This is a genomic window from Bradyrhizobium sp. CIR48 (genome assembly GCF_014198315.1).
In the GTDB taxonomy this organism is placed as follows: Bacteria; Pseudomonadota; Alphaproteobacteria; order Rhizobiales; family Xanthobacteraceae; genus Bradyrhizobium.
The window spans coordinates 787,335-843,655 of record NZ_JACIHG010000001.1; the positions used below are offsets into that span (position 1 = coordinate 787,335).

The 56,321-nt window shown below is 62.6% G+C and carries 55 protein-coding genes and 1 tRNA gene (2 of these 56 cut by a window edge); 13 read left to right on the plus strand and 43 right to left on the minus strand.

The window, feature by feature from the left end:
• On the plus strand, window positions 1-135 hold the 3' end of the coding sequence (gene fsrB, locus GGD66_RS03855; protein WP_183256913.1) for a siderophore utilization protein FsrB. Its footprint begins 1,155 nt before the window's first position; the window shows 135 of its 1,290 coding nt (coding positions 1,156-1,290); its start codon lies off the left edge, out of view; the stop codon is at window positions 133-135.
• An 85-nt stretch (window positions 136-220) separates the two neighbouring features.
• Window positions 221-1,048 carry a hypothetical protein gene (locus GGD66_RS03860; RefSeq protein ID WP_183256914.1) on the plus strand — a complete coding sequence of 276 codons (828 nt, stop codon included), beginning with the start codon at window positions 221-223 and terminating at the stop codon, window positions 1,046-1,048.
• 9 nt (window positions 1,049-1,057) lie between these two features.
• On the opposite strand, the gene GGD66_RS03865 is transcribed toward GGD66_RS03860, so the two are convergent.
• The 7 genes from GGD66_RS03865 to GGD66_RS03895 are packed head-to-tail and all read right to left on the minus strand — an operon-like array spanning window position 1,058 to window position 9,945.
• The gene (locus tag GGD66_RS03865) at window positions 1,058-2,053 is read right to left on the minus strand and encodes an FAD:protein FMN transferase (protein ID WP_183256915.1); all 996 of its coding nucleotides are present in this window, start codon (window positions 2,051-2,053) and stop codon (window positions 1,058-1,060) included.
• The gene (locus GGD66_RS03870) at window positions 2,050-2,622 is read right to left on the minus strand and encodes a nitrous oxide reductase accessory protein NosL (protein ID WP_183256916.1); all 573 of its coding nucleotides are present in this window, start codon (window positions 2,620-2,622) and stop codon (window positions 2,050-2,052) included. Before GGD66_RS03870 ends, GGD66_RS03865 begins: the two co-directional genes overlap by 4 nt.
• Window positions 2,619-3,446, minus strand: a complete 828-nt coding sequence (locus tag GGD66_RS03875) for an ABC transporter permease subunit (RefSeq protein WP_183256917.1) — start codon at window positions 3,444-3,446, stop codon at window positions 2,619-2,621. Before GGD66_RS03875 ends, GGD66_RS03870 begins: the two co-directional genes overlap by 4 nt.
• Entirely contained in the window at window positions 3,443-4,363 is a 921-nt protein-coding gene (locus GGD66_RS03880) for an ABC transporter ATP-binding protein (protein WP_183256918.1), read from the minus strand. Before GGD66_RS03880 ends, GGD66_RS03875 begins: the two co-directional genes overlap by 4 nt.
• Window positions 4,360-5,697, minus strand: a complete 1,338-nt coding sequence (locus GGD66_RS03885; protein ID WP_210321482.1) for a nitrous oxide reductase family maturation protein NosD — start codon at window positions 5,695-5,697, stop codon at window positions 4,360-4,362. Before GGD66_RS03885 ends, GGD66_RS03880 begins: the two co-directional genes overlap by 4 nt.
• Window positions 5,698-5,750: 53 nt before the next feature.
• Window positions 5,751-7,697: a TAT-dependent nitrous-oxide reductase gene (nosZ, locus tag GGD66_RS03890; protein ID WP_183256920.1), complete on the minus strand. Its 1,947-nt coding sequence runs from the start codon at window positions 7,695-7,697 to the stop codon at window positions 5,751-5,753.
• A 22-nt stretch (window positions 7,698-7,719) separates the two neighbouring features.
• A complete protein-coding gene (locus GGD66_RS03895; protein ID WP_183257145.1) occupies window positions 7,720-9,945 on the minus strand; it encodes a NosR/NirI family protein in 2,226 nt (741 codons plus the stop codon).
• A 252-nt stretch (window positions 9,946-10,197) separates the two neighbouring features.
• Between GGD66_RS03895 and GGD66_RS03900 the strand changes: the two genes are divergently transcribed.
• From GGD66_RS03900 to GGD66_RS03915, 4 genes are all read left to right on the plus strand, one after another.
• Window positions 10,198-11,073 carry a ferritin family protein gene (locus GGD66_RS03900; RefSeq protein ID WP_092258180.1) on the plus strand — a complete coding sequence of 292 codons (876 nt, stop codon included), beginning with the start codon at window positions 10,198-10,200 and terminating at the stop codon, window positions 11,071-11,073.
• Between the two features lie 489 nt (window positions 11,074-11,562).
• On the plus strand, window positions 11,563-12,594 hold the full coding sequence (locus GGD66_RS03905) for a TRAP transporter substrate-binding protein (protein WP_092258178.1): 1,032 nt from the start codon (window positions 11,563-11,565) through the stop codon (window positions 12,592-12,594).
• Window positions 12,595-12,609: 15 nt separating this feature from the next.
• The gene (locus GGD66_RS03910; RefSeq protein WP_183256921.1) at window positions 12,610-14,499 is read left to right on the plus strand and encodes a TRAP transporter large permease subunit; all 1,890 of its coding nucleotides are present in this window, start codon (window positions 12,610-12,612) and stop codon (window positions 14,497-14,499) included.
• Window positions 14,500-14,520: 21 nt separating this feature from the next.
• A complete protein-coding gene (locus GGD66_RS03915; RefSeq protein ID WP_183256922.1) occupies window positions 14,521-16,170 on the plus strand; it encodes an acyl-CoA synthetase in 1,650 nt (549 codons plus the stop codon).
• Between the two features lie 58 nt (window positions 16,171-16,228).
• On the opposite strand, the gene GGD66_RS03920 is transcribed toward GGD66_RS03915, so the two are convergent.
• The 9 genes from GGD66_RS03920 to GGD66_RS03960 all read right to left on the minus strand — a co-directional run bounded on the left by GGD66_RS03920 (window position 16,229) and on the right by GGD66_RS03960 (window position 26,025).
• The gene (locus GGD66_RS03920; RefSeq protein WP_092258170.1) at window positions 16,229-17,206 is read right to left on the minus strand and encodes a TRAP transporter substrate-binding protein; all 978 of its coding nucleotides are present in this window, start codon (window positions 17,204-17,206) and stop codon (window positions 16,229-16,231) included.
• A 38-nt stretch (window positions 17,207-17,244) separates the two neighbouring features.
• On the minus strand, window positions 17,245-18,558 hold the full coding sequence (locus tag GGD66_RS03925; protein WP_092258167.1) for a TRAP transporter large permease: 1,314 nt from the start codon (window positions 18,556-18,558) through the stop codon (window positions 17,245-17,247).
• A 2-nt stretch (window positions 18,559-18,560) separates the two neighbouring features.
• Window positions 18,561-19,109, minus strand: coding sequence for a TRAP transporter small permease (locus GGD66_RS03930; protein ID WP_244550683.1), 549 nt, complete (start codon window positions 19,107-19,109; stop codon window positions 18,561-18,563).
• Window positions 19,110-19,319: 210 nt separating this feature from the next.
• The gene (locus GGD66_RS03935) at window positions 19,320-20,117 is read right to left on the minus strand and encodes an MBL fold metallo-hydrolase (RefSeq protein ID WP_183256923.1); all 798 of its coding nucleotides are present in this window, start codon (window positions 20,115-20,117) and stop codon (window positions 19,320-19,322) included.
• Window positions 20,118-20,130: 13 nt separating this feature from the next.
• Complete coding sequence (locus GGD66_RS03940) at window positions 20,131-20,907, minus strand: TatD family hydrolase (protein ID WP_092258158.1); 777 nt, start codon at window positions 20,905-20,907, stop codon at window positions 20,131-20,133.
• A 12-nt stretch (window positions 20,908-20,919) separates the two neighbouring features.
• Window positions 20,920-22,923, minus strand: coding sequence for a methionine--tRNA ligase (metG, locus tag GGD66_RS03945; protein WP_092258155.1), 2,004 nt, complete (start codon window positions 22,921-22,923; stop codon window positions 20,920-20,922).
• A 108-nt stretch (window positions 22,924-23,031) separates the two neighbouring features.
• Complete coding sequence (locus GGD66_RS03950) at window positions 23,032-24,078, minus strand: DNA polymerase III subunit delta' (protein ID WP_183256924.1); 1,047 nt, start codon at window positions 24,076-24,078, stop codon at window positions 23,032-23,034.
• Complete coding sequence (gene tmk / locus GGD66_RS03955; RefSeq protein ID WP_018320476.1) at window positions 24,075-24,761, minus strand: dTMP kinase; 687 nt, start codon at window positions 24,759-24,761, stop codon at window positions 24,075-24,077. Before tmk ends, GGD66_RS03950 begins: the two co-directional genes overlap by 4 nt.
• A gap of 1 nt (window position 24,762) precedes the next feature.
• Window positions 24,763-26,025: a D-alanyl-D-alanine carboxypeptidase family protein gene (locus GGD66_RS03960; protein WP_183256925.1), complete on the minus strand. Its 1,263-nt coding sequence runs from the start codon at window positions 26,023-26,025 to the stop codon at window positions 24,763-24,765.
• 153 nt (window positions 26,026-26,178) lie between these two features.
• On the opposite strand from GGD66_RS03960, the gene GGD66_RS03965 reads away from it, so the two are divergent.
• Complete coding sequence (locus GGD66_RS03965) at window positions 26,179-27,132, plus strand: alpha/beta fold hydrolase (protein WP_183256926.1); 954 nt, start codon at window positions 26,179-26,181, stop codon at window positions 27,130-27,132.
• On the opposite strand, the gene GGD66_RS03970 is transcribed toward GGD66_RS03965, so the two are convergent.
• Window positions 27,129-28,055, minus strand: coding sequence for a septal ring lytic transglycosylase RlpA family protein (locus GGD66_RS03970; RefSeq protein WP_049814989.1), 927 nt, complete (start codon window positions 28,053-28,055; stop codon window positions 27,129-27,131). The two genes, GGD66_RS03965 and GGD66_RS03970, sit on opposite strands and share 4 nt — an antisense overlap.
• A gap of 786 nt (window positions 28,056-28,841) precedes the next feature.
• On the opposite strand from GGD66_RS03970, the gene GGD66_RS41970 reads away from it, so the two are divergent.
• Window positions 28,842-28,970 (plus strand): hypothetical protein, encoded by a 129-nt coding sequence (locus GGD66_RS41970; protein ID WP_018320480.1) that lies wholly within the window; start codon window positions 28,842-28,844, stop codon window positions 28,968-28,970.
• 17 nt (window positions 28,971-28,987) lie between these two features.
• Here the strand turns inward: GGD66_RS41970 and GGD66_RS03975 are convergent, their stop codons facing one another.
• Window positions 28,988-29,278 (minus strand): hypothetical protein, encoded by a 291-nt coding sequence (locus tag GGD66_RS03975; protein WP_092258140.1) that lies wholly within the window; start codon window positions 29,276-29,278, stop codon window positions 28,988-28,990.
• A gap of 158 nt (window positions 29,279-29,436) precedes the next feature.
• Here GGD66_RS03975 and GGD66_RS03980 point away from each other — a divergent pair, with 158 nt between their 5' ends.
• On the plus strand, window positions 29,437-30,015 hold the full coding sequence (locus GGD66_RS03980; protein ID WP_183256927.1) for a TIGR00645 family protein: 579 nt from the start codon (window positions 29,437-29,439) through the stop codon (window positions 30,013-30,015).
• Window positions 30,016-30,032: 17 nt separating this feature from the next.
• Here the strand turns inward: GGD66_RS03980 and GGD66_RS03985 are convergent, their stop codons facing one another.
• On the minus strand, window positions 30,033-30,353 hold the full coding sequence (locus GGD66_RS03985; protein ID WP_038970337.1) for a DUF1476 domain-containing protein: 321 nt from the start codon (window positions 30,351-30,353) through the stop codon (window positions 30,033-30,035).
• Window positions 30,354-30,613: 260 nt separating this feature from the next.
• Here GGD66_RS03985 and GGD66_RS03990 point away from each other — a divergent pair, with 260 nt between their 5' ends.
• Window positions 30,614-30,838, plus strand: coding sequence for a hypothetical protein (locus GGD66_RS03990; RefSeq protein WP_092258134.1), 225 nt, complete (start codon window positions 30,614-30,616; stop codon window positions 30,836-30,838).
• A 58-nt stretch (window positions 30,839-30,896) separates the two neighbouring features.
• Here GGD66_RS03990 and GGD66_RS03995 read toward each other — a convergent pair whose 3' ends face one another.
• From GGD66_RS03995 to GGD66_RS04005, 3 genes are all read right to left on the minus strand, one after another.
• Window positions 30,897-31,088 (minus strand): hypothetical protein, encoded by a 192-nt coding sequence (locus GGD66_RS03995; RefSeq protein WP_018320485.1) that lies wholly within the window; start codon window positions 31,086-31,088, stop codon window positions 30,897-30,899.
• A gap of 160 nt (window positions 31,089-31,248) precedes the next feature.
• Window positions 31,249-31,941 carry an endonuclease/exonuclease/phosphatase family protein gene (locus GGD66_RS04000; protein ID WP_092258131.1) on the minus strand — a complete coding sequence of 231 codons (693 nt, stop codon included), beginning with the start codon at window positions 31,939-31,941 and terminating at the stop codon, window positions 31,249-31,251.
• A complete protein-coding gene (locus GGD66_RS04005; protein WP_092258128.1) occupies window positions 31,941-33,974 on the minus strand; it encodes a VTT domain-containing protein in 2,034 nt (677 codons plus the stop codon). Before GGD66_RS04005 ends, GGD66_RS04000 begins: the two co-directional genes overlap by 1 nt.
• A gap of 268 nt (window positions 33,975-34,242) precedes the next feature.
• Between GGD66_RS04005 and GGD66_RS04010 the strand changes: the two genes are divergently transcribed.
• Window positions 34,243-34,851, plus strand: a complete 609-nt coding sequence (locus tag GGD66_RS04010) for a hypothetical protein (RefSeq protein ID WP_143109063.1) — start codon at window positions 34,243-34,245, stop codon at window positions 34,849-34,851.
• A gap of 86 nt (window positions 34,852-34,937) precedes the next feature.
• Here the strand turns inward: GGD66_RS04010 and GGD66_RS04015 are convergent, their stop codons facing one another.
• The gene (locus tag GGD66_RS04015; protein ID WP_183256928.1) at window positions 34,938-35,681 is read right to left on the minus strand and encodes a DUF2786 domain-containing protein; all 744 of its coding nucleotides are present in this window, start codon (window positions 35,679-35,681) and stop codon (window positions 34,938-34,940) included.
• A 1,857-nt stretch (window positions 35,682-37,538) separates the two neighbouring features.
• Window positions 37,539-37,742, minus strand: a complete 204-nt coding sequence (locus GGD66_RS04020; protein WP_183256929.1) for a hypothetical protein — start codon at window positions 37,740-37,742, stop codon at window positions 37,539-37,541.
• 224 nt (window positions 37,743-37,966) lie between these two features.
• On the opposite strand from GGD66_RS04020, the gene GGD66_RS04025 reads away from it, so the two are divergent.
• The gene (locus tag GGD66_RS04025) at window positions 37,967-38,182 is read left to right on the plus strand and encodes a hypothetical protein (RefSeq protein ID WP_183256930.1); all 216 of its coding nucleotides are present in this window, start codon (window positions 37,967-37,969) and stop codon (window positions 38,180-38,182) included.
• Window positions 38,183-38,832: 650 nt separating this feature from the next.
• Here GGD66_RS04025 and GGD66_RS04030 read toward each other — a convergent pair.
• The 19 genes from GGD66_RS04030 to GGD66_RS04115 form a co-directional block, all read right to left on the minus strand.
• Window positions 38,833-39,231 (minus strand): hypothetical protein, encoded by a 399-nt coding sequence (locus GGD66_RS04030; protein WP_183256931.1) that lies wholly within the window; start codon window positions 39,229-39,231, stop codon window positions 38,833-38,835.
• Between the two features lie 198 nt (window positions 39,232-39,429).
• The gene (locus tag GGD66_RS04035; RefSeq protein ID WP_183256932.1) at window positions 39,430-40,827 is read right to left on the minus strand and encodes a carbohydrate-binding protein; all 1,398 of its coding nucleotides are present in this window, start codon (window positions 40,825-40,827) and stop codon (window positions 39,430-39,432) included.
• Between the two features lie 166 nt (window positions 40,828-40,993).
• Window positions 40,994-41,623 carry a hypothetical protein gene (locus GGD66_RS04040; RefSeq protein ID WP_183256933.1) on the minus strand — a complete coding sequence of 210 codons (630 nt, stop codon included), beginning with the start codon at window positions 41,621-41,623 and terminating at the stop codon, window positions 40,994-40,996.
• A complete protein-coding gene (locus tag GGD66_RS41975; protein ID WP_283814451.1) occupies window positions 41,620-41,748 on the minus strand; it encodes a hypothetical protein in 129 nt (42 codons plus the stop codon). Before GGD66_RS41975 ends, GGD66_RS04040 begins: the two co-directional genes overlap by 4 nt.
• Before the next feature lie 22 nt (window positions 41,749-41,770).
• On the minus strand, window positions 41,771-43,972 hold the full coding sequence (locus GGD66_RS04045; protein ID WP_183256934.1) for a hypothetical protein: 2,202 nt from the start codon (window positions 43,970-43,972) through the stop codon (window positions 41,771-41,773).
• Window positions 43,973-44,287, minus strand: coding sequence for a hypothetical protein (locus tag GGD66_RS04050; protein ID WP_183256935.1), 315 nt, complete (start codon window positions 44,285-44,287; stop codon window positions 43,973-43,975).
• Complete coding sequence (locus GGD66_RS42160; RefSeq protein WP_312014046.1) at window positions 44,284-44,643, minus strand: cold shock domain-containing protein; 360 nt, start codon at window positions 44,641-44,643, stop codon at window positions 44,284-44,286. Before GGD66_RS42160 ends, GGD66_RS04050 begins: the two co-directional genes overlap by 4 nt.
• Window positions 44,643-45,476, minus strand: a complete 834-nt coding sequence (locus tag GGD66_RS04060; RefSeq protein WP_183256936.1) for an HK97 family phage prohead protease — start codon at window positions 45,474-45,476, stop codon at window positions 44,643-44,645. The genes GGD66_RS42160 and GGD66_RS04060 overlap by 1 nt, the downstream gene beginning before the upstream one ends.
• A gap of 2 nt (window positions 45,477-45,478) precedes the next feature.
• Complete coding sequence (locus tag GGD66_RS04065; protein ID WP_183256937.1) at window positions 45,479-46,552, minus strand: phage major capsid protein; 1,074 nt, start codon at window positions 46,550-46,552, stop codon at window positions 45,479-45,481.
• Window positions 46,545-47,249, minus strand: a complete 705-nt coding sequence (locus tag GGD66_RS04070; RefSeq protein WP_183256938.1) for a hypothetical protein — start codon at window positions 47,247-47,249, stop codon at window positions 46,545-46,547. Before GGD66_RS04070 ends, GGD66_RS04065 begins: the two co-directional genes overlap by 8 nt.
• A 304-nt stretch (window positions 47,250-47,553) precedes the next feature.
• Window positions 47,554-47,967 (minus strand): hypothetical protein, encoded by a 414-nt coding sequence (locus GGD66_RS04075; protein ID WP_183256939.1) that lies wholly within the window; start codon window positions 47,965-47,967, stop codon window positions 47,554-47,556.
• Window positions 47,968-48,561: 594 nt separating this feature from the next.
• Window positions 48,562-49,194 carry a helix-turn-helix domain-containing protein gene (locus GGD66_RS04080; RefSeq protein ID WP_183256940.1) on the minus strand — a complete coding sequence of 211 codons (633 nt, stop codon included), beginning with the start codon at window positions 49,192-49,194 and terminating at the stop codon, window positions 48,562-48,564.
• A 262-nt stretch (window positions 49,195-49,456) separates the two neighbouring features.
• Complete coding sequence (locus GGD66_RS04085; protein ID WP_183256941.1) at window positions 49,457-49,651, minus strand: AlpA family transcriptional regulator; 195 nt, start codon at window positions 49,649-49,651, stop codon at window positions 49,457-49,459.
• A 137-nt stretch (window positions 49,652-49,788) separates the two neighbouring features.
• Window positions 49,789-51,108, minus strand: coding sequence for a phage integrase central domain-containing protein (locus GGD66_RS04090; RefSeq protein ID WP_183256942.1), 1,320 nt, complete (start codon window positions 51,106-51,108; stop codon window positions 49,789-49,791).
• Between the two features lie 143 nt (window positions 51,109-51,251).
• A tRNA-Ser gene (locus tag GGD66_RS04095) sits at window positions 51,252-51,341 on the minus strand.
• A 156-nt stretch (window positions 51,342-51,497) separates the two neighbouring features.
• The gene (locus GGD66_RS04100; RefSeq protein ID WP_018318038.1) at window positions 51,498-51,761 is read right to left on the minus strand and encodes a hypothetical protein; all 264 of its coding nucleotides are present in this window, start codon (window positions 51,759-51,761) and stop codon (window positions 51,498-51,500) included.
• Window positions 51,762-51,831: 70 nt separating this feature from the next.
• Window positions 51,832-52,002, minus strand: coding sequence for a hypothetical protein (locus GGD66_RS04105; protein ID WP_018318037.1), 171 nt, complete (start codon window positions 52,000-52,002; stop codon window positions 51,832-51,834).
• 222 nt (window positions 52,003-52,224) lie between these two features.
• Window positions 52,225-53,088 (minus strand): alpha/beta fold hydrolase, encoded by an 864-nt coding sequence (locus GGD66_RS04110; RefSeq protein ID WP_092258122.1) that lies wholly within the window; start codon window positions 53,086-53,088, stop codon window positions 52,225-52,227.
• Window positions 53,089-53,096: 8 nt separating this feature from the next.
• Entirely contained in the window at window positions 53,097-55,604 is a 2,508-nt protein-coding gene (locus GGD66_RS04115; protein ID WP_183256943.1) for an alpha/beta hydrolase, read from the minus strand.
• A 127-nt stretch (window positions 55,605-55,731) separates the two neighbouring features.
• On the opposite strand from GGD66_RS04115, the gene GGD66_RS04120 reads away from it, so the two are divergent.
• On the plus strand, window positions 55,732-56,321 hold the 5' portion of the coding sequence (locus GGD66_RS04120) for an alpha/beta fold hydrolase (RefSeq protein ID WP_183256944.1). It continues 337 nt past the right edge of the window; 590 of the gene's 927 nt are visible here — the first part of the coding sequence; it begins with the start codon at window positions 55,732-55,734; its stop codon lies beyond the right edge, outside the window.

Consider the following 56,321-nt stretch of genomic DNA (forward strand, 5'->3'; position numbering starts at 1 on the left):
TCGATCATGGGGCTGGTCGTGGCGGCACTCTCGGTCACCGGCGTCGTGATCTGGTGGCGCAAGCGTCGCGCCCGCATCCGCGTGCGCGAGACCGCGGCGGTGCGTCTGACCCGGCAGTTGACGCCGGCGGAGTAGGGCCCCCGCACGGTCGTTGCGGATGAACCTTCCCGCCTCCAGCCGGCACAAAGACTGGAGATCGCTCCCAGTCCGCGGACATCGAATGAAATCGCTTGCCTTGCTCTGCCTGCTCGTCCTGGCGACGCCCGTCCATGCGGCCACGCCCGAGCAGCACTATCTCGACCTGCGCGACCGCTACATCGCAAAATTCTCGAGTGCCAAGGAGAGCGACGAGATCTACAAGCAGCATGATGCGGCGCTCAAGGAGCTGGCGGGCGTGCTGCGCGGCCTGGTGGGACCGGTCACGATCAAGGGGCTCCCCGCAGACGGCAAGTCGAACGTCGACACGCTTTTCAAGAGTGATATCGGCTTCGGCCATCTCGACGGGCTAAGCTTCGCCTCGGAAGGCTACAAGACGCAAGCCGTCGTAACCACGAGCCCGCTTCTGGCGCACTGGCTGCGCGAGCATCGCGAGGACGGCATGCCGCAGGAGAGCGGCGCCGCGTTCAAGTCCGACCGCTTCTATTATCATGCGATCCAGGACGCCGCCTTCGCCAAATATGCCGAGCTGCCGATCACAAAGCCCGCATCCGCGAGCGCTGCAGTTGCCGTGCTCGGCTTGCGCGGCAATGGCGGGCTCAAGGGACCGCCGGATGAAATCGACGTCGTCGCGACCAAGGGCGACAAGGTCTACTTCCTCGCCACATCGAACGCGGTGAAGACGGCCGAAATCCCGGCATGCGAGCGCGTGTGGAAGCAGATGATGGCGAAGCCCGTCAACAAGAAGGACCCGCGCGGCGACATGGCCCGCGAGGATCAGGCCATGGACGCCTACACGAAATGCTTCGCCAGGGAAGCGTCGAGCCAGAGCTGGTACGCCGCGGCCGTCAAGAAGGCGCAGAGCCAGTTGGAGCTGCTGCCACTGCAGTAGCGCGCAAGGTTACGCCGACAATTCGATCGATTGGCCGGCACCATCGATCAGATGCACGCGGTCGATGTCGACATGCGGCAAGAGCGATCGAATCTTATCTTCAGGCATCAGGCTGAACGCCGTTGACAATGCGTCCGCCGCGGTCGCGCAGCGGGACACCGTCGTCACGCTGCGATAGCGGAGAGCGCAGCCGCCCGATCGCGGATCGAACAGATGGTTGAAGCGCGCGCTGGAATCGAACTGGAAGCCGTAGCCGCCGGAGGTGGATACGGCGCGGTCGACGATCGGCAGCACCGTCTTCGTGCGGTCCACAATGTCGGGATCGGCGATGCCGATCTCCCAGGGCCCTCCGTCCGGACGCGCGCCGATCGCGCGGGCCTCGCCCATGTCGACCAGGCTGCGAGAGATGCCGTGCGCCCGCAACAGGTCGACCACCTTGTCCGTGACGTAGCCTTGCGCGATCCCGTTCAGGGTGACGGCCATGCCCTTGGGCATCACGATCCGGTCGCGGCTGATCGACAGCCGGCTGCTGCCGATGCGCGCGAGCGCGGCCTCGATCGCGGCCGCCGCAGGACCGGCCGGATCCGCGTCATCTCGCGCGAAATGGCTGGCGTAGAGCTCCCACAGCGGCTGCACCGTGACATCGAACAGACCGCCCGTCAGCGTGGAATAGTGCTGCGAGGTCGATAGCAGATCGACCATTTCGGCGGCGGGATCGATCAGGACACCGGTCCGGTTCAGCGCAACCAGGGCGGAATCGTTCAGGTAAAGGCTGAACAGCCGCTCGAGCCGCCGCGCCTCGGCGCGGGCCAGCGAGATCAGCCGATCCGCCCGGCTGCGGTCTTCGTCGTGGATCTCCATCGTGGCCACCGCGCCCAGCATCGTGCCACGCCAGGTGACCGGCGCGATCTCTGCACGAACGGAGTGTCCCGGAGCCAGCGCGCCGAGGCCCGCGGCCGCCGCGCTGATCCGGATGAAGCGTCGGCGCGTCAGTGTTCGCGTCATGGCGTTCTCCTCGATCGTTCGCCCGGCGGCCCTTCGGCCGCTTCGTCGGCCGCAACGGCGCCGGCGGCATTCGCCGACGTCAGGACATAGTCCCGGGGCACCTCGTCGAAGCCGACGATCAGGCCGCCGTTTTCTCCGGCGAACTTCTCGGCCGCCGCCCGGTCCGAGAACGGAACGGCCTCGTCACCGCCCATGCCGCTTTTGACCCGGCTCTCGATCACGTAGAGCGCCTTGCGTGCCTCGATCCAGTTATCGGCGCCGGGCTTGTCCCACTCAGGCGCCTTGCCCATGTCGGACACGTAGATCGCCTGAATGTCCTTGGGCTCGTCGGGCAGCATGGTGAAGGCGATCGTGTCGCGCACCGACGAGAACCAGACGGGCTCGATCAGGCTCGCGGCAAAGACATGGCCCTTCGGTCCCGGGTGCTCGAGCACGTTCATGCCGCAGTAATGGCCGATGTCCTCCGCGGTCATCCGATGCGGCGGCGGGATCTTCGCGGCCTGCTTCTCGTTGCAGCCGGCGAGCACGAGCGGCACGAGCAAGGCGAGGAGGATCGTTCGGCGCCTCATAGCTCCCTCCGCGAGAAGGCGAGCGCGGCCAGCCCCAGCGGCAGCAGAGTCCAGCAGAGCAGGGCGGTCAGAAGGACCGGTATCGTCAGGGACGTGGTTTGGGCAAGGCCAGCCATGCCGGCGAAGGTGCTGACATTGGCGAACCCGGTCAGGTTGATCAGCCGGTAGGCGTCGGTCGGATTCGACAGCAGCATGGCGTTAAGCACGCTCGCCGAGATGCTGCGCCCCTGATCGAGCGCGAGCATGCCCAGCAGCGCCATGTCGTAGATCAGCACCAGCAGCAGCCATAATCCGATGCAGATGCCGGCTGCCGTTCCGCGGTCGCGCACGAGCGCGCTGACCAGATATCCGATGGCGACGAAAGCGGCGCCGAGCAGCACCGAGGAGCCCACCATCGCCCCGAACGCCAGGAAACTGTCGCTATCGATCTGGCTGCCCGTCGCCGCCAGCGCTCCGACCGCCGCGCCGTAGCCGAGGCAGGTCGCAAATGCGAGGACGGCGAGGTGGCCTAAGAACTTGCCGAGCAGCACCTGCCATCGCGCGACCGGATAGCTCAGCAGCAACAGCATCGTTCCGCGTTCCATCTCGCCGACGATGGCGTCATGGGAAATCAGAAGCGCGATGAGTGGAACGAGAAAGATCGTCAGGCTCGACAGGCTGACGATGACCACATCCAGGGTGCGAACACCCACGTTTCCGGTCGGCGCGCTGCCGAGAAAGGTCAGCGACAGGGCAAGCCCGGCGAGCAGGAGCGTTGCGGCAAGCACCCAGCGATTGCGGATGGCCTGGTGGACTTCCTTGGCGGCGATGATCAGGACATTCATGGCGCCTGCTCCGATTGCCGGAGGAAATGAGCATAGAGCTCGTCGAGGGTGGGCGGGACCACGTCGACGTCCTCGACCGAATTGCCGGCGGCCGTCGCGCGATGCAGAAGCTCGATCTTCCGCTCCGGCGCGGCGTCGATCTCGACGATGTGGCCGTTCAGACGGCGGCAGGTGGCGTCTTGCGGAGCCCAGCCCGGCATCTCGCTGGGCGCGAGGCCGGCCACCTTGAGACGGATCCGGGTCGGGAGGCGGGCGAGGCGACGCAGCTCGTCGATCGATCCGTCCGCGACCTTGATGCCGCGGTTCATGATGATGACCCGGCCGGCGCGCTCCTCCAGCTCGGTCAGCGCATGCGACGACAGCAGCACGGTCGCGCCGCGCGCCGCGAGCCGCGCGATGATGTCGTAGAAGGTCTGCCGCAGCTCCGGATCGAGACCAGTGGTCGGCTCGTCCAGCAGCAGCACGCGCGGCTCGCCAAGCAGCGCCTGCGCGAGCCCCAGCCGCTGGCGCATGCCCTTCGAATAGGTGTTGACCCGGCGGCGGGCGGCGGCTCCGAGTCCGACCGCGTCGAGCAGCTCCAGCGCCTTGGTAACCGGCTCTCGTTTCAGCCTGGCGTAGAAGGCCTGCGTCTCGCGGCCGGTGAGGGCGGGGTCGAAGGAGACGTTTTCGGGGAGGTAGCCGAGCTGCCGTCGGCCTGCGAATTCGCCGGCGGCGGGGTTGTCTCCGAGAACCTCGATGGCGCCTCTGGTCGGCCGGATCAACCCGAGCATGAGCTTCATGAGCGTGGTCTTGCCGGCGCCGTTGTGCCCGATCAAGGCCACCAGCTCGCCCTGGCCAAGCGTGAACGACGCACCGCGCACGGCCTCGACCCGGCCAAACACCTTGGTGACGTCGCTGACACGTACCGTGCTGGTCATCGTGTTTCCTTCACCGGGGTCCGCGGCGGCGACACCAGCGGATGGCTGTCGACCACGCCGCCCGGCAGCAGCGCGGGAAACTGTGCCTGCGCCCAGCGGATCACCTGGACGGCGGGGCTGTTGATCAGGACCTTCGCAGCCGGCGCCGTCCACAGCACGCGGTCGATGAGGTCGTTCGGCCGGTACGCCGTGTCGGCGATTCCATCGCCGTTCAGGTCGAATGCCGGATTATCGCTCCAGTAGTTGCCGCGCCCTCCGGTCGACCAGTCGAGGTGCCGGGTGCCGACATATTTCACCTGGTTGGCGTTGCTGACGAAGGAATTGCCGGTGATTTCGTTGCCTTCGGAGCCCGCCGTGAAGTGCACGCCGATGGCGCAGCGTTCGAACCAGTTGTTGCGGAATTTGTTGTGATTGGTGTTGTAGATGAACACGCATTTCTCCGGGCCACTCCTCAGAGTGCTCTCCCGTTTGGCTTGCGGAAGCATTCCTCGCTCGTCGGCGGGACCGTCCTCCGCCCTCTGTGTCATCGAGCCGAGCGGGCCGCCCGTGACCCGGTTGCCCTCGATCTGGGCATAGTTCGCGTAGTTGAAGAGCAGCCCATAGTCGCGGTCGTGATCTGAGGAGTTGCCGCGGATCACCAGACGGTTCGAATACATGATGGCGTAACCGACATGGTTGCCGATCGAAACGTTGCCGCTGATCTCGCTGTCGTTGGTGTACATGTAGTGGACGGCGAAACGAACCTGCTCGAAGCGATTGTCGATGAAGCGGTCCTTGCTGCTGGAGATCGAGAAGATGCCGTCGCGGCCGTAGCGGAACATGTTGTTCGCGATGGTGACGTCGGGCGCGTTCCACAGCGAGATGCCGTTGCCTGCCTCGCTGAGGCGCCCGCCGCGCAGTCCCTCGATCTCGTTGCGGACGACCCGGGAGCCCCTGGCGCCGTGCACATAGACGCCGAACAGGTTTCCCACCAGGTGGTTGTCCTCGATCTTGGCGCGTTCGGCGGTCTTTTGCAGGAAGATCCCGGAATTCATCTGCTGCAGATCGCGGCCGGATGCCCGGATGGTCACGCCGCGGATAGTGACGTCGGGCGCGCTGACGGTGATGACGTTACCGGAGCCGTCGCCGTCGAGCACCGCGCCTCGGCTCCCGACCAGCTCCAGGGGACGGTCGATCCGGATCGAGCCGTGATATTCGCCGGGAGCAAGCTCGATGACGTCGCCGGCGCGCGCTCCATCCAGCACCGCTTGCAGCGGCTGCCCAGGCGCAGCCGTCAAGGTCTCCGCATCGGCGAAGCCGGACAATCCGGCGGCGACCAGCGCCGCCGGAAACATGCGTGACAACAGACCCACGAGGTCGCTCCGATCAGGCCGACTTCAAACCGACTTCAAACCGACTTGGGCTCGACGAACATCCGGCCTTTCATCTCCATGTGCATGGCGTGGCAGAACCAGGAGCAGTAGTACCAGTAGACTCCCGGCTTGTCGGCCGTGAAGGTCACCGACGAGGTGGCCATCGGCCCGATCTCCATGTTGATACCGTAGTTGACGATACAGAAGCCGTGCGTGAGATCCTCGACTGCGTCGATGTTCGTGATGAAGACGGTGACTTCCTCGCCTTGCTTGACCTGGAACTGTTCGAGGCCGAACGCTGGCGCGGTCGACGTCATGTAGACGCGCACCTTGTTGCCGTCGCGAATGATCTTCGAATCGGCCTCCAGGTTGATGCCGTCCGCCTTGGCCTGCTTGACCGCATCCGCAAACATCGGATCCGCGCGATCCCAGATCGAGATCGGGTTGATCTTGGAGCGGTGGACGATGGTCGCGTCATGCGGCTCGGCAAAGCTTGGGCCGTCATGCACCAGCTTCATCTGATCGCCGGAGATGTCGATCAGCTGATCGTTCTCGGGCTTGAGCGGGCCGACGTTCAGGAAACGGTCCTTCGAGAACTTATTCAGCGAGATCAGCCACTTTCCATCCGCCTCCTTGGTCTGGCCCATCGAGCTATGGTTGTGGCCCGGCTGATAGTGCACGTCGAGCTTCTGAAGGATGGGATTGACCTTCTCCCCCTTGAAGGCCCGCTTGGCGAGGTCGATGCTCCACTTGCAGACCTGGCTGTCGAGGAAGAGGGTGGTGTAGGCGTTGCCCTTGCCGTCATAGGCGGTGTGCAACGGGCCGAGGCCAAGCTCAGGCTCGGCGACGACGACGTCGCGCGGCTTGATCTTGTCGTCGAACAACTGGTCGAACAGGCGCACGTCCATCACGGTCACGGTGGGCGAGAGCTTTCCGGCCGCCACGATGTGGATGCCGTCCGGAGCCGTGTTCATGCCGTGCGGATTGTTCGAGACCGGGATGTAGCGCGTGTACGCCGACCCCTTGCGGCCGTCGATCACGGGCACGCCGTTCATTTCCTTGAAGTCGCCCTTCTTTACGGCCTCTTCGATCCGCTTGATGTTGAAGATGACGACCCAGTCCTGCTCGCTGGCGGTCATCTCCGCGAGCGTGACGCCTTCCTCGCCGTTGTAGCAGGTCGCGAAGCAATACTTGCCCTGGTAGTCGGCGTCGACATTGTCGAGGTTGCCGCTGACGATCACCTGCCAGGCCACCTTCATCGTTTCGCCGTCGATCGCGCTGAAGATGGAGTGATACTGCTTGGGATCGTCGAGGACCTTGCCGTCATTGGGCAAGGGCACGCCGTCCTCGCCGTTGGCGAACACATAGCCCGTGCGCGGATATTTCTGCAGACGCAGGCCGTGGACCGTGTGCTGGTTCGGCAGTTCGACAATCTTGTCGCATTTCATGATGTCGAGCCGCACCCGCGCGACGCGGCTGTTGGCCTTGTCGTTCATGTAGGCATAGCGACCGTCGTAGGTGCCGTCCGTGAACGAAATATGGGGGTGGTGGAGGTCGCCGTTCATGAACGTGCCGCCGCGGTTCTTGAGGAATTCGCGGGTCGCGGGCTGCATGCCTTCGGTCAGAACCTTGAGGCTTTCATTGGTCTGGCCCCAACCGGTCGCGCTGCACCGGTTGAACACCGGAACACGCATCAATTCGCGCATCGAGGGGAGGCCGACGATTCGCATCTCGCCGGACTGGCCGCTCGAGAAGAACACGTAATATTCGTCGAGCTCGCCGGGCGCGACCTCGGTCTTCTGCACGGCCGGCCGTGCCGCCGGCGCTTTCGGAGCAGCATTCTTGGTCTGCGCGTCCGCAGATGAGACGAAGCCGCCGTCCTTGATCGCCGCTCCGCCAGCCAGGCCCACGCCCGCTGCGGCCGCCGTCGTTCCCAGCACGGTTCGTCGGCTGACGCCCTTTGCCTTTTCGTTTTCACTCATGATTGCCTCCTCGGCTTTCGGTTCAGTTTGGGGGTGGAGTTGCGACGGGTGAAACGCCGACAGGTTTGCCGCCGGCGGTGATGACGGTCGCTGGACCCTTGCCGCCTGGGCGCATCGCGGGCGAGGACATCGCCGCGAACTTCTCGCGCTTGAGCCGCACCTGGATCATGTGCGGGCAGCGGTGATCGTCGTAATAGAGTTCCTGACAATGCATGCAGTAGATGCACTCATTGACGTTGATGTGCCCCTCAGGATGGATCGACTGCACCGGGCATTCCTTGGCGCAGCGTTGGCAGGGTGACCCACATTCTTCCCACCGGCGGAGCCATTCGAACGTCCGGATGCGGCCGGGGATCGCGAGCGCGGCGCCGAGCGGGCAGAGGTAGCGGCAGAAGAAGCGTTCGATGAAGAGGCCGATGACGAGCAGGGCGACTGCGTAGGCGACGAACGGCCAGCTTCGCGAAAACTTCAGGATGATCGCGGTCTTGAACGGCTCGACCTCGGCGAACCGCTCGGCCATGTCGACCGAATAGAGCGACAGGCCGAACAGACCGAGGAAGATGATGTACTTGATCGGCCATAGCCGTTCGTGCAGCCCCCACGGCACCGTTATCTGGGGCACCTTCAGCCATTTCGCGGCCGTGTTGGTGAGCTCCTGGAGCGCGCCAAAGGGACACAGCCAACCGCAGAACGGACCTCGGCCCCAGAACAGAAGCCCGCCGGCCGTTGCAGCCCACAGAATGAAGATCAGCGGAGCGGCGAGGAAAAATTCCCAGCGGAAGCCCGTCACCAGCGCATTGGTAAAGGTGACGACGTTGACGACGGAGAGCTGCGCGTTGGCGTACCAGCCGAGCCAGACCAGAACGAGGGCGAGATAACCCCGCCGCACCCAGGTGTAGAACACCGGTCGGCGCACCAGCAGGTTCTGGAAGAAGAAGATGCCGGTGAGGACGGCCAGCATGAACGCGGTGATGCCGATCGAGACGGTGCTCGACCGCCAGATCCGCATCCACAGAGGTTCGTCCGCCTCCGGGGGCGGTGCGGCCGCAGCGTTGGCCTGCTGCGAGGCCGGAGGCGCCGCGCTCTCCGGTACCGTCACCGCACGCTGCTCGCGGCGTATATAACTGTCGGGCAGGGTGTAGCCGAGATCGAAAGTCAGGAACGCCTTGTCGCGGCCGCCGAGACTGCGTTGCACCAGCAATTGAAGCTGCCACGGCTGCGTCGGATCCAGGGTGAACTCAGGCGGGGTGACGAACAGGCCGATTTCCCTGAACTCGGGCGCGCCGACCGCGTCCAGTGCGCCGAGCCGGGTGTGGTTGCGGTCGCGGAAGCGGGTGCTGTTGCCTTCCTGCAGGATTTCGATACGATCGAAGATGCCGCCGCGGACATAGGCCGAACCCTTGAACGAGTAGGGGCCGTTGCCGGCAACGACGATGGCCTGCTGCCCGGGCTTCAGGCTGTCCTTCAGCCGCTGATAGCCGTCCTCGCCAAGCAGGCTGCGGCCGATCGTGGGCGCGGTCACCAGCGCCACGTAGAGGTCGATGAAGGTATCGCTCGCGTCACCCGGTTCGGGATACTGGCTCGCCGCGGCGCTGCCGGACTTCGCAAAGGCTTCGTTGATGTCGCCGATGCCGAGCTGAAGCCGGCGCACCGAGCCGTCGCCGACGAGGCTCTCCCAGTCACGCACTTCACTGCGCCCGAGATCGAGCGTCTTGACGACAGGGGGAAGGGCGGCCGAAGCCGCCGCGGCGTCACCGCCGCCGATGCGTCCGCCGCGGATGAGCTTGGACGCGGCGCGGACGACACTGTCACCCATCACCAGCACGGTGACGGTCGCGCCGCTCACGATGTCGACCTGCGGCGGCTTCTCGGCACCACTTGCGACAGGCTTCATGTCCTTGCCGATCAGGGAGTTCATGGCGGCGACGATGCGCGCCTCCGGAATGCCGACCAGCACGATCGGCTCCTTGTGATCGACGAGCTTGATCCCGGTGATGACGCCTTTCGGATCAATTCCGGCAAGCAAGTGAATCGGTTTGCCCGAGTACCCGACAGAGTTCGCAAAATCGGAGTTGAGGAAAACGAATCCCTGAAGCTGATCGCCGCGGTACACCGGTACAATGGGCGGATCGCCTTGCGGCGGGCCGAAACGATCCGCATCCGGGAAAAATTCGGCAGGCGTAAGCTTCGGCAGGTATGCTGGTAAGTCACCGGCGGCGCATGCGGGCGAAACGTACGCCAGACACATCAGCAGCAAGCCGCGCAAGCGCTAGCGCCGCACGCCTTGTGAAGGCGGTATCGTCATCCGGTCGCTTCAACATATCGGTTCAAATGCGATCTGCGCGACCCACCGGGACGCGCGTGCCTTGAGATTCTTCTTCGATGATTTGTCGTCGCTGACGTGTCAAAGTCATCGCGCGTGCCCACATCTGTCAAGGCCAGCGAAAATATTTGTATTCGCGCTGAGCTGAATCAGAAGCCTGCATTTGGAGTCCTTGCCATGCCATTCCTGCGCACTTCATTGCTGAGCGCTGAGCCCGCAGGTGTATTGCAGTCGCTCGACGAACTCTTTGCGCTAGCGCATGCAATGGAGCAGGAGGCAGCCAAAAGGTATGATGCTCTTGCTGATGACATGCGCGAACAGGGCAAGGATGATCTCGCAGACGTGTTCGCGAAGCTCGCCGCCGCCGAGCGCGAGCATGTCGACAGCGTCACGCGGTGGTCGCAATCTCGGCGCGGCAAGATTCCGGATCCCGCCATGGTGCGTTGGGAGGCGCCGGAAACGCTCGCCCCGGAATCCGCCGCTGAGGTCAAAACGTCGCGCTTGATGACGCCGTACCGCGCGCTCGCGATGGCGGTCCGCAACGAGGAGCGCGCCTTTGCGTTCTGGTCTTATCTCGCCGCCTATTCCGATGACCGCGATATCAAGAAGGCGTCCGAGGCAATGGCCAAGGAAGAGCTCGGCCATGTCGCGACGCTGCGGAAGGAGAGGCGCCGCGCCTATCATCGCGAGCACGAACGGAGCGGCGCCGAGGCGTCGTCCGTGCCTCTGCGGCAAATTGATGCGCAAAGGCTCGAGCTTCGCCTGGTCTTGCAGCTCAGCGACTTGGAACAACGCCTGAGCGGGCCAGCAGCAATCCGGACCCAGGACATTCGCCAGCAGACGATCGAGATGGCCGACGCCACCGTGGGCCTCGGGAGCTTTCCGGCGTCCATGGAGCGCAAAGGCCCACTGGAGATCGCCGAGGCCCTGGTCGACGGCTACCTCGACGGCGCCGAGCGGTCGAGCGACGCGGCCCATCTCGAACGCCTGCAGCAACTTGCCGAGCGCGCGATCTCGCGGCTGGCCTGGCTGCGATCGCTTTCGGCGGACTGACGCGCTTACGGCACCCTCGGAGCTGCTGCACACCAGAGCCGCATAGCCGCTCGGCCGGGGCAGTGGCCGCAGGTCCTTCACTGGCGGAAAGGACGCACAGATTTGGCGATGGGCGCTCAGTTCAGGCGGAGATCCGACCGGCAGGTCGCGTGCGGCCACAGCCTAATCCATAATTCGCATAAGGTATATTATGGAATATATTTATATACAATGAGATCAAATATTTAGCTGCAATTCCTGCGACCGCACCTTCGCCCAAGCGCGATTTTCGGTCCGGGCCGCGACGCCGCCCCGGGTCTCGACGGCTACTGTGCATGGGGTTGTTTTTCAGATTTTGAATCCGGCCCATCTCTGCGACAGCCGATATTGCCGGGACCTTGTCCGGCTGCAATAAGCGAGGCCTCGCGAGATCGCAGATGACCTTCAGGCCTTCCGTCCGTATAGGTTTGCATCTCAGAACAACAACAAACCTTCCGAGGAAGCAGACCCATGGTCTTTTCAACGCGCTTTTCCCGACGCACGCTTCTCAAGGCCTCCGCCGCGACCGCGGTCCTGGGCGGCATCGGTGCGCCCCATGTGGCCCGGGCCCAGAGCGCCGAGTTCACCTACAAATACGCCAATAACCTGCCGGACACCCATCCGCTGAACGTACGCGCCAAGGAGATGGCGGCGGCGATCAAGACCGAGACCAACGGCAAGTTCGACCTCCAGATCTTCCCGAACAACCAGCTCGGGTCCGACACCGACATGCTGAGCCAGATCCGCTCGGGCGGCGTCGAGTTCTTCACGCTGTCCGGCCTGATCCTTTCGACCCTGGTGCCGGCGGCGTCCATCAACGGCATCGGCTTCGCGTTCCCGGACTACGACACGGTCTGGAAGGCCATGGACGGCGACCTCGGCGCCCATGTCCGCGGCGAGATCAAGAAGGCCGGCCTCGAGGTGATGGACAAGATCTGGGACAACGGGTTCCGCCAGACCACCTCGTCGAGCAAGCCGATCACCGGTCCTGACGACCTCAAGGGCTTCAAGATCCGCGTACCGGTGTCGCCGCTGTGGACCTCGATGTTCAAGGCGTTCGACGCGGCGCCCGCCTCGATCAATTTCAGCGAGGTCTATTCGGCGCTCCAGACCAAGATCGTCGAAGGCCAGGAGAACCCGCTGGCGATCATCTCGACCGCCAAGCTCTACGAGGTGCAGAAATACTGCTCGCTGACCAATCACATGTGGGACGGCTTCTGGTTCCTGGCGAACCGCAGAGCCTGGGAGAAGCTGCCGCAGGACGTGCGCGCCATCGTCGCCAAGAACATCAATGCCGCTGCCGTCAAGGAGCGTGAAGACACCGCCAAGCTCAATGCCAATCTGCAGCAGGAGCTCGCGGCCAAGGGCTTGACCTTCAATCAGCCCACAGTGGCGCCGTTCCGCGACAAGCTGCGGACCGCCGGCTTCTATGCCGAGTGGAAGGGCAAGTATGGCGACCAAGCCTGGGACCTCCTGGAAAAGGCCGTCGGCAAGCTGTCGTAACGCGTTGGGGCCATCATGGCTCATGTCGAGGTCGAGGTGACCGCAGTGGTGGGCGAGGCGGCGTTTCAGTCCCCTCGCCGACCTTCGTTGCTGGGTTCGCTCGAGCGCGCGCTCGGTCTCGTCGTCGAAATCCCGGCGGCGATCCTGGTCGTCGCCGAGATCGTGATCCTGTTTGCCGGCGTGGTCGCGCGCTACGGCCTGCACCGGCCGCTGATCTGGTCGGACGAGCTCGCCTCGATCCTGTTCCTGTGGCTCGCCATGCTGGGCGCGGCGGTTGCGTTCCGCCGCTCCGAGCACATGCGCATGACGGCGGTCGTCGCCAGCGCCAAGCCTGCGATGCGGGCCTATCTCGATCTGGTCGCGACCTCAGCGGCGCTGGCATTCCTGGTCCTGATCGTCTGGCCCGCCTGCGACTACGCCTATGAGGAAAGCTACATCACGACGCCGGCGCTGCAGATCTCCAATATGTGGCGCGCCGCCGCGCTGCCGGCCGGCATCGGGCTGATGGCGGCCTTTGCCTTGCTGCGGCTGCTGCGCGCGGCCGATTACCGGATGGTCGCAGCCGCCGTCGTCAGCGTTGCCGTCATCATCGGCCTGTTCTGGCTGGCGGAGCCGTTGCTGCGGCCGCTCGGCAATCTCAACCTCGTCATCTTCTTCGTCGGCGTCGCCGGCTTCTGCGTGTTCGCCGGCGTTCCCATTGCGTTCGGGTTCGGCCTTGCGATCTTCGGCTATCTCGCGCTGACCACGCGCACGCCTGTCATGGTGCTGGTCGGGCGGATGGACGAGGGCATGAGCCACCTCATCCTGCTCTCGGTGCCGTTGTTCGTGTTCCTGGGGCTGCTGATCGAGATGACCGGCATGGCGCGGGCCATGGTGGCGTTCCTGGCGAGCCTGTTCGGCCATGTCCGCGGCGGCCTGCACTACGTGCTGGTCGGCGCCATGTACCTGGTCTCGGGCATATCAGGCGCCAAGGCCGCGGATATGGCGGCCGTCGCGCCCGTGCTGTTTCCGGAGATGAAACAGCGCGGCGCCAAGCCCGGCGATCTCGTCGCGCTTCTTGCAGCCACCGGAGCCCAGACCGAGACCATTCCGCCGAGCCTCGTGCTGATCACGATCGGCTCCGTCACCGGCGTGTCGATCGCCGCGCTCTTCACCGGCGGCCTGCTGCCCGGCGTCGTGCTCGCGATCACGCTCTGCATGCTGGTGTGGTGGCGCTATCGCCACGAGGACATGAGTCACGTGCGCCGCGCCAGCGGTGGCGAGATCGGCAAGACCTTCGTCATCGCCCTGCCCGCGCTCGCACTGCCCTTCGTGATCCGCTACGCCGTGGTCGAGGGCATCGCGACCGCGACCGAGGTCTCCACCATCGGCATCGTCTATGGCGCCCTGGTCGGCCTCCTCGTCTACCGCCGCTTCGACTGGTCGCGGCTGTTTCCGATGCTGGTCGAGACCGCGGCGCTGTCGGGCGCCATTCTGCTGATCATCGGCACGGCAACCGGCATGGCCTGGGGCCTGACCCAATCAGGCTTCTCGCGCTCGCTGGCGGCGGCCATGACCGGATTGCCCGGGGGAGCGGCGACCTTCATCGCCGTCTCGATCCTGGCCTTCACCATCCTCGGCAGCGTGCTGGAGGGCATCCCGGCGATCGTGCTGTTCGGGCCGCTGCTGTTTCCGATCGCCCGGGCCGTCGGCGTGCACGAGGTGCACTACGCCATGGTGATCATTCTCGCTATGGGAATCGGACTATTCGCCCCGCCCTTCGGCGTCGGCTATTATGCCGCCTGCGCCATCGGACGCGTCGATCCGGCCGAGGGCATCCGCCCGATCTGGGGCTATCTGCTGGCGCTGCTGGTGGGATTGATCATCGTCGCGATCTTCCCGTGGATCTCGATCGGATTCCTTTGAGGCGTTTGACGGAGGGTGTCGATGAGTGAGCGGCAGAACCAGTACAATATCGGCCTCGACAAGACGCCCGCCAATTACGTGCCGCTGAGCCCCTTAAGCTTCCTCGCGCGCAGCGCCGCCGTCTATCCCGATCATGTCAGCACGGTGTATGAGGGCCGCAGCTTCACCTGGGCGGAGACCTATGAGCGCTGCAAGCGTTTTGCGTCCTGGCTCGCGCGCAAGGGCATTGGCGTCGGCGATACCGTGGCGGCGATGCTGCCGAACATTCCTGCGATGAACGAGGCGCATTTTGCCGTGCCGATGACCGGCGCTGTGCTCAACGCGCTCAACATCCGCCTCGATGCGCCTTCGATCGCATTCCAGCTCGACCATGGCGGCGCCAAAATCATCCTGGTCGATCCCGAGTTTTCGGGCGTGATCAGCGATGCGCTGGCGCAGATGACTGGCCCCAAGCCGTTCGTGGTCGACGTCGACGACGCATCGTTCAAAGGCGGCGGTCGCATCGGCGAGATCGAATATGAAGCAGCGGTCGCGGAAGGCGATCCTGCGTTCACGGCGATCCTGCCGCAGGACGAGTGGGACGCGATCGCGCTGAGCTACACCTCGGGCACGACCGGAAATCCCAAGGGCGTCGTCACCCATCATCGCGGCGCCTATCTCAACGCCGTCAGCAACATCCTTGCCGGCAATCTCGGCCAGCATCCGGTCTATCTCTGGACGCTGCCGATGTTCCACTGCAACGGCTGGTGCTTTCCCTGGACCATCGCGGCATCCGCCGGCATCAATGTCTGCCTGCGCAAGGTCGAGCCGACCAGGATCTTCGAGCTGATCAAGCAGCACGGCGTCACCCACATGTGCGGCGCGCCGATCGTCTATAACACGCTGATCAACGCGCCCGATGCGCCCAAAGGCAACGCGGCCCGCCGCGTCGTCGGCCTGATCGCCGGCGCCGCGCCGCCGGTCGCGGTGCTCGAAGGCGCCGAAAGCATCGGCATCAAGCTGACCCATGTCTACGGCCTGACCGAGGTCTACGGCCCCGCCTCCGTCTGCGCCGAGCAGCCCGGCTGGGACAAGCTTCCGCCCGCCGAACGCGCACGCATGAAGCGCCGGCAGGGCGTGCCCTACCCGCTCGAGGAAGGCGTCACCGTCATCGATCCGAAGACGATGCAAGAGGTGCCGCGCGACGGCGAGACCATCGGCGAGGTCATGTTCCGCGGCAACATCGTGATGAAGGGCTACCTGAAGAACGAGAAGGCGACCAGGGAAGCTTTCGAGGGCGGCTGGTTTCACACCGGCGATCTCGGCGTGCTCGACGAACACGGCTACGTCATCATCAAGGACCGCTCCAAGGACATCATCATTTCCGGCGGCGAGAACATCTCCTCCGTCGAGGTCGAGGACATCCTCTACAAGCACCCGGCCGTGCTGTTCGCCGCCGTGGTCGCAAAGCCCGATCCGAAATGGGGCGAAGTGCCTTGCGCCTTCGTCGAACTGAAGGACGGCGCCAGCGCCAGCGAAGCCGACATCATCGCGTTCTGCCGCAGCCACATGTCGGGCTTCAAGACGCCGAAAGCCGTCGTGTTCGGACCTATCCCGAAAACGTCCACGGGCAAGATTCAAAAATTCCTGCTGCGCAACGAAGTGGGATCAGTGAAGGCGATTACGGCCTGAACATCGTCTGAGAGTCTTCCGCCCGCACGAACACGTGGCGGGCGGAAGACATCAGTCCTCACATCTTCTTGTAGGCCTCGACGACCGCCTGACCATCGGCCCCTGCCTTCTTGAGCCAGTCGGCCGTGAGCTGTTCGCCGATTTTCTGGAAGCCGGCCTTCAACGCCGGGCTCGGCGGCTCGACGTTCATGCCTTTCGCCTTGAGCTGATCGAGATACCACGTGCTCTTGTCCTGCCAGGCCTTCCAGCCGCGGGTTTCCGCCGTTGCCGCCGCCTTGAGGATGGCTTCCTGGGTCGGCTTGTCGAGCGCCTCGAACGCGGCCTTGTTGACGAAGGTGTAGTCCTTCGGGATCCAAGCCTGCACGTCGTAGAAATACTTCAGCGACTCCCAGGCCTTCGCGTCGTAGCCCGTGCCGCCCGAGGACATGAAGGAATTCACCACGCCAGTGGCAAGCGCCTGCGGCAGTTCCGCCGCCTGGATCGTGACCGACTGCGCGCCGACCAGCTCGCCGATGCGCGCGGTGCCGACGTTATAGGCCCGCCATTTCAGGCCCTTCATGTCTTCGATCGATGCGAGCGGCTTGTTGACATAGACGCCCTGCGGCGCCCAGGGCACCACGAACAGCAGCTTGAGACCCTGCGCATCGAGCTTCTTGGCGATTGCAGGCTTGGAGGCCTGATACAGCTTCATTGCGTCAGGGAAGCTGGTCGCCAGGAACGGCACGACGTCGACGCCGAACAACGGATCTTCGTTCTCGTGGATCGAGAGCAGCACTTCGCCCATCTGCGCCTGCCCGGTCACCACTGCGCGCTTGATGTCGGGTGCCTTGAACAGCGAGGCGCCGGGATGGACCGTGATCAGGAGCTTCCCGGACGTGGCGGCTTCGACATCCTTGGCGAAGGCGACCAGGTTTTCGGAGTGCGGATTATCGGCGGGATACGCTGCCGGCAGATTCCATTTGGTCTGAGCCAAAGCGGGTGTCGCGGCCACGACCACGCCGGCGGTCAAGAATGCGCGAAACAAACGAGACATCATCAGGCTTCTCCTCACAGTCAATTTAAACACCGGTACGCTCAGTCTGGGAAGGCGAGCTTGGGCAGGAACATCACGATCTGCGGATACTCCGTGATGATGAAGACGGCGGCCAGCAGCAGGATGAAGAACGGAAACGCCGCCCGCGCAACGGTGAACGTGTCGCGCCCGCTCATGTTCTGCAGCACGAACAGATTGAACCCGACCGGCGGCGTGATCTGCGCCATCTCGACGTGGATGATTAGGTAGACGCCAAACCAGACCAGATCGAGTCCGGCCTGCCTGACCATCGGCAGCACGATGACGGCGGTCAGCACGATCATCGAGATGCCGTCGATCAGGCAGCCGAGGATGATGTACATGATGCTCAGATACAGCGCGAGCATGCTCGGCGTGAGCTGCTGCCCCTGGACCCAGGTGGCGAGTGCGGCCGGAATGCCCGTATAGGCCATCGCAGCCGTGGTGTAGGCCGCGCCTGCCAGGATCAGCATGATCATGCAGGTCAGGCGCGTCGCGCTCATGATGCTCTCGAGAAAGTTCTTGCGCGTGAGCGTGCCGCTCCACCAGGCCAGCAGCAACGCGCCCGTGACGCCCCATGCCGCGCATTCCGTGGCGGTGGCAAAGCCCAGCACCAGCGAGAAGAAGACCGCCATGATCAGGAGCATACAGGGCGCGAGCTTTGCCGACTCCCGCAGCTTCTGTCGGAATGGCATCGGCGGATCGCGCGGCGGAACCTTCTTGGGATTGAGCAGCGACCAGATGATGATGTAGCCCGAATAGAGCGCCATCACGAGTACGCCCGGCAGGAAGCCGCCGAGGAACACCTGCAGCACGGAGACATTCGCCGTGACCGCGTAGACCACCATCGGGATCGAGGGTGGAATCAGGAGGCCGAGCGTGCCCGAGCCGGCGAGGGAGCCCAGGCTCAAGCCCTTGTCGTATCCACGCTTGTCGAGTTCGGGCAGCGCGATCTTGCCGATGGTCGCGCAGGTCGCTGCCGAAGACCCCGACACCGCCGCGAAGATGCCGCAGCCGATCACGTTGACGTGGGTCAGACGTCCCGGCAGCCACTGAACCCAGGGCGACAAGCCCCGAAACATTTCTTCCGACAATTTGGTACGGAAGAGAATTTCGCCCATCCAGATGAACAGCGGCAGCGCAGCCAGCGTCCACGACGCGCTGGCGCTCCAGGTGGTGGTGGCGAGCACGGCGCCGAGCGGCAAGCTGGTCGTCAGTGCCATTGCCACGAAGCCGACGAGCCCGAGCGACACCGCGATCCAGATGCCGCTTCCCAGCAGCAGGATCATGACGCCGAGCAGGACGAACGACAGCTCGATCATGCCGAGATTGGCCATGGTCAACCTCCGCCGCCCTGCGAGATGCGCTCGACGAATTCTTCCGGCGTTTCGTCCGGCGAGCCCTTCTCGTAGCTCGGCCGATTGCCGCTGACGACATTGACCATCTCATCGATCAACGCGATCGACAGGATGGCAAGACCGCCGGCGAAACCGAGCTGCGGAATCCAGAGCGGAAGCGGGACGACGCCCTGCGCCACATCGTTGAAGCGCCAAGAATCGTAGGTCATCTGCACGGCATAGCGGGTGAAATAGAGAATGAAGGCGGTGGCGATACCGAGGGCCACGATCTCCGCGATCTGCTTGGTCCGACCATGCAGGCGTTCCAGCAGCAGGCCGACGCGGATCATCTCTCCGCGCTTGAAGGTATGCGCGAGGCCGAGGAACGCCATCGCGGCCATGCACCAGGACGCGAAATCATCCCCGGCGGGAATGTTGATCGCAAACTGGCGCCCGACCGACATGGCCATCATGATTGCAAAGATCGCAACCAGGAAGACGCCGGCGGCGTAGCCTGCCCCGAGATAAAGGAGATCCAGCGCTCGGCGCACCAGTCCTCCGGCCGTTACTTCGTCCCCTGCCACGCGATCCTCATCTCACATGAGGCGATTCAGTCGACCCGGCGGTCACATATCGCTAGCCGCCGATCCTCTTCAATATCGCCCTTGCCCAGCGTCTGTCTTTCAGACGTTAGATCAACATGATGCAACCGATGCAAGCAAGGACTATGCCTGCTTGTGGCGGGAGTTTCTACCGCAGGTTCAGTGCGTCTCGAGCCGCAGCCCGTCAAATGCGGGCATGACGCCCGCGGGCAGCGATTGCCGGATGACTTCGTAATCGACATCGGCCGTCATGTTGGTGATGACCGCGCGCTTCGGCTTGAACCGTTCGATCCAGGACAACGCATCGTTGATGCTGAAATGGCTGACATGGTTGGTGTAGCGGAGGCCGTCGACGATCCAGAGGTCAAGATTCTCCAGCGCGCCCCAGCTCTCGCGCGGGATGTCGTTGAGGTCGGGTGTGTAGGCCGCATCGCCGATACGATAGCCGAGCGCGGGAATGGCGCCGTGCTGCACCAGGAAGGCTGTCATCGTCACCGCGCCGCCCTTCCCCAGAATGGTCTGGCTTTCGCCCGCCTCGATCGAATGCCGCGTTAGGATCGGCGGATAGTCGCTGCCCTCCGGCGAGATGAAGCAATACGAGAACCGCGCCATGATGTCCTTGGCGGTCGACAGGTTGAAATAGGTCGGGATACGACGGCGCATGTGCATCACGACCGAACGCAGATCGTCCATGCCGTGGGTCTGATCGGCGTGCTCATGGGTCAGGAACACCGCGTCGATGTGATCGACATTGGTCGAGAGCAGTTGCTCGCGCAGGTCCGGCGAGGTGTCGATCACGATGCGCGTGGTGCCGTGCTCGGACTTCCGCTCGACCAGTAGCGAACAGCGGCGGCGGCGGTTCTTGGGATTGTTGGGATCGCAGGCGCCCCAGCCCAGCGCCGGGCGCGGCACGCCGGCGGAGGAGCCGCAGCCCAGGATCGTCAGCGTCAGCGTCATGCGGCTCCCGGTTTCAAGCTTTCACCTTCGAGAACAGGCGGAAGAAGTTCTCGCTGGTCTGGCGCGAGATCTCGTCAAACGATACGCCGCGCGTCTCGGCCAGCACTTTGGCGACCTCGACCACAAAAGCGGGCTCGTTGCGTTTTCCCCGGAACTTGCCGGGCGCAAGATAGGGCGAGTCCGTTTCGACCAGGATGCGATCGGCCGGCAGTTCGGCCGCCAGCGCCCGCAAGGTCTCTGATTTCTTGAAGGTCAGGATGCCCGTGAAACCGATATAGAGCCCGAGCGACACCGCCTTCAGCGCCAGCTCGCGTCCGCCGGTGTAGCAATGCAGCACGGCGCGAAACGCGCCCTTGGCCGCCTCCTCCTCCAGGATGCGTGCGCAGTCCTCGTCGGCTTCGCGGGTGTGGATCACCAGCGGCAGGCCGGTGGTGCGGGCGGCGGCGATGTGGGCGCGAAAGCCCCTCGCCTGCGCCTCTGGCGAGCCGTTGTCGTAAAAATAGTCGAGCCCGGCTTCGCCAAGCGCGACGACCTTGGGATGCTCCGTCAGCGCAACCAGCTCATCCGATGCGATACCGTCCTCCTCATCCGCATTGTGCGGATGAGTGCCGACCGAGCAGTAGACGTCCTCATAGCGCTCAGTGATGGCCAGAAGCTGATCGAGCTTCCGCACCCGGGTCGAGATCGTGACCATGCGGCCGATGCCGGCCGCGCGGGCCCGCGATACGATCCCGTCGAGATCTTCCGCAAAGTCCGGAAAATCCAGATGGCAGTGGCTGTCGACCAGCATCGCGCAAACGTCCTAGGCTGCTGGCTCGATGTAGCGCGGGAACGCCGGCGTCGGCGCCGGCAGGGTCGAGCCGGGCGCGATGCGCTTGGCACCGCCGAGCATGGCGAAGTTGCGCTCCCCGTCCGGGATGCCGAGGCTGTCGAGCAGCAATCCCGAGGCGGTCGGCATCGCGGGCTGCGCCAGGATCGCGATCTGGCGCACGACTTCGGCGGTGACGTAGAGCACCGTCTTCTGCCTGGCCGGGTCGGTCTTGGCGAGCGCCCACGGCGCCTCGCCCGCGAAATAGCGGTTGGCCTCCGCGACCACGGCCCAGACGGCGTTGAGCCAGTGATGGATCTGCTGCATTGCCATGGCCTCGCGCGATGCGGCGACCATGCCGTCGGCCATCGCCAGGATTGCCTTGTCGTTGTCGCTGAATTCGCCGGGCTCGGGCAGCACGCCGCCGAGTTGCTTGGCGATCATCGACAGCGAACGCTGCGCGAGGTTGCCGAGATCGTTGGCGAGATCGGCGTTGATGCGCGCCACGATGGCCTCGTGATTGTAGTTGCCGTCCTGTCCGAACGGCACCTCGCGCAGGAAGAAATAGCGCACCTGATCGACGCCGTACTGGTCGGCAAGATTGAAGGGATCGACGACGTTGCCGACCGACTTCGACATCTTCTCGCCCCTGCTGAACAGGAAGCCGTGGGCATAGACGCGCTTCGGCAGCGGAATCCCGGCCGACAGCAGGAACGCCGGCCAATACACCGCGTGGAATCGGATGATGTCCTTGCCGATGATGTGCACGTCGGCCGGCCAATAACGCCAGTTTCCGTCGTTCTCATCGGGGAAGCCGACGCCGGTGATGTAGTTGGTCAGCGCGTCGACCCAGACATACATCACGTGCTCTTCGTCACCAGGCACCTTGACGCCCCAATCGAAGGTGGTGCGCGAGATCGAGAGATCACGCAGGCCGCCTCTGACGAAGCTCACCACCTCGTTCTTGCGGGAGTCCGGCCCGATGAAGTCAGGCTGATCCGCATAGAGCTTCAACAGCTTGTCCTGGTATGCCGACAGCCGGAAGAAATAGCTCTTCTCCTCGACCCATTCGACCGGCGTGCCCTGCGGGCCCAGCCGGACGCCGTCATCGTTCAAGCGCGTCTCATCCTCGGCGTAATACGCCTCGTCCCGCACGGAATACCAGCCGGCATAGATGTCGGCATAGATATCGCCGTTCGCTTCCATGCGCCGCCAGATCTCCTGGCTGGAGCGATGATGCTGCTCCTCGGTGGTGCGGATGAAGCGGTCGAACGACACGTTCAGACGCTCGTCCATCTCCTTGAAGCGACCGGCATTGCGGGCCGCGAGCGCTGAGACGGCCATGTTCTCGCCGGCCGCCGTCTGCACCATCTTCTGGCCGTGCTCGTCGGTGCCGGTCAGGAAGAACACGTCCTTGCCGTCGAGCCGCGCAAAGCGTGCCAGCACGTCGGTCGCGATCGCTTCATAGGCGTGGCCGATATGCGGACTGCCATTGGGATAGGCGATCGCTGTCGTGATGTAGAAGACATTGTCGCGCGCGGGCGCGGCCACGGGCGCCGCAGCCTTTGGTGTGGCTGCGGGCGTTGCGGCTTGCGGAGCCGCAGCGGGCTTCGGCGCGCGGGGTGCCTTCGGCTTGACAACCTTCGGCAGCGTGGCGGCGGGGGCCGGCGCTGCGATCACAGGCGCGACCACCCTCGCCTTCTTGGCCACCGTCTTTGCGGGAGCCTTGGCGGATTTCTTGGCGGATTTCTTGGCTGATTTGTTAGCTGGCTTCTTGGCGACGGCCGGCTTCTTCGCAGCCTTCTTGACCGCCTTCTTTGCCGTCTTCACGGTGCTCTTCTTCGCGCCCTTCTTGGCCGGGGCCTTCTTGGTCTTCTTGACTTTCTTGGCCGCCTTGGCGTTGGCCTTCGCACGCGCCTTCACGGCCTTCTTTGCGGCTTTCTTCGCAGCCTTGTTGCGGCCCTTGTCTTTAGCAGTTTTCTTAGCTCGCGTTGCCACGACGAATTCCTTTACCGGCTTCTCGAAATCTGGAAACGAACCTGAGTTCGATTATTGATTTGCGCATGATCTTTCGGAAAACCGCTGCGCACTTTTCCGGATCATGCTTTAGCGCGTTGCGTCCGCCAGCCAGCCGAACACCGAGAACACCAAGGGCTTGCGCTCCAGATTATAGGTTTCGGTGTCGCGCGCGGCGCGGACGATCTTTTCCCATACCTCAGCTAGGCGCGCAAGGCGCGGCAGGTTCTGGTTGGCATTGGCCTCGTCCGCATGCAGACGTTCCGCGATCCAGCGATCGATGCCATCAATGAAGGCGGCGAGCGCGACGCGGTCGCTGGTGGGAAGCGAATCGCCGAGCGTGTGCAATTCGCGCGGATCGACCTGCGGCAGGCGCGCGAGCAGCGCCGCCGTGCGTTGCTGGAGCTTGAGCGCATCACCGCCGAGCAGCGTCAGCGCCCTTGCAACGCTGCCCTCGGAGGCCTCCGCGGCCTCGCGCAGCGCGGGATCGCTCGGATCGAGATCGGCGGCCGAAGCCGCAGCGCCAATCAAATCATCGGTGGCGAGCGGCCGCAGGCGCAGCTTGCGGCAGCGCGACTGGATGGTGGCGAGCACGCGCGCGGGCGCGTGGCTGACCAAAAGGAACAGCGATTGCTGCGGCGGTTCCTCGAGGATTTTCAGCAGCGCGTTGGCCGCGTTCGGATTGAGCTCGTCGACGGTGTCGACGATGCAGACGCGCCAGCCTTCGGCCGCGGCAGTCGAGCCGAAGAAGCCGATGGTCTCGCGCGTCTCGTCCACGGTGATCACGGTGCGCATCACGCCGCGATCGTTGGCGGTACGCTCCAGCGTCAGTAGGCCGCCATGCGAGCCGGCCGCCACCTGCCGCGCCACGGCGTCATCGGGATCGATCGCGAGGTCTTCGGCGCGCAGCACGGCTTCCGCCAGCGGCTGGCCATGGGCGAGCACGAAGCGCGCCATGCGATAGGCCAGGGTCGCCTTGCCGATGCCCTGCGGCCCGCCGATCAGCCAGGCGTGAGGGATGCGGCCGCTGCGATAGGCCGTCAACAGCGCGGTCTCGGCTTCGCGATGACCGAACAGTTTCGATGTCTCGCGCGGGTGCGGAATGGCGGTTTCGCGCTCGGTCTGACGCGGGCTCATACGGAAACCACCGAGGCTGGTGTGGGAAGGAGACGATCGCGCAGCGCCGTCCAGACACGGCCTGCGACCGTGTCAGGGTCGGAATTGGCGTCGATCAGCACGCAGCGTGCGGGATCGTCCTCGGCAATCTTGCGATAGGCCTCGCGCAGGCCCTGGTGAAAACCGAGCTTCTCGCCTTCGAACCGGTCGGGCGTGCTGTTGCCGCGGCGCGCGGCGGCGCGTTGCAGGCCGATCTCGACCGGCAGATCGAGAATGATGGTGAGGTCCGGCTTGAGATCGCCGATCGTGACCCGCTGCATCGCGTTGATCAGGCCCTCAGGCACCTGGCCGAGGCTGCCCTGATAGGCCCGCGTCGAGTCGGCGAAGCGGTCGCACAGCACCCAGGTGCCCTGGTTGAGCGCAGGCAGGATCACGGTGCGGACATGGTCATCGCGCGCGGCGGCGAACAGCAGCGTTTCCGCCTCGGGGCCGAGCAGCTTGCCCATGCCCGACAGCACCAGATGACGCATGATCTCCGCGCCCGGCGAGCCGCCCGGCTCGCGCGTGACGCGGATGCGGAGCTTTGCCGCCTTGAGGCGGTCGGCAAGCTTCTTGATCTGGGTCGACTTGCCCGTGCCCTCGCCGCCTTCAAAGGTGACGAAGCGTCCGCGTCCGGACGGCCGCTGTAGCGCGCTCTCACTCATGTCAGAGCTTCTCGGCGCCTGCGCGGAACATGCCGATCACGAGCTCGCTGGCGCCGTCGATCGCGCGTCGCACGGTCGAGCCAGTGCCGATCGCTTCCGCCGCATAGACCGGCGTCTCCACCGCGATGTTGCCGCTGCGCCAGACCTTGACCACGCCGACCCGTTGGCCGGCCTCGACCGGCGCCCGCACCGGACCGCTATAGACGACGCGCGCAATCAGCTTGTCGCTGCCGTTCTTGTGCACCATCACCTTCACCGGAGTCTTGGCGACGAGCTTGACCGAACGGCTCTCGCCGCCGAACACCTTGGCGTAGCCGACGGGCTGCTCGGCCGCGATCAGCGTGCGGGTCTCGAAATTGCGGAAACCCCATTCCAGCATTTTCTTGGCTTCCGTCGCGCGATCCTCGGGGTCTTCCAGTCCGTTGACGACGACAATCAGCCGCGTGCCGTTCTGCACCGCCGAGCCGACCATGCCGTAGCCGCCCTCCTTGGTATAGCCGGTCTTCAGGCCGTCAGCGCCTTCCATCGAATTGAGCAGCGGATTGCGGTTGGGCTGGCGGATCTTGTTCCAAGTGTACTCTTTCTCGCCGAACAGTTTGTAGAACTCCGGAAAGTCCAGGATGATGTGCCGGGCGAGCATGCCAAGCTCGCGCACCGTCATCTTGTTGGCGGGGTCGGGCAAACCGTTGGAGTTGCCGAAGGTCGATTTGGTCATGCCGAGCTCGCGGGCGCGCTTGGTCATGAAGTCCGCCGCGAAAATCTTCTCGTTGCCCGCCATGGCCTCGGCGAGCGCGATACAGGCATCGTTGCCGCTCTGGATGATCGCGCCGTGCAGGAGATCGTCGACCGAGACCTTGCTGTTGATGGCGGCGAACATGGTCGAGCCACCGGAGGGCGCGCCTCCCCGGCGCCAGGCGTTCTCGCTGATCCGGTATTCGTCGGTCAGCTTGATGTCGCCCTTCTTGATGGCATTGAAGACGACCTCCGCCGTCATCAGCTTCATCATGCTGGAGGGCGCGCGCAGCTCGTCGGCGTTCTTCTCGAACAGCACGCTGCCTGAGGAGGCCTCGATCAGGATCGCGGTCGGGGCATCGCCGTCGAATCCGGCATCGTCCGGCTTCTTGGCGCCCTGGATGCTTTGGTTGGCGGCCAGAAGCGCCCCGCTCCAGCCGATGCCTGCCACCAGAATCGCGGCGACCAGCCCGCGCGCCAGTGTTCCGGCGGTAAGCCGGTTGCGACGAAGCAAAGGAAGACGAAATGCCATGGCGAAGCCCTGAGAGAGGCGTTCTAACAGTTGGAACAGATGCGAACAACACGCGGTTCGACGCCTGTCCCTGAGATTGCACGATTCTCGCCGCGCCCCTATCGTGGCGCCTTATGTTTCTCGACCAAACCCCTGAAACAAGGCGGAAAAGCGATGTCCTCCACCCGCGTGATCAAGGCCAACGGCATCGATCTCTTCATCCGCGAAGCCGGCCAGGGTCCGCTGGTCGTGCTGTGCCATGGCTGGCCGGAGCTGTCCTATTCCTGGCGCCACCAGATCCCCGCGCTGGCCGTGGCCGGGTTTCACGTCGTCGCCCCCGACATGCGCGGCTACGGCCAGAGCGCCGCGCCGTCTGAGGTCGCGGCCTACTCGATTTTCGACACGGTCGGCGACATGGTCGGTCTCGTGCAGGCGCTCGGCGAGACCAAGGCGATGGTGGTCGGCCACGATTGGGGCGCACCGGTCGCCTGGCATGCGGCGCTGTTCCGGCCGGACATCTTCACGGCGGTCGCGGGCCTCAGCGTGCCGCCGCCGTTCCGCGGCCGCGGCAAGCCGCTTGACCTCTTGCGCCAGGGCGGCGTCACCAATTTCTACTGGCAGTACTTCCAGGCGCCCGGCGTCGCCGAGGCCGAGCTGGAACGAGACGTCGCCCGCACCATGCGCATCGTGCTCGGCGGACGCGGCCTTGCCGATCCCACTGCCGCCATGTTCGTGCAGGAGGGCAAGGGCTTTCTCAGCCACGCCACCACCGAGGAGCCGCTGCCCGGCTGGCTCGGCGAGGCCGACCTCGCCTATTTCACCGAGAGCTTCCGCAAGTCCGGCTTTCGCGGCGGGCTGAACTGGTACCGCAACATCGACCGCAATTGGGAGCTGACGGCGCCCTGGCAGGACGCGCAGATCCATCAGCCCTCGCTGTTCATCGCCGGCTCCAGGGACGCCGTCATCACCGGCCTGATCGGTGCCAAGCGCGTCAACGAGCTCGAGCGCGTGCTGCCCAATCTGAAGCAGAAGCTGATCATCGAGGGCGCCGGCCATTGGGTGCAGCAGGAACGGCCCGACGAGGTGAACGCGGCGCTGGTGCAATTCCTGAAGGAAAGCGCAGCCTAATAGAGCCCGCGGCCGCTCAGGATGCTGCGGGCCTCGGCGGCCCCGTCGGCCGATGACGGCGCGTTCTCCGCCGCGTAGCGGCCGTCCGCGTCATAGGAAACGGCGCGCGCGTTGTGGACCGCCCGGCCCCGGCCGCGGCTCGAGGCCGACATTTCCGAGGTCGCATTGAGCGAGGCCATGTCGGCGGAGGTGGTGCCGAGATTATAGGGCCGCCCCTCCGGCATCGGCACGTCGCCGCGAATGGCACCGCGGCTCGATCCCGGCAATTCCGGCACGAAAGGCTTGGCCGAGGCGACCCGGACCATCGATGGCGACGGCGCCGGAACGCCGGTGCGCAGCGTCGCCAGAAGCTGGCGGTCGTCGGAGCCTTCGAGCGGCGCCCGGCCGACATATTCGACGCGGACCTTGGCGACGCCGTTGCCTTTGAATTCAAGCAGTTCGGCGGCCTTGTTCGAGACATCGATGAGGCGGTTGCCGTGATAGGGGCCGCGGTCATTGACGCGCACGATCAGCGACTTGCCGTTCGAGACATTGGTCACCCGCGCATAGGACGGCATCGGCAGGGTCGGATGCGCCGCGGTCAGCGAGGTCATGTCGAACACTTCGCCATTGGCGGTCAGGCGGCCGTGGAAGTCATCGCCGTACCAGGACGCCATGCCCTCGGCGCGGTAGTTGACGTCCTCCTCGGGCACGTAGGTCCGGCCGGCCACGACATAGGGCTTGCCGACGCGGTAGGTGCCGCCGCCCTTCGGGACCGGGTCCCCGAACGCCACGACCCGGGGGCTCGAGGACACGCCGTATTTCGGATCGACGCGGCTGGCGAATTTGTTGGAGGAGGCGCAATTGGCCAGCGCAACGCAGGCCGCGACCGCCGCAGCACCACGCGCGGCCCGCAAAACCGAATCTGACCGTCGGATCCCCATGCGCCCCAAATACCACTTTGCCGGAAGCGTACCCACCCCGCTTTGGCTACGGGGAGCGCTGTCCGGTCCTTTAATCCGAGGCGGCCCACCACCGCGTCGGATGCGGTAACGATAACGCAACCCGAACACGGCGGAAATGGGGAGCCCACAGCGATCCCGCCGGGATGGTAAACGAGACGTTCGCATTTTTCCGTTGTTCTACGGAGCGATGGCGCCAACCCTGTGCCACGGCTGGACATTCTGTTGCGCCGAATCCTCACTCCACCCCCATTGTCGCTGCCTTCACTGGAATTCTTTTGACTGTGCAAGGCCGCACGCGTTCTCTCGGATGCAAGGGCGGGATTTGGAATTTAACGATGATCGAGACGGTTTCGGCACTGATGGGTCTGGTAAGCGCGGGGATCTTCCTGGCCCATGCGTTTGAAGGTTACCGCACGAGGGCCTAACGGCACTCGCGCAGACGGCAAGCATCACCTCTTTCAAGCGGCGCGTTCGGACAATTTTGATCGATCCGAGCGAGCATCGAAAACGAGAGCGGCAGGTGTCACATGCGTAACCATGACCTGGTATCTGACGGCTTCCTGGCATTGACCGCCGGCGGCTTGGTTCTGCTCTGCTCGAGCCTGGTGGCACTGGCGTTCGCCTGAGCCCCGCTTCGTTACCCTCCAGCACAGCTCCACCGCGGCGCATCATGCGCCGATGTCCCGCTCCCAATCTGTTGATTGAATTCCCGCGTTCGGTGCCTCGACTCATTTCCAGAGGCCATCACCAACGAGGGTGACACAAATGCTTGCCGAGAAATTCTTCCTGGTCCTGGAATCCCTGATCCGCGGCGACCGCACCTATCCGGACGGAAGCCCCCGGGTCATCAGCACCTCCCCGCACGTGCCGGTCAGGCTGCCGGCGCAGAAATAGCCGGCGTCACGCGCCACTCAGCGCAGACCCAGCAGGGAGCGGCGATAGCGGCTGTCACGGGCCTCGTTCAGGCAGACGAAGCTGCCGTCGAACCCCTGGCCGTACCGCTTCTGACCCTTGCGGTAGTAGATGCCCTTCCGGAAGTCGAGCCAGACCACCTTGTCGTGCGGGCAATGACGCTGCGCCTGCGCCTCGTAGCGAAACGGCGTCAGCGGTGTCGCCGAGACCTCCGCGGTGCCCGCGCCAATCATGATCGCGCCGGCAAGCGCGATGCCGCCGGACCATCTGCGAAAGCCGCTCCTCGTCACTCCCCGCCTCCCGATCCACACCGTCGCGCGATGGCCGTTCGGCACGCTAGCACGAAATGGCGCGATCAGCCGATGGCGGGACGTGCGGCGCGTCTTCCGCCGGCCATGTTGTCGGGCTAGATGAAAGCGATCGTTTCGATTGCGAGGATGCAGCCTGAATGTCGGTTGAGCCTTCACCCCAATCCGAACCTCGTTCGCCCTCGCCGCGCCTCGGCCTGCTGCCGATGATCATCTTCGGCTCGCGCTGGCTGCAACTGCCGCTCTATCTCGGACTGATCGTGGCGCAATGCGTCTACATCGCGCTGTTCCTGAAAGAGCTCTGGCACCTCTCCTGGCACGCCCTCGACCTCACCGAGCAGCAGATCATGATGAGTGTGCTGGCGCTGATCGACGTCGTGATGATCTCCAACCTGCTCGTGATGGTGATCGTCGGCGGCTACGAGACGTTCGTCTCGCGGCTCGACCTGCAGGGCCATCCCGACGAGCCGGAATGGCTCGGCCACGTCAATGCGAGCGTGCTCAAGATCAAGCTCGCCATGGCCATCATCGGCATCTCCTCGATCGCGCTGCTGCGCACCTTCATCGAGGCCGGCAATCTCGGCTCGAACCGCGCCGGCTTCACCGAGACCGGCGTGATGTGGCAGGTGCTGATCCACCTCACCTTCGTCGTTTCGGCGATCGGCATTGCCTATGTCGACAGGCTCGGTGACTCCGGCACGCACAAGCAGGCGGAGTGAGGTTACCAACGTCGGCCTTATTGCTTGTCCACTTCGAGCTGCGCCAACGCCTGGTGCAGGCACTCCTGAAGCTTCAGCGCGACCTGCTCACGCGCGATGCCCTTGGCGGCAAGATCGCCTGACACCTTGTCTACGACATCGGCGATCGCCCGGCTCTCCAGATGGTCCGTCACCAACGTGGTGGCGTAGCTTGCCGCGGCATCGCCGCTCAGCCCGAGCTGGCCTGCAGCCCAAAGCCCGAGCAGCTTGTTGGACCGGGCGGTGGCCTTGAACATGAATTCCTCGTCATGGACGAACTTGGCCTCAAAGCCCTGCTCGCGCTTGTCGAACGTGGTCATGGTCAGCTCCATTTGCGCTTTTCGCTGATGGGTGTCGGACTGGCTGGGGGCGAACGTCTCCCGTGCTTCACGTCAGTTCGGATCAGTTGAAGCTTCCGGCGGAAGCCAAACGCCGTCAAGCCTGCCGATGCGCCCCCGCGCCGGGCGCGTGCATGGCCCGCACAAGCCCGGCGCCAGCCGGCTCGGCTAGGCAGAGATCCTTTACTGATCGTTAAGCAGACTCAGCGCCGCATGGCTTGGGGCATACCGAGAGCTGACGCATGAACAAAGAGCTGCGGGAGTTTCGACGGCTTGAACGGGTTTGCCTGGAGCAGGCCGCCCTCTCCACCATGGACCTCGCGAAAAGCGGGCTGCTCAAGGTCGCCGACGATTGCCGCATCGCAGCCGAAGCCATCGAGGCGCAATCGCCCCGCGGCGCGTTCACAGGGGCCGTCCAGGCGCTGAGGCTGGCTTGGAGCGCGACGCGGACGCCGAAACGGCACTAGCCGGCGGCATCGCCCGGACAGATCGCGTCAGAAGATTGCGGGCGGGACCCGCGCTGGATCAGGCCTTCGCCGCCGCCGCCTCGCGCGCCAGCCGTTCGGCCTTCAGCCGCTCCTTGTTGGCGTAAAACGCCTTCTGCGCCTCTTCATGGTCGCGCATGGCCTTTTCGGCCTCGATCCGGCGTGCCGCATCGCGCGCCTGGCGCTGCTCGGGGGTCAGGGGTTTGCGTCGGAAGGAAAGGTCTTCAGTCATGCGGGGACAACGCGGACCCGGCGAAAGGGTTCCACTGGGCGGACCCGGCGGCCCTGCAAATTGGAACTCGAGCGGTCCGCCCCGCCCGAACGCCGCCCCAACAAATATCGAAAAACAACCCCATGCATAGTAGCTATGCCGTTGTAGAATAAAGCTTTTTCTAGGCTCTCGAAGGCCCCTGGATATCAACCTCGGCGATGACGGGCAGGTGGTCCGAGAACGCCCTCGCCTCCGTGTCGGTCCAGACTTTCGCGATCCGGCTATCAGAGGTCGCATAAATCCGGTCGAGCCGCATCAGGGGCAAGCGCGATGGGAAGGTGCGCAGCCGCGTACGGTTGGGGCAGGCCTGCGCGAGCACGCGCCGCACCGACTTGACCCAAAACCAATCGTTGAAATCGCCGAGGACGACGGTCCTCCCGGGTTTCACCAGGCTCACCAGGGTTTGTGCCTGGGCATGCCGCTCGTGGATGCTCAGGCCGAGATGCGTGGCAACCACGCGCACGTCACCGACCGGCGTCAGGAGGCCAGCGGCAATGGCCCTGCGCGGCTCGCGCTCCCGATACGACACGTCGACGATTTCGGGCACCCCGGAGAACGGAAAGCGGCTCAGGAGCATCTGACCGTAGTCGCCATCCGCGGTGACAATCGACTTGGCGTGAACGCGGTGATCGCCGACGACACTCGCCAGCTTCGCAAACGGATCGTCGGACCTCGATCGCGAATCCACCTCCTGAAGCGCGACGACATCAGGAGCCCATTTGCGAAGGATGGAGCAGACCCCCTCCAGATCGAACTTCGGATTGAGATTGAACGTGCCGTGCACATTCCACGTCATGAAACGCACCGGCGCCATCAGCGCCTCCCGGCGAGCCAGGTCGCGAGGAATTGCGCGCCTGCGCAAACGCCGAGCCAGCCCAGGAACGCCAGCACCAACAGCAACATGCTGCTCCAGGATGCATTGCGGGCCAAATCCGCGATCTGAGCCCCCAGCACGGCCATGGCAAGAATACCGGGCGTCATGCCAAGCAAGGTTCCGAGCAGGAAGTCGCGTAAAGGCAGCGTGCTCGCGCCAGCCACGACATTCACGACCGAGAACGGTGCGATGGGAATCATCCGGATGACGACGACAGCCAGGACGCCCTTGCCGACAACGCGATCCTGGATCCGCGCGGCGCGTCGTCCGAGCAACTGCTGGAGCCGCTGCCGTCCGAGGGCCCGCCCGATCACGAAAAGGATGAAGGCGCTGAGCAAGACGCCGGCGATCGCCGTGGCGAAACCCAGCCATGGCCCAAGCGCGGCAGCCGTTGCTGCAATGAGCACGAGCACCGGAAACACCACCAGCCCGCCGACGACAAAAGCCGCGATTGCGAGTGGCGGCCCCCAGACGGATTGGGAGTAAGTCGACAGCAAATTCGAGACGCGGCCCGTGTCGGCCAAATCGCTCAAGGAAGTGTACGACCAGGCTATTGCCAAGCCAAAAAGCGCCACGGCGATCGATACGATCCCGATGACGGTCTTCGTGCTCCACATGCGCGATGCCGCCCGCTCGAGATGAAGGGGCCGCTCAGGGTCCGCCACCGGCTGAACCATCGTGGCCAGAGTGCTGGTCAGGACTGAGGCTTCCACTGCCCGCAGCGTCTTCGGGCCGTCGGCTTTCGACACCTCGTCCATAAGAGCAAGAAGACGATCGTCGTTTTGCCTGACGCTCCGTTCGTCGAGGCCACAAAAATGGGCTATCAGGCGACGCCGAACTGAAGCGACGGACTCCCGATGTTCGTCGGATGCGGCTTCAAAAATCAGATCACATTCGCTGTCGGCGCCCATCGACCGGTTGTTCAAATTGGCCGAGCCTATCCTCAAGATCCTGTCATCGACGATCATGAGCTTGCTGTGCACCATCACGGCCGCTTCCGTGTCTCCCTCTCGTGTGACCGGGTAGACGAAACGGATGCGATCTGCCACGCCAGCCTCGCTGAAGCAGTCGATGAACGCGCCACGGCCGTTCTGCATGGCCTGGGATTCCAGCCACGAGGAATGCAGTTTTGGAGCGACGACCAGAACCCGGAGCGACGGCACGCGCTGCATCTGCTCCGCCAACTCCCGCGCGATCTTGATCGCGCTGGTGAACTGGTTCTCGATGTAGATGAAGCTCGTCGCGGACCGGATCGCTGCAATCAAGGAGCGTTCGACCTCCCTGATGGTCGAACCTGCAGGACAGACCACCTCGGTCCGGGCGATCCCAACCGGCATGAGCTCAGCCTCGACCGGCACATGCGACGGCCAGCGCATACTCTTTTGCGCATGCCGATCCTGCATCTGTTGGCCTGCCGCACGCCAGCGCTCCTCGGCGAGTTCGAACAGCGAGGCGGCAGCATCCCCGTCGACCACGCATTGAACATCATGAAACGGCGGGTATGGCTTGCCCTGGGGGTCGCAGCGCAGTTCGTGATCGACGCGATGATCGCTCGTGTCCCAGCGTCTGATCGTCAGATCGAGCCCGCCGACGAACGCCAGTGAACCGTCGATAGAGACGATCTTCTGGTGCTGGGCCGAGCCGAACGGAAGCGTGGAATCCAGATGAAATCGGACGCGGCCGTCCGTGTCGGCGGTGAATTTGGCCGCGGAATTCCATTCCCGTTCGGAGGCGTAGAACGAGACGAAGTCCCAGACCAGAATGTTGATCCGCAGGTCCGGCCGGCGGTGAACGAGGGCGCGCAGAAATGGGCCGAGCTGTTCCGGCAAGCCGTCATCCGCCCGCCCCGACGATCCGACCAGCCTGGTCTCGCTATGGATATCCCACCCGACGATGTAGACGAGATCCTGCGCCGCGAGCAGCGCCTCGCGCAGGGCCGCGAAATAAGCGGCAGCATCGTTCAGAACCGCCACGCGCCGCGCTTTGCACCGCCGCCAGACGGTATTGCCGGGGATCAGGGTCGATGAGCTGTGAAGCAGGTGGACCTCGCAATTTGCATTCGCGTCTAAACGCGCTGAATGCTCAAGGGGTTCCACGAATCCAGGGGGTCGAGGTTGCCAGGCACTGAGTCTGCGCTGTGCGCCGTCGCAATTTCGTGAGACCACAACATCATTGAGACAGGTCAATACGAGCAGGCCGAAGCTCTGGGAACCTCACGTCGGAAAGCAGATGGAGACGGCCATGTCACAGCAGAGCAGCATGCACTTCTACCTCAATTGGGCCAAGGAGCGGATCGACGAGATGGACGCCGCATTGGCCTCGTTCGAGGTCAAGGCAGGTCAGGCCAAGGCCGAGTCCAAGGTGAAGACGGATCAACTTCTGTCCGATCTAACGACGCGCCGTGACGCGTTTCAGGCGATGCTCAAGACCCAGGCGGAAGCAGGTGAAGCCGCCTGGACGGACGCCAAGGCCGATTTGGAAAAGCAGTGGGCTGGATTCGAGGCCCAAGTGAAAACCTACTTCGAAGGCGCCGGCAAACAGTTGGAGCAGCAGCAAGCCACTTTCAAGGACGTCGCAGCGGCCCAAGCCAAGGCCTGGCGCGAAGCGGCGGACAAATTCCGCGAGGCCGCGGGTAAAGTGACCGCAGCCCGCACCGTCGATGTCGATGCCGCGCTCAAGCAGATGAAATCCGATGCGTCCGAAGCCGAAGCGCGTCTGCAGAAGCTGAAGCAGGCCGGCAGCGAATCCTGGACGGTCCTGAGCGAGGCGCTCGCCGAGTCCCGGAAGGCGTTCGATCAAGCGAACCAGGCCGCCTGGAACGCGCTGAAGGGTGGCGGTCCGAAGAGCTGAGGTTTTCGGTTTGCCAAGGCTGCCCACTCGAAAAAGACGGGCGTAGGGCACGTGTGGCACGGCGTAGCTCACGCGCCCTGATGCGCTCAGCTTCCTTTGGCAGTGGCCCCTGACCGCGCTCTACCAAGGCCGGAATGAATGGCTAGCGACGCTCCGGCGTCGCCACCGGCTTCATAGGCCGTCATCGACACCATCCGTCCGGTGCTGCGCTGGGTCCGGAGCTTGAGGTCGAGCTTGTCGAATTCTGCATCGACCACCGAGGTCTTGAGGACCACCAGCCCGCGGCCGGTGCCTTCGTTGACCTGATCGCGACTGGCCTTGATTGCCACCAGCCTGTCCGCGATCGACGCCACCATCCCGAGGGCGAAGGAAGCATTGGCCAGATACCGCTCTTGGTGCCGGAACCGGGCGTAGTCGACCGAGGTCTTGAAGCGCCCAAGTTCGGCGCGCACGGCGCCGTCGATCAGCTCGGCCAGGTAATGCGCGACCTCGACATCGGCGCCGAGACCGAAGAACACATAGATGTTCTCGCCGGCGGGGTTCTTCTCGCGCCAGACCCGGCAATCGCAGAAATGAGCGATCGCGCCGATGCAGTCGTCGAGCGGAATTCGCTTCTTGCGATGGGTCCCAAAGACCCTCCGTTCGCACGGCGAGGCGCGCAGCTCGACGTCGGAGAGCGACAAATCGTGGCGATCCAGCAGTTCGGCAACCTTGGCGGCGGCAGACAGCGCCTCGTCCTCGGTACAGCCATTGGCGATGGTCTTGGCGCGCAACGCCTGAATGCGGAGCTTGAGCTTGCCGAGCCCGTCCGGATTTAACGCCTGGTCCACCGATCACCTGCTCGGGAAAGCCCGACCGAGAGACCCCGTTCGGATAGACTGGCGGAAGGGGTGTCCCCTCAGACTGGCCGTTTTCTCGAGGATTTTTAGCAATCTGCAGTTCTTACCCACACTTAAGCCCACACAGGCTTGCACCCTTCTACAGGAATATGACCGGCTCGAGCAAACCGCGCGCGCGTGGGCCATCGACAGCCAAACTGTGGAGGAGCGTGAGGCCCTACTCGGCTTGGCGGATCGCTACCGCGCGGCATCCGATGCACTCCGCAGAGCCCCTAAGGCGGAGCTTTGAGCTTACTGGCCGGACGGGCACAATGCCTCGTCGGGGCAACCCGCCCCTCATGGAGGTCAAACGATGGACGGATTTCGTCTCTGTGCCTACATCGCCGGCTTCGGAGCCGCTCTCATGTACTATGCCTACGGAATGGGGATGATCACGGCGCACTGGTGAGGTCAGCGCCCAAGGCGCCTGGAAGGCCCGCCGGCATCACTGCCAGCGGGCTCGTGCTCAACATAGATTCGGATCAGGAAGGTCCACCAGCAGCTTGGGGCCGCATACCCGAAGCTTTCGCAGTCCGAATCGCATGCGTCACAACTTGCCGCGCCCCCGCGGGCGGCTCGACATTCATCCAGCAATTGGGATTGCGCTCATCCTGCTGCTGGACGCGGAGCCACGACCGCGGCCGATAATACCACATCAAGCCCCTGCCCTCGTGAACGGCCGTGCCGTGCCACATGCCCGACCCGGCGTGTCTCTCGATGCTTGTGATCAACATGCCGTCTCCGCCGTGCCGGTGAGAGCCTGAGTGTTGGATTGTCTCTGTCTGCATCTTCGTTCTCCTGCGCGCGCCCCTAGGCGAACAAGTGCCCTGGCAGGGCAAGTGTTCTGGAGGCTCAGCGGCGAGCAGGAATGCGTCTGCAAGACTGGTCAGACTCAGAGGCGGCGGAGAGACTGGTACAGCGCCTAGGGCGCTGGCATGGCTTTCTGTCATGGATTTTGGTGCTCGCGGTTTAACCGGCTGTCTAGGCCGGGCTGCCAGCGACGGGCTGGCACCGGGAGCTAGACAAGGCCACCGCGAAGCGGCCCGCACACGACCTTTCCCCGAAGGGTATTGTATAGCCGTGGCACTCCCGGCATAATGAGCCGGTCGCAGCCCACGGCAAATGGGCGCGTCGTCATTTCGGCGGGTGATAGGGCCGGCAAGCCCGACGGCCCGCCTATCGCGGTTGAAGCCCATTCCCGGCAAGGAACGGCTTCGGGTGTGTCTAGCACCGCGTGCATCCCACCACTGATTTGGTTAAAAATCCACCCCCTTCCGGGGCGCCTTGACGCGCTGGAACGTTTGGTGCCGCGGCGCGTCCTTGAGACATCGATCCAGTTGCTTGTGTGGGTCGACCGATGGACACAGTAGCTGCCTATGCGATCTCGGCCTTTATCGTCGGCTTTGGCATCGGGATCTTCATTGCCGGTCTAAACTCTGGCGCGCCAGCTTTGTGGGCCTGCGTCGCCCTGATACCCGTCGCGATCGGACTCCTCAGCGCTTTCGGTCCCAAATAACAAATCCTCCCAGTAAAAAACGGCCCCAGCCGTCTTGGCAGCGACTGGGACCGTTGGACTACTCCGGCCCACGGGGGCGCATGGATCCGGAGCACAACACACCAAACATGGGGCTTGCCGGTAGTTCCTAAGAGCGACCGCCAATTGAGGCGGCCTTATCCTGCCAGAACGTACAGCAAGGCGCTGGCGACAATGGCAAGCCAGACGAGCGACAGGCGGTAGTAGAGAAGGTCTCGGGTCATCAGTCGTCCCACACGCGTTCCCCGCACTTAAAGGCACACCTGTTCCATAGTTTATTCGGGCGGTTGCAGACCGGGCGAGCTGATCCAGTCGTTGATACGAGCGCCGGTCTCCGCGACTCTGGCCCGCTTAAGCAGGTCCTCCCGCTCTCTCCCGGCCGGTAACCGGTTGGCTCGTTCTTTGAGGTTGGCGGCCTGTTCGGCCATCCGCTCTTCAAGGGAGAGAGTTTGTTTCACCCTGCGACGGCGTTCTGTCATATGGCAATCCTCCCTCTTCGGCAAAATAACGCTTCCGAAAGGGAACGGTTCGATTCCGACGAGCGGCCACGCGTAGGAACGCCCCTCTCCAGTTCCGGTATTGATTGCGTGCTCTCTGGCTCGCCTGACGTGTTTGTCACATTTCGTGATTGAACTATTAAACCATTTAATTTATTTAATTCTCGGTTCAATAATAATATCAGTCGCGGCTGTGGGAGACTAAAATGGCAGAACGAGAAGATGACGATCGGCGGGAATTCCTGAAGACCTGCGGTAAGTTTGCCGTGGTGACACCTCCCACTATCACCGCCTTGCTGTCCACGTCTCTCACTAGCGCAGCTATTGCCCAGTCGGGCGGCCGCCTAGTGCAAGGCAACAATGGCTACGGCAATGGCGGGGGCGACGGCAGCCCCAACGGCAAACCCGACAAGGACCGGTGACCTGAGGGAGGGCCGAGAACGCCTGGCAGATTGCCTAGTTTTCCCGACTCTTTACCCTCAGGGGCACCCCGGCAGGCCCCAGCTCCGGCACCCTGCCCCACGGAGCTGGGGCCATTTTTTGTACGGCCTTGATACGGAATTCGCACGCAATCTTGACCGGCACCCACCGGTTGCGTTGCAATATTTTCCCGACACGCGCGAATGAAGTTGATACGCTCCCTAGGTGCAGGGCACATGGGGAGCAACTTCATTGCCTGACGAAATACCATCGCCCAACCGATTCTTCATTCGAATGGGAGGCAACGGTTGGATGGTCTACGATCGCGAACGCAAAGGCCCTGCACTGATCGGGCGCGCCTGGGCCGCCGGTTTGACCAAGGAGCAAGCCGAACAAGCGCTACGTTCGCTTACTTCTTTGCCTGCGGACAAACCGCCCCCTAAAACCCGATAGTCGCTAAATGCGGCGCTTCGAATTGGAAAGGTGCGGGGTACTTGAAAGCACGGATTCAAAATAATCTTCGTCCAAGAAGCGGAGAAGCTTTTTCAATTCTGCTTTCTTTTCGGGAAGGACCAGCGCGACCCTATCTCCGGTGACCTCAGTTTCAAAGTTTACGCCGAAGACTAAAGCCGTGGCTTTGGTCGCCTCAAAATCAATCCTTTCGAGGATATCCGATCAAACGCATCAAAGGACTTGGGATCGTCGCGTCAGTCAGCCAAAAGACGGCCCAGACAACGCAACCGATCAGCGCAATTGCACCCACAGTAATATCGGAAGCTCTCGCAAGAAAGGGGAAAATATAAGTTACCACAACCCCTAAGAGAAGCACGTCATTGGATTCGACTTTCCTCGCCGTGAAGGAAAACTCCTCCCCTTTCCATTTAAGCGCCGAGAGGATGTAAACGACCAGCAAACCACCGGCACATCCTGCAAAAATGTAATAGATTGCATCCCAGAGGGGGCTGCCTGCAAACAGGCGAGCCACACCAACACTGATGAGCGCTGGTGAGAACGCTGCGACGAATAGGACTGTTTTGAGAGTATTCCTCATCAGCCGCCTAGGTCGCAAAAGAACATAACGTGAATATACCGAAGCCGGGGCGGATTGCAAGCTTGGACCACAACCATCTTGATTACCGTCACCTTGCCCGCCCACCCCGTCGCCTGGGTGATTTGCTCCACCGCCTTGGTCGGCGTCCCGGGCGTCGATCTGGGCGCCGCCATTTGATGGTCGCGCCCTTCGCTCGCGTTAGCCGACTGCAGCGGTATGGGTGACCCCGTAAGAGCAGCTGGCCGTTCCGCCGCCCAGAGCACGCAAGCCGAAGTCTGAATAGTGATATCCCTCTGAGCTTGCGTTTACGTTGTAGGTCGCGGAAACGGGACAACGGAACGACGTGCCGCCTGGGTTGACGTCGGCCTGCCCGCCGACAGTGACGCCGTCCAGCATGTTCATCACGCCAACAGCGCCGTTGTTCACGGAATTGGTGACAATGCCGTAGGTGATCAGTTGCAGCAGCTCACCGGCCCAGGAAAGATACTCAACCTTCGAGACGGCCTTTTCGACATATGCACCAGTTGATGTCTCTGTCGACGATCCATCCACCGCCCCAGCCAATGAGCGTCGGTCACGGTTGAACCATGAGATTACAAAACGCTGCGTAGCGCTGTCGGCCCAAGCTGGCCCCGTAATAATCCTCGCCATGCCGACAAGCGAACGCGTGTCGTCGCCGCTCTTGATCTCCGTCCCTTCGTTACCGCTGGTCGTCGAGGTTGCGTGCGCGGTCGTCGATGCTTCGAGCGCGTTGACCACGCCACCCGACTGCGTCGCATAGATGAAATAGCTTGTTCCCGGAGTGAGGCCAGTCGGCGCCAACGATACGCCTGCGTTCGGGACCGTGCATACCTGGCCGTTGATTCTGATCGCTTTGCCGTTGAACTGTTGCAGGACGACATTCGAACCAGATTTGACCAGCCTACATTGCCCCGTTGCGCCGGCACCGGCCGCGCCCGTGGCACCCGTGGCGCCAGTCGAGCCTGCTGCACCCGTGTCGCCCTTGCTCGCCAACAATTGCCAGTAGGTCGCGTTCGGCGGCGTCTGGTTGGTGTGGTCGAGAACGCAGATGTAGCTCGAACCGCTCAGCGTCACCACGTCGTTGATGGTATAGGCGGTGCTACTGCTCCAAGCCCCGAGAAACTGAAAACCTTTATAGATGCCAAGGTACGTCCAGACACCAGCGACCCGTTCCCAGGTCTTGCCCGTGGTGGGCTGGAAAGCGAACTGCCCGTCGTCGCCGAGCGACGGATCAGGCACAGTTTCGTCAATGTCGACGAAAACGAAATAGCCCGAAGTGTTGAACGCTGCGACCAGCTTGTTGACCGTCGTCATTGCCTCAGCGCCAGCGAAACGTTGCGGCGACACCTTCCAAATCTTGTAGGCAACTCCGGTCTGGGCGCCACCACCCCACGGCGGGATGACTAGGTGCGTAGTGTCGGTGACGTCGGTAATGACCGATTGAAAATTACCGATCTGAAGAATGTCGCCGGGCTTGGCGCTGCCGTCATTCCAGATCACGCCGGAGCCGGTGACGGTGGTGCCGCCCGCCGAGACGGAGGCGGTGCCGGTGGAGTAGCTGGCAAGTGCGGTCATTGCGCAAGTTTCCTCGATTCAATCAGTGCATTCGCTTCCGCACTCGGAAGCCACCTGCCGTCGACCTTCTGCCAGATCCTACCGGTGGAAGGTTGGAAAGCGACCAAGCCAATCGCGTCCCTTGGCGGCTCGGTGAGTTCAGGAGGAAGGTTGTGAAGCTCAACTTTCATTGGCATCGAATCCTATCTGGCCAGCGCTTCAGAACTTTGATCCTGATCCCGTCAGCATCGACCTGAGTGTGCTGAGCGAAGCCCCCGACAAGCCCGCCGACGGTGGCCCCTCCAAATGTGCCTTCGGCGGCTCGGTGACACTTTGCGGCATACTGCTTCTCAAGCAGCTGCAATCCATCGGCCGGAAATTGCATCTGGGAGGAATCGTCTATGCTGGGCCGGACGTAGCGCCTGACCGCTGATCCTTTGAAGATGTCGTGGTCAAAAAAGCATTGGGTGAGATGGATCGATGGGCCCGCCTTGTCAGACCAGCCGCCTAGAATCACGTCGCACCGACCGGTCATGCTCAGACCCACCGTTTTCGCCCGAGTGCAGCATGTCCTAACCAGATCCGGCACCGCCTCCGCGAGCGAATGGAAATCAGCGAAGTCATTCTCCATCAACAATGCCGATAGTAGCTGGGGCAGCGTCGACATGCCCGTGACCGCAAAGACAGCGTTGTGCTGAGGGATTGTGTGAACCTTCGTGCCGATGCCGGAAAGCGTGCCGGATTCCAGGTCGTGCCAGGCACCATCGGAAAAGATGTGCACCGCATTAGCAGTTTGAAAAGCGGAGATCGCGGTCATTCGTCCACGCCCTCGTTCTCCTCAGACGTTTCGTCGATCTCCACGATTTCAGCATCATCAAGGAACGTACTGCTAATGCCGGCGACCGCGAGAGCCGCGGTCGCTACGGCTGTAAAAATCGGCATTGATATCTCCGTGCTGGAATGCTCATAGCCGCCGGCTCCGCGCCTTACCGCTTGCTGCGCCGACATGGTCGACGAATTGCGGGCTCGAGACGAAGCTGGCGACGCCCTGCGCGGCGGCCGCCTGCGATACATTCTTCACGTAAGCTTGCAGGTTGCCGTCGTTGTCCACCGAGACCCCGACATCGACATGCACCTTCGATGCGCCTCCGCCATTATCGTTTGATGGCATCCGTCCGTTCGGCAGGATTTCGGAGCCCTTCGGAACGCGCATGAGCTCGGGACCGCGCTCACCAACGACTGCCCAGCCCCCGGGGGCGCTGTCGGTGCCGTCAGCGAACATAGGGATCGAAAGTCCGCCGGTGCCGGCGCCGAGATCGGTGCCCGACCACGTCGGGACGCTACCGGAGCCAGCGCCGCCGCCTCCGACGCCGAACAGACTGCCGAGACTAAACCCGCCGCCCGATCCGCCACCAAACGCAGAGCTCCAGAGGTTGTCGGCGGCCATCTGCATCAGCTTGTCCGCGATTTTGTTGAGCGCAGACAGGCCCGCCTTTTCGAAGGCTTCCATGGCCGACGCGCCGTTGCGGATGTTCTGACCGAACTCGACAAAGAGGCCGCGGTTAACGTCCTGTCCGAGATTGGACATATCCTTAAGCGTGTAGTTGAAGCGCAGCTGAGCCGCTTCGGCGCTGCTGAGTGCCGCTGGGATATCGTCTCCGTAGAGCTTCCTGAGTTGCTGCGCGATTTGCAGATCTCGTGGCGAGAGGAACGCAGACTGGCGATCAAACGAGACTTGCGAAGCCAGCTTGGCTCTAGCAAGCGCATCGGCAGCGTCATAGGCCTGCACCTTTAAGAGTTCGAACTGAGCCGCCTGCTCCGCCGTGATCTTTCCCCCATTTGCCTGGATCGCAGCGGTCTCTTGTGCCTCGGCGCGAAAGCGGGCGAGCGCCGCGTCGCCAAAGCCCACTGCAAGTGCGTCGGCCTCTTGCGCGGCAGTGTGCCGGCGCAGGGCATTGATTGCCCGATCGACGGCGTCATTCACCTGATCGCGCGAAGCAACTTTCGAAGCCTCGTCGCTATAGTCCGCGGCCGTGAGTCCCGCCAACGGATGGAGGCGAGAACCCGGATCTGGCGGGTTAACCCTGTCGAAGGCCGCATCCATCTGGGCCGCCGTCGGGTAGCTAGGCTCTACGATCTGGCTTGCCGCAAACCCGGCTACCTTCGCGCTCGCCTCTTCGCGGGTGATTTGCAAATGGATGGCGCCGGCAAGCGCCTCGCCGAATGACCGCCAGGTTTCAACCGAGAAGATTGGAGAATTCCGGAATTCTCGCTCGGCTTGAACTAGGCCGTCCGCGTCGACGAACAGCCCACGCTGTGGATCGACGCCCACGGACTTCAAAACGGAATCGGCCGCCGTCTTCGCGATCGCACCTGGAGTGTCACCGCCGCGCTTTCTGACTTCCTCAATGAACCTGGACGCGCGATCAATGAGATCGTCGATCACCGGCAGCATTTCCGAAAGAGCGGCCTTCATGTAGTACTGCCACTCTATGCTCGATTTCCTCCATTTGACGTCGAAGACGTCGGCCTTGTCGATCGTTTCGTCTGATATCAAAGCTCCGGCCCGGCGAGCCTCATCGCCGAGACCTGCCATCGCACCTGCGCCTTGCTGTAACAGCGGAATCCATTCCTTCGTGAAGCCCAGCATCTGCGCGATGACGATTTGATCTTGAGGCGTTGCAGCCTTGCGAACAAGGTCGGCCGCTATCCCGAGCAGTTGGTTTTGCGATAGCAGCTGCCCGTTCGCTTGCCGAATGCTTATGCCGTTGGCGTCGAGCTCCTTCGATAACGAATTCGAATTGCGACTCGCGTCATTGAGAAGTGATGCAGACCGCTCCAGACCGGCATTGATCTGCTCAACGCTCATCCCGGCGATTTGCCCGCCGAACCTGATCGCTTGGAGGTCGGTCAGTGATAGATCAACGCGGTTTGCCATGGCAGCAAGCTGAGCGAGTTCCTTGTTTGCTCCAACGACATAGTCGATGATCCCAGTGAAGGAAGCCGCCACGCCCACGCCCAACCCAGCAACAGCAAGAGCATAGTCTTGCGCCGAGCGGACGCCCTTTTGCGCAGAGTCAGCGCTGCGATCCATCGCCTGAGAGAATTGCTCTGCGCCCCCGGTCTCCGCGTCAATAGTGAGGGTTGTTACTACTTCCTGGCCCATTCAGATCCTCTCAATCCGGATCTCGGCTTCCGGATGTCTGAGCTGCGACTCGCGCCCTCGCCGCACGCCTTTTCGATAGGCGAACTCACCCGCATCGGTCAGGCCGTTGGTGCGCCGCTGATTGATTACGAATTCGCTCTCGATGCGGTCGAATAAGGCCATCACCGCATCAGGAGACCGGTCGCGCTCTGTAGGATCGGCGGCGTAGCCGCGGAGCAGACGTTGCGCACACTGAATTCCCAGGCGCATGCCCATTATCTCGAGGTCGGCAACCGTGGCGTTTCGGTCGGCACTGTTCACCGCAGCGCGCTTCAAATCAGCCTCACGTTTAATGCTTGCTGCTTTCCGGTCCGATTATCTAGTCCGACTTCGAACTCCACACGTTGGCCCTGCTCGAGCCATAGCGCGCTGCCACGAAGGTTCGTTCGATGGACAAACAGATCTGCACTCCGGGGCCCATCAAGCCTCACGAAGCCGAATCCTTTCGGCTCATTCCAGCCGGTGCACGTGCCTGTCGGCATCACAACGTCCCTCTCTGCGCGTTCCTCAAGGTTGGCCGGGTGGCCGAAGTTCGGCCACCCGGCTCTCCCGTCTGGCGGAGTGCCGACGCTCATCGGCACGGCTTCGTCCGGCTGGAGTGAACCGAACGAATTCGATAACCTTTCGTCCATCAGGACAATTCAGCCAGCATCGCTCGAGCGCGGCGCCGACGCTCTTCAATGCCAATATCGCTGGTGTCGCCGCGCAGCTCTCTTGCCTTGCGGAGCCGCTCGTCGATCTCGAATTCCCGCTCGATCTGAGCAGCGCGGCGCCGACGCTCCTCAACCGCAAAGACCGCTGGTGCTCCAGCCGCCTTGCGAAGCAATTGAAGTTCGTCGCGCTGAATCATTTGGAGTCCGCCTGTGTCGAGGACGCGCTCGGCCCAACCGATCAAAGGCGCGGTATCCACTCCCGCCGACCGAGCTTGCACAAGGCAATCGGGGTTAGCGGGAATATTGCAGACAGAGAACTCTAGGAGCTCCTGCTCCAGAATATCCACTCCACCGGGGCGATTCTTGTCCGATGTTGGCTTCGCCCTGAGTGGTATGAACCCGACGCTGCATGCGTTGATGAACTTGCCCACAAGCAGGCGGTATACTGTGTCGGCTAAAGGATGAACATCCCGCTCGGCGAAAACCGCGGTCGATCGTAACGCTCCATTCTCGACGCGCGTCTCCTCCGCTCGCCCGATTGCGGGAATGTAGTCGTCGTGTGCCCAAAGCACTACCGGCGCCCGCCGGAAGTTTCCAAGATTCCAATTTAGGCTAACCGTGTCGTTGTATCGGTCGACCGTCTGATTTGAGATGATGAAGTTGACCGCTCGGCGGTCCTTGAGTGTCGAGCCAACTTCAGCAACGGGGGCCACCAGCTTCGCTGTAAGCTTGCCCTGTTCAAAGAAGATCGAGTCCGGCGATTCCCCTGCGGCCAGGCGGTTTGCAAACTCGGATGTTTCAAGAATTCTCATGCTCAGCCTCCGATCAAACCGACGACAGGGCCCGCGGTTGTATTGTCGCCAAGATCATGAACCGAGATGTCGATCCGCTGAGTGATCTTGTACAGGACGTTGTCTTCGGCGAATGATTGGCCATGCTCGGAACGAGCGAGCGTGATGCCGCGGCGCTCGCCCAACGTAGCTGCGAGCTTCATGTCACCGAACAGTAGCATCACATTACCTGATAGGCTCGTGTTGACCTGAGGCAGGCTCTGGCAGACGACAACGGGGAAGCCCATGAAATGAGGGACAAGCCTCCCAGCCTCGTTGGGCATTACCACGATGCCGCCCGAGGTTGCCGCCAGCCGGCAAAGCGTGATCGCGTAGGCGTATTGGGAGCAGATCCACTTTGCCCCAGGCAGGGCGACAGCCGGGACCGCGCCGATCAAGCTACAAAGATCCGAGCTATCGATCGCCGCAAAGGTATTGTGACCTGCTGCCGCCGAAATTTTTCCAGCGTTGTGGGTCCCGTCCAAAAGCTGAGGAATGACGCCACGAATCTTGTCGTAGGTCGACGACCCGTCTCCCATGAAACCGCAGTTGTCTTCGACCAGAGCGAAGGCATATGCGGCTTCAACGGCTAGATACAGCCCAAGGAAGAAAGCCGCGTCTTCGTCAAGCTCGGACGACACCTTGGTGAGGGTTGCTAGCTTCCTGGCCACGAGTTGAAGCGCGTCCCAGCCTGCCATGGACTCCGAGATCGCGCTCGCCTCGTTGGTGAAGTAGGCCGTCAAGCCACTCGTTCGGCGAGGAACGAACAGCGCGTCCCGCGACATTGGCTGATAAGCCGCGGTAGCCCGGAAGGCTCCGCGCAACTCACGCAGCGCAAATACGCTCGCTTCGAATTGCACTGGCGCAAGAAAGCCGCCCGACGTGTTGGAGCTCTCGTTCTGGGCTCGGACAAGCTGAATGTCGTGGGCCTTGCAGTACGCGATCGACTTTTGGCTACCCTGGGTCGCGCAAAACCAGTGGCCGGAATCGATCAGATCTCGCTCATCGAGAACCGCCGCAATAGGAACGCGGCGGAGAAACCGGCGTCGATCAGACATCGCGAAAATCCTTTTCGGAGATCAGGCCAGCCTTGGCAGCGGCCTTCAAGAATTCAAACGCCCAGTGGCCAGGCACGTTGTGAAGACGGCCGACGCCGAAAAGGCGCGCTGTAAAGTCGTCAAGTTCGATGCCCGGGAACTGTCCGCCGCTCTTCATTGAAAACTTGAGGCCCTCGATCCGACGATTGAGCGCCAGCAGGTCGATGAGTAGTTCGGCGCGCTTCTTCTGCAGTGCGCGCCAATCCTCACGATGGGCCGCGACGAGTTGCCTTGAACGCTCGCCATGGTCGACCAGCGCGCGATGATTGGCGATCGACAGAGCACGGTCGATCACCTCGAGATCGAGGTAAAACTGAAACAGCCTCGCATTGGCGTCCCGCCGCGACAACGAAGAGGAAGGCGGCGCGGCCTCGCCATCCAGAAGGCGCAAGGCCAAGGTTTCGATGCTGGCCGCTTCTCTCACCTCTTCACGCGGCACAGCTCCCGCGCTTTCGAGATCAAGAATTTCCGCTAGCTTGGCTACGCGCTGTTTGCGAAGATCAACGATCTTGTCGTCGATCGGCAGCCGAACAGCTGCGGGCGATGTCGTAACTTTTGGGCTCTTGCTCATGCGCAGACATGACGGCATGTGCTGGGCAGCTTCCACCCCCATAATCTTGCCCAAGGGCACTGAGCCATCCGCGTAGCGTTCGGTCACTTGGCGGCTTGCCGCGATTAGCTGTAGTCAGGCGACGCATCGCGCTCGCGCTCGAGCGGATACGCCTTGCATCAGCGCGGTCGCTCTCACCTGTCCTGAGATCTGACAGACTATCCAGCACGGTCAAGATTCGAACATCTACGCGCCAGCGCGCCGGCCACTTCAGTCCCAACTCGATTGGAATGCTGTTCTTCTCCGCGACCAACAGCGCATGATGGAGCGCAGCCGCATCGTCGGGAGACAGCACGTTGCCGACGGCAAGTGCGTCTCGCATCCGACGAAATTGGCATGCGGCTGCGGACATTCAGGCTTGGGCGCCGCTGCCGTTATGGCGATTGAACTCGCCACGGAATTCAACCATCAACGATCTCTCGGAAACTGACAGAGCGCGCGCAATATCGGCCGGCTCCGCACCTAGCTGAATCATCGCGGCGACGAAGCGACGGCTGCGTTCGATGACGCTGTCGACGGTGGCGAGCTGCACTTCGATCGCGTGAGACAGCACGGATACCCGGCGCGCACTCGCCAGACTAACAGCCGAAGGTCGCCGCCAGCCGTGAAGCTTGGCGTGCTTACGAATGGCGGTGTCGGAAATGCCATGCTTGATCGCAATAGCGCGGATTGATTTGGTCGTGTGGTAGTAGTCCTCAGCGACCTTGCTCCACTCGACCGACTGTACGCTCAGCTCGGTATGCGTTGACTGCATGAACTTGCTCATCCCATAAGTTCGCACGTCAACACGGCTGTAAACCGTGCGGACCTGATTGAAGTTGCTTGCTTTTCCGAAGAAGCGGTCCGCACCTGTAAACCGCCGTAAACCTGAAAATGTGCGAAAACGCCGGGAAATCTTGCGGTTCGCACTGGTTTGCAGGCTGATTTTCCCCCAGCGGGAAAAATTACGCGCATGCGATCCTCTGCGGTAAGCGCCCTAGAGGCCGTTTGGAGACGCAAACCCGTTACCCCTTCACGCGCGCGGCGCGCGCTCTGTTACCCTTCAAGACGTTGTGGGCGTTGCAGAGACACTGGCCGTTAGCCTGGTCGTACAGGGCACCCCCATCGGCGCGCTCGACGACGTGGTCCGCCACCATCATGTCGCCACGGTCTGCGCTGGCCTCACAGCGCTGGCCCTGCTCCACCCACTCGCAGCGCCAGCCAGCACGTCCGCACACCGCTGCCCGCCAAGCCCTGTGCTCTGGGGTCCTGAGCTCTGGATCCGCCTGTTTCGGCCGGGGACGGGCTGTTCGTGTGTCATGCGCCGCTAGGCGCGGTCGACTTGTCCGAAGAGAAAAACGCGTCGTTTGTTTCGTGTATGTCATGCTGCATTCCTCGCGGACTCAGTCGACCTCGGAGGGACTGGAGGCAACTGGCCGAAGTAGAAACCCGCTCCGGTACACGGCGGAATTCGATGACCTTTCTCCCGCCAATAGCGAAGGCACTCATCGCCATATGGCGTGTCTTGCTTGATGTCTGAGACGCCCGAGCCAAGCCCGTCAGGGCGGCTTGGCTCGCGCGCGCGCGAAGGTTCTTTGAAAGGTTTATTGGAAGGATAAGGCCGCATGGTGCGGCTTGGCCGTGCCGCATCTTGCGGCTTGGCCGTGCCGCACGGTGCGGCTTGGTCATCGCCCACCGTGCCGCTTGGTGCGGCCTGGTCTGCCGTGCCGCATAATGCGGCTTGGTGGACGAGCTTTTCCAAATTGATCCGGTAGTCCCACGATGCCCAATGCCCCTTCCGTCGGGACTTCTCCGCGGTCACGAAGCCACCCTCGATCAGAAACTTTAGCTGCCGCTGGATCGTGTCGAGCGAGAGTTCGGTGATCTCCTGAAGGGCATGTTGCCCCGGAAAACAGCTAGCGCCCTCGTCGTCGGCAAAGTTGGCCAAGGCGAGCAACAAGGCTTTCGCGCTCGGTGAGCCGACCTTGGTTTTCTGCACCTTAGCAGTAAGCATCCAACTCACCTGGCCGGAACCTCGGCAGTAACGAGATCACCTATAACCCGGGCGTTGACGAACTCAGCTAGAAGGCGCGCCGCCGCCTCGGCGTGGTCCTGGAGGGAAATCGGCGCGGACGTGAAGGCGACGTCACCACCCGCCGACACATGCGAGACTCGATAGACGGCCTCACCGGCCGCGCGATCGAACTGCTGATGGACGCTGACGACTCCTCGGAGTCGGCGAACGTCGGACGCAAAGATTGGAGCTCGCCGCATGGCTAAGCGCCCTTAGCTGCCCTGGCAGCTATTCGCGCTTCCTGCCACTCTCGGATTTCCTCAGCGACCCATGCAACGGCTTGGTCGCCGATGGCCACGGGCTTGGGGAACCTTCCCTTCCCGATATCGCGGTAGATCGAGGTCTTCGACTTGCCTACAGCCTCGCTTACTTCACGCAGGCGAATGAATTTCTGCATCACCGACACCGTCTGTAACGGTCCGAACCATTCGAACCAAGACGGTCTGATCAAGTATGGGGGTGAAGCCTCACTTTCCTCTCTTCATTTCGGTATCCACAGGTTGCGAACAGCTTCAATCGGTCCCACGAAAGCGTTTAACCGTGGCGTCGAGACGTTTCACCACAGAAAGTAGCCCAATCAGCCATCATGCGGCGCCGCTTTTCCAGCATGTCGCCGCGACGGTAGGCTGCCTCAACCTTGTCAGGCACGGTGTGCGCAAGGGCCATTTCGGACATCTCATTTGGATATTCGGTCTGCTCAGTACACCAATCCTTAAAACTCGACCGGAAGCCGTGCGGCACGGCGTCCCTCCCTAGTTTTGGATCGATCCATCGCGGCTTGCCAGCAGCGGCACGAGCTTCATTCATACGATCGATCACCGCAGCCATTGCAGCGGTGCTCAGCGGCTCACTCGGTTCGTCACCTGGGAATAGATGGCCGTCACTGGACAGGCTTTCCATAATGGACAAGGCGTGATCTGAAAGCGGCACGACGTGGTCGCGCTTGCGTTGCCCCTTCTTGCCCTTCATCTCAGCGGCAGGAATTGTCCAGATCCGCTCTGTCTTATCGACGTGTAGACGTTTGCCATCGACGACATTGTGAGTCCGAGTCACGGTAAGGATCATAAACTCCAATGCGCGGGCCGCGACGCCGTTGCGCTGGCGAAGCTCGACCAAAAACTCTGGAAGTTGCCTGTACGGGAGTGCGGGCTGGGGCTGGACCGGCGCGACACGCGACTTAGCAGGTAGCAGCTTATCCAGCAGCCCCTTCCAGCGAGCCGGGTTGTCACCATCGCGCAGCTTCTTCGCCCTGGCCCAGTCGAGGATGTTCTCAATGCGGCCCCGGACACGGCTGGCCGTCTCGGTGCGCGCAGTCCAGAACGTCGGCGCGTCATTGCCTTCGCCTACCGGCTGCTCGAGTACCTTCAACACAAGATCGGTGGTGATGCCGCCAACAGCCAGTTTGCCAATGATCGGATAGGCCCAGGTCTCGAGGGTCGCAGCCCACTGCTCAGCATGCTTTGCGTTTTTCCAGCCAGCTTTGTGAGCCTTGATAAAATCTTTCGCGCATTCCTGAAAAGTCTTCGTCTTAGCCTTTTCCAAAGCGCTTGCTTGGTCATTGAGTTTGCGCACCTCGATCGGGTCCCTGCCCTCATCAAGAAGCTGCCGCTGTTGACGAGCCCGCTCACGTGCTTCGGTCAGCGTCCACGTATCGAGTGATCCCAAGCCCATCTCACGCGCCAGCGCCTTGCCCTTCGTGCTGGTGTGCCCATTGAGCCGGTACCGAAATATCCACGACTTCGAGACCTGTTCTGCACCGTCTCCTTTGACCTGCAAGTAGAGGCCGCCGCCATCGCCGTACATCCCGGGCCGTTTTGCCTTGGTGACCGCCAAGGCGGAAAGTTTGCCGACCATACCCCCTCCTGTACCCACACTTACAGACGGGATTTAGCGGAACCGGGTGGGACGATCAAGGAAGACAAAATCGGAAAAATGCTGTAATAACAGCAAATTCTGGGACCGATTGAAACCCGATGGGATGAGGTGGGATGATGTTTTGGCGGAAGGGGTGGGATTCGAACCCACGGTACCCTTGCGGGCACGCCGGTTTTCAAGACCGGTGCCTTAAACCACTCGGCCACCCTTCCCTCGTACCAATGCCAGGGAGTTAGCTTAGCTTCGGACTGAGCGCAACGCGAACTTGGACCCAATTTGGACCGATCGGTACGATGCCGGCGGTCTCATACCGATTGCCGATTCGCGTCCACAGATGCGGGCACCCGGGCAAAACGGCGGCATGGGGCCTATTTCGGCAGGCATTCGACGTTGTAGGCGATGATGATCTGAGCTGGATCCGCTTTACCCAGGCTCTTGAGATCCTCCAAGCCGCTTCGGAGCTTGGCACCCGCCTCGCTCAAGCTTCCTTCAAGCGTGGCTTTGGCCTTCCGGCACCGCTCTTCGTTGGAAAACTCCTGGAAGACAACCGTCGGAAGGAGTCGCCATTCCGCCTTGTCGTTCGTCGCGGCAGGACTGATCGAGTAGGAAAAGACGTACATCAGCACCCACATCGCTTTACTCCAGCCTTGGCCGGCTCGATCCGTGCGAACTTAGATGGTCACGCCTGGACACACCTACGCTTTACTTGGAGGGCGCGCGATCAAGCCGCGATCGCTGCGCCCTCATGCGCTTGATCTCTCGACGCAGGTCTTCACTCTTTTCGTCACGCTGCTCTCCGCTCGATTTGATCTGATCATCTTGACGCAATTTTTCGAGAGCTTTCTCGACCGAGAGCTTGTTCGTTCCGGCCATAACCGACCTCACTTGCGCTTCTGCGTTCATCAATAGGGATAGTAGGGATTACCCTGCGGACAGGTCCAGTTGCCATAAGTGTCGTAATAGCAGCCCTGATTATAGGAGCCGCTTCCGTAGTAGGCGCCTGCCGCAAGAGCTCCGGCTGCCGCACCGCGCCCGCATGCTCTCGGCGGACACATTGATTTCGACCATGATGTCGCTCCTTTCAGACGGTTTCGCTCATGCGGGAAGCCCTCCGAACCAGGCACCGAAATAGCCGGCATAGAGTGCCGGCCGTTCGAGATTCATCGAGTGCCCGATGCCGGGCACGATGACGAGGCGGCAATCCGGCATCGCCTCAGCCATCACACGCAGGTCGGCCGGAAGAATCCAGCCGTCCCATTCGCCCCACAGCACCAGATGCGGATGCCGTAGCTGCGGCATCCGGCGCTCCAGCTCGCGGCTTTCCTTCTCCTGCGTCAGATTGACAGCAGTGCCGATCCAGATGCCTTCGGAGACGCCAAAGGTCTGGTCGATGATGCGATCGAACAGGGCCTGGATCTCAGGCAGTCCTTCGCGAAAACGCGGAATCGCGTTCGGCGCCATGCTCTCGGGCACGAACAGCGAGGACGCCGCCGTTGCCATGATCGTTCGCGTCAATTCCTTGTTCGCCATCATCGCGCGGAAAAGGCCGATCTGATCGGCATTGAAAGCCATGCCGAGCGGCGTCACCGGATCGAGCGAGAACACACGGCCGAAGCGTTGCGGTTGCATCAAGAGCATGCGCGCGGCGATGATGCCGCCGGTCGAATGCGTAGCAAGATGGCAATAGCTGATCTCGAGCGTATCGAGGGCGGCCAGCATGTCCTCGGCATGCTGCTGCATGGAATAGTTGGTGTAATTCGCGGTCGGCTTCGGCCGATCGCTGTCGCCGCAACCACGCCAGTCGATGGCGACGACGCGCAGGCCCGTCGGAAACAGTGGCGCGGCAAGCTCAATCCAATCCTTGCTGGCGAGATTGCCGTGGATGAAGACGACCGTGACGTCGCCCTGCCCCCACTCCCGCCAGCCGAGTTGGACCTCACCTGCCTGCACCCTTGCCATGTGCGGCCCTATTTGTTCAGGCCGGCCGTAGGCGCGGCTCCGGGAGGCGTCGGCGCCACCGGCAGGGCAGATACCACGGCCCCCTTTATCATGCGATCAATGCTCGACGGCGAAGAGGTGTCGACACTACCCTTGGTTACGAAATCCACGACGTCCACCGAGAACTCCACCGGATTATCGGTGTGAATAAAGTGCCCTGTTTCCGGGTAGATCTTGAGGATTGGTCGGTTGCCGGCATTGGTCATCCGCGTCATGAACGGCGAGATCACATCGCGACCGAGATCGGTCAGCCCGTTGAAGGCGGGCGTCGGGATGAACGGCTCCTTGTCGCCGAAGGCCAGGAAGATTGGCGCCTTGATCTGCGTGAGCCGCTCGTAGAGGTTCTTCGGGTCGTCCTGCTGGAGCTCAGCCCCGATGGTATAGATGTCGAAAATGAAGACGTTGCACCATTGATCGAGCTCCTTCGGGTTGCCCCTGATGAGGCCGACGCGCTGATCGGTGTGGAAGCGGGCATATTCACTGTCACTGTAGAAATACCCGCTCTTCGCCGCCGACACTGCGCCGGTGTTTGGGTCACGCTTCTTGAAATAGAAGAAATCGCGGACACCCTGCTCGTCGCGCGCCTTCTCAGCGGCGAGAATGCCAGTCTGATCCCAGATTGACTTCCACTTGTCGAAGTCGCGGCCGAGATCCGGGTCGAACAGTTTTGCCTTCTTGTCCTTGGCGATCGTGATGTCGCGCGGATATTCCTCGAGGCCCGATGGCGCTTCGAGCGCCAGCGCCTGCACGGCGTCGGGCCAGGTCAGAGCATAGCCCATCACGAACTGGCCGCCGAGCGAGTGGCCAAGATACACCGCCTTCTTCACGCCGAGCTGATTGACCACGAGGTCGTAGATCACCTCGCGCATGTCCTGCATGGTGCGCGCCGGGCTCTTGTCGAGATTGCCGGGCCCGGACATGCCGTAATGCGGCAGGTCAGGCACGATCACGCGCGCTCCGCTCCGCAGCGCATATTGCATGATGTTGCCGTAGTGGCCGCCGAAGGCGCCCTTGCCGTGGATGATGACCAGCACCTTCGGGTCTCTGTCGGTGCCGTTGTATTCATCCATGTAGCCGATCTGCCAGGATTTGCCGCTCTTGTCCTTGGCGTTGGAGAATTTGACCGGATAGGGATATGTCACAAAATCCTTCCAGAAGGATTTTTCCGGATCGATCTTCTCGGCAACACCGGGCACGCGATAGTTCTTGTCGGCGAATTTCTGCGCGCGATCGAGGCTTGCAACGTCGTCCATGAAAGCCACGAATTTCGGATCGTTCTTGCGCTGGTTGATGATCGGGAATACGCCGTAATGCGCGACCGGGCTTTCCTGCGCGATCAGGTCCGCGCCGGGCACGCGATCGACCGCCTGCTGCGCCAGCTTGAAGTTGAGCCAGAGATCATTGGTGATGTGCATCACCAGCGTTCGCGCCTGGATGCGGCCGAGATAGGGATTAACGTTGTGGGTCTCGCCGACCCGGTTGCGCCAGACGAGATCGACCGCGTCATAGAGCTTGGCGCGATTGATGACGTTCAAACCGGCCTTCTCGTTCGGCGGATCCCAGTAGAAGATTTCGGGTTGGACGGCACCCCAGTTCTGGGTAGTACGGAATGAGAAGTCATAACCGGTCATGCCAAGAATCGACCAGCCGAATGCCACGCCCGGCACCGGGTGCTTTTCCTTCGGTAGCTTGTAATAGTCGCCCTTGGTCTCTTGCCAGACCGGATCGCCCTGGATCGCGGCCGTCATCATCTGGAACGTCCAGTTGCCGACGGGATCCTCTCCATCCGACTGCGTGGTGCCGCCGATCGGCATCAAGGCACTGACATATTCGGGATGCATGACGCCCCAGACATAGGTCTGCGTACCGCCCATGGACACGCCCGTGACCAATGCAACACGCGCGACCTTCAGTTCGTCGCGCAGCAGACGATAGTTCGCCTGCACCATGTCGTAGTAGCTGTATTGCGGAAACTTGATGCCGAGCCCATCGGACGGCTTGCTGGCGCCCCAGGTGCCGAGTGGATCGACCATGATGACATAATAGCGGTCTGTATCGATCGGCCGTCCCGAACCGATGATCGGGACGCCCCCCGACAAGGCAGCGCCCTTGACCCACTGCTCGTACATGTCGGTGGAGTCACCGGAATAATAGGAGTTGATCACGACGGCATTGGTAATCTCGCCTGCGGCGTTGCGCCGCGCGTTACCGATGGCGATGTAGGCCGTTCGCAACTTTCCAGCGCCGAGGGACTCGAGCGTGACACCCCCCTCGCCGCCATTCTCCCACTTGGAGGGATTGGAGAGGTCGTACTTGCCGCCAAGGCGGAAGTTGGCGATCTCGTAGGTCTTCTTCAGCCCGTCATGCTGCACCTGCGACGAGCGGCGCGTGAAGGGTTGTGCAACTGCCAGAGCGGTGCCGACCAGCAGTACAATCAGGCTGACGGAGCAACGTTTCACGAAACCGGTCGTGGACATGACGGATTCCTCCCTGGACAGTTCTTGAAACGCTAGGAAGGTCGCAACGGGGATCTTTGATCTAGCTCAACGGAATCCGCTCGCGACAGTTGAGCATCGTAGCCAGCGATGTCGGTAGTCTTGTGCGATGCCCTTTCTCAATCACGGCTCGTATCGAATACGCTACGAGCTCGATGGGCCGGCGAGAGCGCCGGCCTATGTTTTCGTCAACGGACTGACACAATATTCCGAGCTATGGGGCGCCTATCGCGAGGCGCTGCTGACGCGAGGCTTTCGCGTGGCAACCTTCGATCTCCTCGGTCAAGGGGTCTCCGACAAGCCGACGCTCTTTATCAGTCAGGACGACCAGGTTGCCGCGCTGAGGCGTCTGATTGAAGCGCTTGGCGAGGGGCCGGTCTTCCTGAGCGGCATCAGCTTCGGCGGCCTGATCGCGCTCCGCTATGCGATCGAGCATGGGCAGCGGCTGTCCGGACTGGTGCCAATGAGCTGCTTCGCCGAGCTGACGCCGCAGCTTTTGCTTCTCGGCAACGCCCTCCGGACCGGCCTGATCCTGGGAGGAACAGGCTATCTCCAGGATCTACTGCTGCCTATGAACCTCTCCGACCAGTGGTTGAAGCCATTGTTGGACAAGCTCGACAGCGTCAAGCGCCAGGGCTGGCTGGTGAACGATGTCTACGCGCTTCAAAATCTGATGGAGTCCTTTCTCGACTTCCAACC

Bases quoted from the DNA above. Each gene is read 5' to 3' on its own strand.
- GGD66_RS03860 (WP_183256914.1), top strand. From the start codon at position 221: ATGAAATCGCTTGCCTTGCTCTGCCTGCTCGTCCTGGCGACGCCCGTC.
- GGD66_RS03865 (WP_183256915.1), bottom strand. From the start codon at position 2,053: ATGACGCGAACACTGACGCGCCGACGCTTCATCCGGATCAGCGCGGCG.
- GGD66_RS03870 (WP_183256916.1), bottom strand. From the start codon at position 2,622: ATGAGGCGCCGAACGATCCTCCTCGCCTTGCTCGTGCCGCTCGTGCTC.
- GGD66_RS03875 (WP_183256917.1), bottom strand. From the start codon at position 3,446: ATGAATGTCCTGATCATCGCCGCCAAGGAAGTCCACCAGGCCATCCGC.
- GGD66_RS03880 (WP_183256918.1), bottom strand. From the start codon at position 4,363: ATGACCAGCACGGTACGTGTCAGCGACGTCACCAAGGTGTTTGGCCGG.
- GGD66_RS03885 (WP_210321482.1), bottom strand. From the start codon at position 5,697: ATGTTTCCGGCGGCGCTGGTCGCCGCCGGATTGTCCGGCTTCGCCGAT.
- nosZ (WP_183256920.1), bottom strand. From the start codon at position 7,697: ATGAGTGAAAACGAAAAGGCAAAGGGCGTCAGCCGACGAACCGTGCTG.
- GGD66_RS03895 (WP_183257145.1), bottom strand. From the start codon at position 9,945: ATGTGTCTGGCGTACGTTTCGCCCGCATGCGCCGCCGGTGACTTACCA.
- GGD66_RS03900 (WP_092258180.1), top strand. From the start codon at position 10,198: ATGCCATTCCTGCGCACTTCATTGCTGAGCGCTGAGCCCGCAGGTGTA.
- GGD66_RS03905 (WP_092258178.1), top strand. From the start codon at position 11,563: ATGGTCTTTTCAACGCGCTTTTCCCGACGCACGCTTCTCAAGGCCTCC.
- GGD66_RS03910 (WP_183256921.1), top strand. From the start codon at position 12,610: ATGGCTCATGTCGAGGTCGAGGTGACCGCAGTGGTGGGCGAGGCGGCG.
- GGD66_RS03915 (WP_183256922.1), top strand. From the start codon at position 14,521: ATGAGTGAGCGGCAGAACCAGTACAATATCGGCCTCGACAAGACGCCC.
- GGD66_RS03920 (WP_092258170.1), bottom strand. From the start codon at position 17,206: ATGATGTCTCGTTTGTTTCGCGCATTCTTGACCGCCGGCGTGGTCGTG.
- GGD66_RS03925 (WP_092258167.1), bottom strand. From the start codon at position 18,558: ATGGCCAATCTCGGCATGATCGAGCTGTCGTTCGTCCTGCTCGGCGTC.
- GGD66_RS03935 (WP_183256923.1), bottom strand. From the start codon at position 20,117: ATGACGCTGACGCTGACGATCCTGGGCTGCGGCTCCTCCGCCGGCGTG.
- GGD66_RS03940 (WP_092258158.1), bottom strand. From the start codon at position 20,907: ATGCTGGTCGACAGCCACTGCCATCTGGATTTTCCGGACTTTGCGGAA.
- GGD66_RS03950 (WP_183256924.1), bottom strand. From the start codon at position 24,078: ATGAGCCCGCGTCAGACCGAGCGCGAAACCGCCATTCCGCACCCGCGC.
- tmk (WP_018320476.1), bottom strand. From the start codon at position 24,761: ATGAGTGAGAGCGCGCTACAGCGGCCGTCCGGACGCGGACGCTTCGTC.
- GGD66_RS03960 (WP_183256925.1), bottom strand. From the start codon at position 26,025: ATGGCATTTCGTCTTCCTTTGCTTCGTCGCAACCGGCTTACCGCCGGA.
- GGD66_RS03965 (WP_183256926.1), top strand. From the start codon at position 26,179: ATGTCCTCCACCCGCGTGATCAAGGCCAACGGCATCGATCTCTTCATC.
- GGD66_RS03970 (WP_049814989.1), bottom strand. From the start codon at position 28,055: ATGGGGATCCGACGGTCAGATTCGGTTTTGCGGGCCGCGCGTGGTGCT.
- GGD66_RS41970 (WP_018320480.1), top strand. From the start codon at position 28,842: ATGCTTGCCGAGAAATTCTTCCTGGTCCTGGAATCCCTGATCCGCGGC.
- GGD66_RS03980 (WP_183256927.1), top strand. From the start codon at position 29,437: ATGTCGGTTGAGCCTTCACCCCAATCCGAACCTCGTTCGCCCTCGCCG.
- GGD66_RS03985 (WP_038970337.1), bottom strand. From the start codon at position 30,353: ATGACCACGTTCGACAAGCGCGAGCAGGGCTTTGAGGCCAAGTTCGTC.
- GGD66_RS03990 (WP_092258134.1), top strand. From the start codon at position 30,614: ATGAACAAAGAGCTGCGGGAGTTTCGACGGCTTGAACGGGTTTGCCTG.
- GGD66_RS03995 (WP_018320485.1), bottom strand. From the start codon at position 31,088: ATGACTGAAGACCTTTCCTTCCGACGCAAACCCCTGACCCCCGAGCAG.
- GGD66_RS04000 (WP_092258131.1), bottom strand. From the start codon at position 31,941: ATGGCGCCGGTGCGTTTCATGACGTGGAATGTGCACGGCACGTTCAAT.
- GGD66_RS04010 (WP_143109063.1), top strand. From the start codon at position 34,243: ATGTCACAGCAGAGCAGCATGCACTTCTACCTCAATTGGGCCAAGGAG.
- GGD66_RS04020 (WP_183256929.1), bottom strand. From the start codon at position 37,742: ATGACAGAACGCCGTCGCAGGGTGAAACAAACTCTCTCCCTTGAAGAG.
- GGD66_RS04025 (WP_183256930.1), top strand. From the start codon at position 37,967: ATGGCAGAACGAGAAGATGACGATCGGCGGGAATTCCTGAAGACCTGC.
- GGD66_RS04030 (WP_183256931.1), bottom strand. From the start codon at position 39,231: ATGAGGAATACTCTCAAAACAGTCCTATTCGTCGCAGCGTTCTCACCA.
- GGD66_RS04035 (WP_183256932.1), bottom strand. From the start codon at position 40,827: ATGACCGCACTTGCCAGCTACTCCACCGGCACCGCCTCCGTCTCGGCG.
- GGD66_RS04040 (WP_183256933.1), bottom strand. From the start codon at position 41,623: ATGACCGCGATCTCCGCTTTTCAAACTGCTAATGCGGTGCACATCTTT.
- GGD66_RS41975 (WP_283814451.1), bottom strand. From the start codon at position 41,748: ATGCCGATTTTTACAGCCGTAGCGACCGCGGCTCTCGCGGTCGCCGGC.
- GGD66_RS04045 (WP_183256934.1), bottom strand. From the start codon at position 43,972: ATGGGCCAGGAAGTAGTAACAACCCTCACTATTGACGCGGAGACCGGG.
- GGD66_RS42160 (WP_312014046.1), bottom strand. From the start codon at position 44,643: ATGGACGAAAGGTTATCGAATTCGTTCGGTTCACTCCAGCCGGACGAA.
- GGD66_RS04060 (WP_183256936.1), bottom strand. From the start codon at position 45,476: ATGAGAATTCTTGAAACATCCGAGTTTGCAAACCGCCTGGCCGCAGGG.
- GGD66_RS04065 (WP_183256937.1), bottom strand. From the start codon at position 46,552: ATGTCTGATCGACGCCGGTTTCTCCGCCGCGTTCCTATTGCGGCGGTT.
- GGD66_RS04075 (WP_183256939.1), bottom strand. From the start codon at position 47,967: ATGAGCAAGTTCATGCAGTCAACGCATACCGAGCTGAGCGTACAGTCG.
- GGD66_RS04080 (WP_183256940.1), bottom strand. From the start codon at position 49,194: ATGCTTACTGCTAAGGTGCAGAAAACCAAGGTCGGCTCACCGAGCGCG.
- GGD66_RS04085 (WP_183256941.1), bottom strand. From the start codon at position 49,651: ATGCAGAAATTCATTCGCCTGCGTGAAGTAAGCGAGGCTGTAGGCAAG.
- GGD66_RS04090 (WP_183256942.1), bottom strand. From the start codon at position 51,108: ATGGTCGGCAAACTTTCCGCCTTGGCGGTCACCAAGGCAAAACGGCCC.
- GGD66_RS04100 (WP_018318038.1), bottom strand. From the start codon at position 51,761: ATGTGGGTGCTGATGTACGTCTTTTCCTACTCGATCAGTCCTGCCGCG.
- GGD66_RS04105 (WP_018318037.1), bottom strand. From the start codon at position 52,002: ATGGCCGGAACGAACAAGCTCTCGGTCGAGAAAGCTCTCGAAAAATTG.
- GGD66_RS04110 (WP_092258122.1), bottom strand. From the start codon at position 53,088: ATGGCAAGGGTGCAGGCAGGTGAGGTCCAACTCGGCTGGCGGGAGTGG.
- GGD66_RS04115 (WP_183256943.1), bottom strand. From the start codon at position 55,604: ATGTCCACGACCGGTTTCGTGAAACGTTGCTCCGTCAGCCTGATTGTA.